The organism is Sinorhizobium chiapasense, from assembly GCF_045277575.1.
GTDB lineage: Bacteria > Pseudomonadota > Alphaproteobacteria > Rhizobiales > Rhizobiaceae > Ensifer > Ensifer chiapasense_A.
Map to the genome: position 1 here is coordinate 1200782 of NZ_CP144206.1, position 57671 is coordinate 1258452.

The 57671-nt window shown below is 57.2% G+C and carries 48 protein-coding genes, 2 pseudogenes and 1 riboswitch (2 of these 51 running past the window's edge); of the genes and pseudogenes, 28 read left to right on the top strand and 22 right to left on the bottom strand.

The window, feature by feature from the left end:
- The 6 genes from QM996_RS24225 to QM996_RS24250 all read left to right on the top strand — a co-directional run.
- On the top strand, positions 1–848 hold the end of the coding sequence (locus QM996_RS24225) for a glycosyltransferase family 2 protein (protein WP_334198564.1). Its footprint begins 1405 nt before the window's first position; the window shows 848 of its 2253 coding nt (coding positions 1406–2253); its start codon lies off the left edge, out of view; it ends in the stop codon at positions 846–848.
- Entirely contained in the window at positions 845–1690 is an 846-nt protein-coding gene (locus QM996_RS24230; protein WP_334198565.1) for a class I SAM-dependent methyltransferase, read from the top strand. Before QM996_RS24225 ends, QM996_RS24230 begins: the two co-directional genes overlap by 4 nt.
- Entirely contained in the window at positions 1687–2949 is a 1263-nt protein-coding gene (locus tag QM996_RS24235; protein WP_334198566.1) for a glycosyltransferase family 4 protein, read from the top strand. The genes QM996_RS24230 and QM996_RS24235 overlap by 4 nt, the downstream gene beginning before the upstream one ends.
- A 113-nt stretch (positions 2950–3062) precedes the next feature.
- Positions 3063–3794 (top strand): hypothetical protein, encoded by a 732-nt coding sequence (locus tag QM996_RS24240; RefSeq protein ID WP_334198567.1) that lies wholly within the window; start codon positions 3063–3065, stop codon positions 3792–3794.
- Between the two features lie 10 nt (positions 3795–3804).
- Entirely contained in the window at positions 3805–6024 is a 2220-nt protein-coding gene (locus QM996_RS24245; protein WP_334198568.1) for a hypothetical protein, read from the top strand.
- Entirely contained in the window at positions 6021–7322 is a 1302-nt protein-coding gene (locus tag QM996_RS24250; protein WP_334198569.1) for a glycosyltransferase family 4 protein, read from the top strand. Before QM996_RS24245 ends, QM996_RS24250 begins: the two co-directional genes overlap by 4 nt.
- Positions 7323–7477: 155 nt before the next feature.
- Here QM996_RS24250 and thiD read toward each other — a convergent pair whose 3' ends face one another.
- Positions 7478–8287: a bifunctional hydroxymethylpyrimidine kinase/phosphomethylpyrimidine kinase gene (thiD, locus tag QM996_RS24255; protein WP_334198570.1), complete on the bottom strand. Its 810-nt coding sequence runs from the start codon at positions 8285–8287 to the stop codon at positions 7478–7480.
- 253 nt (positions 8288–8540) lie between these two features.
- Positions 8541–8643: riboswitch (TPP riboswitch) on the bottom strand.
- A 411-nt stretch (positions 8644–9054) separates the two neighbouring features.
- A complete protein-coding gene (locus tag QM996_RS24260; protein WP_058328756.1) occupies positions 9055–10254 on the bottom strand; it encodes an IS256 family transposase in 1200 nt (399 codons plus the stop codon).
- Positions 10255–11003: 749 nt separating this feature from the next.
- Here QM996_RS24260 and QM996_RS24265 point away from each other — a divergent pair.
- Positions 11004–12431 (top strand): mannose-1-phosphate guanylyltransferase/mannose-6-phosphate isomerase, encoded by a 1428-nt coding sequence (locus QM996_RS24265; protein WP_334198571.1) that lies wholly within the window; start codon positions 11004–11006, stop codon positions 12429–12431.
- 697 nt (positions 12432–13128) lie between these two features.
- On the opposite strand, the gene QM996_RS24270 is transcribed toward QM996_RS24265, so the two are convergent.
- Positions 13129–13359 (bottom strand): hypothetical protein, encoded by a 231-nt coding sequence (locus QM996_RS24270; RefSeq protein ID WP_334198572.1) that lies wholly within the window; start codon positions 13357–13359, stop codon positions 13129–13131.
- Between the two features lie 156 nt (positions 13360–13515).
- On the opposite strand from QM996_RS24270, the gene tnpA reads away from it, so the two are divergent.
- The 3 genes from tnpA (at position 13516) to QM996_RS24285 (ending at position 15138) form a co-directional block, all read left to right on the top strand.
- Positions 13516–13887, top strand: a complete 372-nt coding sequence (gene tnpA / locus QM996_RS24275) for an IS66-like element accessory protein TnpA (protein WP_291165244.1) — start codon at positions 13516–13518, stop codon at positions 13885–13887.
- Positions 13884–14246 carry an IS66 family insertion sequence element accessory protein TnpB gene (gene tnpB, locus QM996_RS24280; protein WP_334198573.1) on the top strand — a complete coding sequence of 121 codons (363 nt, stop codon included), beginning with the start codon at positions 13884–13886 and terminating at the stop codon, positions 14244–14246. Before tnpA ends, tnpB begins: the two co-directional genes overlap by 4 nt.
- Before the next feature lie 154 nt (positions 14247–14400).
- Complete coding sequence (locus QM996_RS24285) at positions 14401–15138, top strand: ABC transporter permease (protein ID WP_500270496.1); 738 nt, start codon at positions 14401–14403, stop codon at positions 15136–15138.
- A 543-nt stretch (positions 15139–15681) separates the two neighbouring features.
- On the opposite strand, the gene QM996_RS24290 is transcribed toward QM996_RS24285, so the two are convergent.
- Positions 15682–16602 (bottom strand): class I SAM-dependent methyltransferase, encoded by a 921-nt coding sequence (locus QM996_RS24290; protein ID WP_500270497.1) that lies wholly within the window; start codon positions 16600–16602, stop codon positions 15682–15684.
- A gap of 1519 nt (positions 16603–18121) precedes the next feature.
- Here QM996_RS24290 and QM996_RS24295 point away from each other — a divergent pair.
- From QM996_RS24295 to QM996_RS24305, 3 genes are all read left to right on the top strand, one after another.
- Positions 18122–19165 (top strand): NAD-dependent epimerase, encoded by a 1044-nt coding sequence (locus QM996_RS24295; protein WP_334198660.1) that lies wholly within the window; start codon positions 18122–18124, stop codon positions 19163–19165.
- Positions 19166–19234: 69 nt separating this feature from the next.
- A complete protein-coding gene (rkpK, locus tag QM996_RS24300; RefSeq protein ID WP_334198576.1) occupies positions 19235–20566 on the top strand; it encodes a UDP-glucose 6-dehydrogenase in 1332 nt (443 codons plus the stop codon).
- Positions 20567–20752: 186 nt separating this feature from the next.
- Positions 20753–21340, top strand: a complete 588-nt coding sequence (locus QM996_RS24305) for a CatB-related O-acetyltransferase (protein WP_334198577.1) — start codon at positions 20753–20755, stop codon at positions 21338–21340.
- 69 nt (positions 21341–21409) lie between these two features.
- Here the strand turns inward: QM996_RS24305 and QM996_RS24310 are convergent, their stop codons facing one another.
- From QM996_RS24310 to QM996_RS24325, 4 genes are all read right to left on the bottom strand, one after another.
- On the bottom strand, positions 21410–22402 hold the full coding sequence (locus QM996_RS24310) for a GSCFA domain-containing protein (protein ID WP_334198578.1): 993 nt from the start codon (positions 22400–22402) through the stop codon (positions 21410–21412).
- 51 nt (positions 22403–22453) lie between these two features.
- Positions 22454–24070, bottom strand: coding sequence for a glycosyltransferase (locus tag QM996_RS24315; protein WP_334198579.1), 1617 nt, complete (start codon positions 24068–24070; stop codon positions 22454–22456).
- A gap of 45 nt (positions 24071–24115) precedes the next feature.
- Entirely contained in the window at positions 24116–25594 is a 1479-nt protein-coding gene (locus tag QM996_RS24320) for a glycosyltransferase family 4 protein (RefSeq protein ID WP_334198580.1), read from the bottom strand.
- Between the two features lie 62 nt (positions 25595–25656).
- On the bottom strand, positions 25657–27495 hold the full coding sequence (locus QM996_RS24325) for a class I SAM-dependent methyltransferase (protein WP_334198581.1): 1839 nt from the start codon (positions 27493–27495) through the stop codon (positions 25657–25659).
- Positions 27496–27915: 420 nt separating this feature from the next.
- On the opposite strand from QM996_RS24325, the gene QM996_RS24330 reads away from it, so the two are divergent.
- From QM996_RS24330 to tnpC, 8 genes and pseudogenes are all read left to right on the top strand, one after another.
- On the top strand, positions 27916–28809 hold the full coding sequence (locus QM996_RS24330; protein ID WP_334198582.1) for a glycosyltransferase family 17 protein: 894 nt from the start codon (positions 27916–27918) through the stop codon (positions 28807–28809).
- 98 nt (positions 28810–28907) lie between these two features.
- A complete protein-coding gene (locus tag QM996_RS24335) occupies positions 28908–29816 on the top strand; it encodes a class I SAM-dependent methyltransferase (protein ID WP_334198583.1) in 909 nt (302 codons plus the stop codon).
- An 82-nt stretch (positions 29817–29898) separates the two neighbouring features.
- Positions 29899–30855 (top strand): hypothetical protein, encoded by a 957-nt coding sequence (locus QM996_RS24340; RefSeq protein ID WP_334198584.1) that lies wholly within the window; start codon positions 29899–29901, stop codon positions 30853–30855.
- Entirely contained in the window at positions 30852–32159 is a 1308-nt protein-coding gene (locus QM996_RS24345) for a KpsE/RkpR family capsule polysaccharide export protein (protein ID WP_334198585.1), read from the top strand. The genes QM996_RS24340 and QM996_RS24345 overlap by 4 nt, the downstream gene beginning before the upstream one ends.
- Positions 32160–32169: 10 nt before the next feature.
- On the top strand, positions 32170–32823 hold the full coding sequence (locus QM996_RS24350; protein WP_334198586.1) for an ABC transporter ATP-binding protein: 654 nt from the start codon (positions 32170–32172) through the stop codon (positions 32821–32823).
- Positions 32824–32859: 36 nt separating this feature from the next.
- Positions 32860–34122, top strand: a complete 1263-nt coding sequence (locus QM996_RS24355; protein WP_334198587.1) for a KpsE/RkpR family capsule polysaccharide export protein — start codon at positions 32860–32862, stop codon at positions 34120–34122.
- Between the two features lie 163 nt (positions 34123–34285).
- Positions 34286–36457 carry a glycosyltransferase gene (locus tag QM996_RS24360; RefSeq protein WP_334198588.1) on the top strand — a complete coding sequence of 724 codons (2172 nt, stop codon included), beginning with the start codon at positions 34286–34288 and terminating at the stop codon, positions 36455–36457.
- 104 nt (positions 36458–36561) lie between these two features.
- Positions 36562–37644, top strand: a pseudogene (gene tnpC, locus QM996_RS24365) (IS66 family transposase); the annotation flags it as partial.
- Between the two features lie 89 nt (positions 37645–37733).
- Here tnpC and QM996_RS24370 read toward each other — a convergent pair.
- The 11 genes and pseudogenes from QM996_RS24370 to QM996_RS24420 all read right to left on the bottom strand — a co-directional run.
- Positions 37734–37931: pseudogene (locus QM996_RS24370) on the bottom strand (IS66 family transposase); the annotation flags it as partial.
- A gap of 70 nt (positions 37932–38001) precedes the next feature.
- A complete protein-coding gene (gene rfbA / locus QM996_RS24375) occupies positions 38002–38868 on the bottom strand; it encodes a glucose-1-phosphate thymidylyltransferase RfbA (RefSeq protein ID WP_334198589.1) in 867 nt (288 codons plus the stop codon).
- An 88-nt stretch (positions 38869–38956) separates the two neighbouring features.
- Positions 38957–39841, bottom strand: coding sequence for a dTDP-4-dehydrorhamnose reductase (gene rfbD / locus QM996_RS24380; protein WP_334198590.1), 885 nt, complete (start codon positions 39839–39841; stop codon positions 38957–38959).
- Positions 39838–40893, bottom strand: coding sequence for a dTDP-glucose 4,6-dehydratase (gene rfbB / locus QM996_RS24385; protein WP_334198591.1), 1056 nt, complete (start codon positions 40891–40893; stop codon positions 39838–39840). Before rfbB ends, rfbD begins: the two co-directional genes overlap by 4 nt.
- A gap of 18 nt (positions 40894–40911) precedes the next feature.
- Positions 40912–41484: a dTDP-4-dehydrorhamnose 3,5-epimerase gene (rfbC, locus tag QM996_RS24390; RefSeq protein WP_334198592.1), complete on the bottom strand. Its 573-nt coding sequence runs from the start codon at positions 41482–41484 to the stop codon at positions 40912–40914.
- Positions 41485–41548: 64 nt separating this feature from the next.
- A complete protein-coding gene (locus QM996_RS24395) occupies positions 41549–42565 on the bottom strand; it encodes a glycosyltransferase family protein (protein ID WP_334198593.1) in 1017 nt (338 codons plus the stop codon).
- A gap of 530 nt (positions 42566–43095) precedes the next feature.
- The gene (locus tag QM996_RS24400) at positions 43096–43896 is read right to left on the bottom strand and encodes a sterol desaturase family protein (RefSeq protein WP_334198594.1); all 801 of its coding nucleotides are present in this window, start codon (positions 43894–43896) and stop codon (positions 43096–43098) included.
- A gap of 80 nt (positions 43897–43976) precedes the next feature.
- Positions 43977–44774, bottom strand: coding sequence for a 3-methyl-2-oxobutanoate hydroxymethyltransferase (locus tag QM996_RS24405; protein ID WP_334198595.1), 798 nt, complete (start codon positions 44772–44774; stop codon positions 43977–43979).
- 52 nt (positions 44775–44826) lie between these two features.
- Complete coding sequence (locus QM996_RS24410) at positions 44827–46053, bottom strand: NAD(P)/FAD-dependent oxidoreductase (protein ID WP_334198596.1); 1227 nt, start codon at positions 46051–46053, stop codon at positions 44827–44829.
- A 50-nt stretch (positions 46054–46103) separates the two neighbouring features.
- Complete coding sequence (locus QM996_RS24415) at positions 46104–46421, bottom strand: MocE family 2Fe-2S type ferredoxin (RefSeq protein WP_275026646.1); 318 nt, start codon at positions 46419–46421, stop codon at positions 46104–46106.
- Between the two features lie 29 nt (positions 46422–46450).
- Positions 46451–47542 carry a fatty acid desaturase family protein gene (locus tag QM996_RS24420; protein WP_334198597.1) on the bottom strand — a complete coding sequence of 364 codons (1092 nt, stop codon included), beginning with the start codon at positions 47540–47542 and terminating at the stop codon, positions 46451–46453.
- 164 nt (positions 47543–47706) lie between these two features.
- Between QM996_RS24420 and QM996_RS24425 the strand changes: the two genes are divergently transcribed.
- The 6 genes from QM996_RS24425 to QM996_RS24450 all read left to right on the top strand — a co-directional run bounded on the left by QM996_RS24425 (position 47707) and on the right by QM996_RS24450 (position 53987).
- Entirely contained in the window at positions 47707–48738 is a 1032-nt protein-coding gene (locus tag QM996_RS24425) for a LacI family DNA-binding transcriptional regulator (protein ID WP_334198598.1), read from the top strand.
- Between the two features lie 176 nt (positions 48739–48914).
- Positions 48915–49727 (top strand): TIM barrel protein, encoded by an 813-nt coding sequence (locus QM996_RS24430; RefSeq protein WP_334198599.1) that lies wholly within the window; start codon positions 48915–48917, stop codon positions 49725–49727.
- Between the two features lie 230 nt (positions 49728–49957).
- The gene (locus QM996_RS24435; protein WP_334198600.1) at positions 49958–50887 is read left to right on the top strand and encodes a sugar ABC transporter substrate-binding protein; all 930 of its coding nucleotides are present in this window, start codon (positions 49958–49960) and stop codon (positions 50885–50887) included.
- Positions 50888–51050: 163 nt separating this feature from the next.
- Positions 51051–52592: a sugar ABC transporter ATP-binding protein gene (locus tag QM996_RS24440; RefSeq protein WP_334198601.1), complete on the top strand. Its 1542-nt coding sequence runs from the start codon at positions 51051–51053 to the stop codon at positions 52590–52592.
- Between the two features lie 34 nt (positions 52593–52626).
- The gene (locus QM996_RS24445; protein WP_334198602.1) at positions 52627–53652 is read left to right on the top strand and encodes an ABC transporter permease; all 1026 of its coding nucleotides are present in this window, start codon (positions 52627–52629) and stop codon (positions 53650–53652) included.
- 212 nt (positions 53653–53864) lie between these two features.
- Entirely contained in the window at positions 53865–53987 is a 123-nt protein-coding gene (locus QM996_RS24450) for a hypothetical protein (protein WP_268802306.1), read from the top strand.
- Between the two features lie 111 nt (positions 53988–54098).
- Here QM996_RS24450 and QM996_RS24455 read toward each other — a convergent pair whose 3' ends face one another.
- Both QM996_RS24455 and QM996_RS24460 read right to left on the bottom strand, forming a co-directional pair.
- Positions 54099–55478, bottom strand: coding sequence for a sensor histidine kinase (locus QM996_RS24455; protein WP_334198603.1), 1380 nt, complete (start codon positions 55476–55478; stop codon positions 54099–54101).
- The gene (locus QM996_RS24460; RefSeq protein WP_334198604.1) at positions 55475–56152 is read right to left on the bottom strand and encodes a response regulator transcription factor; all 678 of its coding nucleotides are present in this window, start codon (positions 56150–56152) and stop codon (positions 55475–55477) included. Before QM996_RS24460 ends, QM996_RS24455 begins: the two co-directional genes overlap by 4 nt.
- A 77-nt stretch (positions 56153–56229) precedes the next feature.
- Here QM996_RS24460 and QM996_RS24465 point away from each other — a divergent pair, with 77 nt between their 5' ends.
- Positions 56230–57297: an ABC transporter substrate-binding protein gene (locus QM996_RS24465; protein WP_334198605.1), complete on the top strand. Its 1068-nt coding sequence runs from the start codon at positions 56230–56232 to the stop codon at positions 57295–57297.
- 42 nt (positions 57298–57339) lie between these two features.
- Here the strand turns inward: QM996_RS24465 and QM996_RS24470 are convergent, their stop codons facing one another.
- Positions 57340–57671, bottom strand: the 3' portion of a protein-coding gene (locus QM996_RS24470; RefSeq protein WP_334198606.1) for a DUF1801 domain-containing protein. Its footprint extends 115 nt past the window's final position; 332 of the gene's 447 nt are visible here — the last part of the coding sequence; its start codon lies off the right edge, out of view; the stop codon is at positions 57340–57342.

Below are 57671 nucleotides of genomic sequence, written 5' to 3' on the forward strand. Positions count from 1 at the left end.
CAATCGTCGTGCCACTCTACCGCGTTCTCGATTTCCTGCGTTTCCAGCTCTCTGGCCTCGCCACCGACCCCTTTGTCGCAGCCAATGCCGAGATCATCTATGTGCTGGATTCTCCCGAGATCCACGACGAAACGGAACATCTGCTCGGCGGCTTTCACCTGTTGCACGGGCTATCGATGAAGCTCGTGGTGATGAACCGCAACGGTGGCTATGCCCGTGCATGCAATGCCGGCGCACGTTATGCCCGCGGTTCCGTCGTCGTCATGCTCAACTCCGATGTCGTGCCTTGCGGACCGGGCTGGCTCGAGACGCTCACGCTCCCCGTTCTCAAACAGAAGTCGCTCGGCGCCATCGGCCCGAAGCTGCTTTTCGAGGACGGATCGCTGCAACATGCGGGTCTCTATTTCGGCCGCAACAAGCAGGGTATCTGGCTGAACCATCATTTCTACAAGGGCATGCCCGGCGCCTATGCGCCCGCGCAACAAGCGCGCAGCGTGCCCGGTGTCACCGGAGCCTGCCAAGTGATGCGCAGGGAGGTCTGGGAACGCGTCGGCGGCTACTCAGAGGACTTCGTGATCGGCGACTACGAAGACAGCGATCTCTGCCTCAAGATCCGGCAGGCCGGTTTTGACATCGTCTATGAGCCGGCCGCCTGTCTCTACCATCTCGAGCGGCGATCGATCAGCCGCAGCCAGGATTACACGCGCGGTGTGGCGAGCCAGTACAATGCCTGGCTGCACACCGAACGCTGGAATGACGACATCAGCGCGCTGATGCCAGCCTACCTCGGCGCCGAAGAGGCGGCAGCGTCGAGCGGAATCAAGTCTGCCGCCAGGAGCGCCGCATGAACCAACCCGCACTTCGCCACGCAGACAGCCTGCAAACAGCCTGGCAGCCGAACGAGGACCGCATCGACGGGATGCTTCAAACGGTTCTTGCCAATCGCTTCCTGCCGCAGCCCGACAGCAACAGCGTCTTCGTCGGAGACGGCAACTATCGGGCGGTTGGCGCGGAATTTCTCGGCCATTTCATTCGCATGGGCGGCTTGCAGCCGGAAAGCGCCGTACTCGACATCGGCAGCGGCATCGGCCGGATGGCGGTCCCGCTGACGCAGTATCTTGACCCCGATCGCGCCCGCTACGTCGGCGTGGATCCGGTGGAAGGCGGTGTCGCCTGGTGCCGCAAGTCCGTCACGCCGGTCTACTCGAACTTCACGTTCGAGCATGTGGACATTGCCCACGAACTCTATAATCCCATGGGCAAGATCAACGGCAAGGCGCTGAAGCTGCCCTATCCGGATCGCACGTTCGATTTCGCGATCATGACGTCGATCGTCACGCATCTGCCGCCGGACGAAGTGCTTGTCTATTTCAGCGAAATCAGCCGTATGCTGAAGCCCGGCGGCCGGCTCTTCGTGACGGCATTCGTGGTCGACCGGGTCGCCGCGAAGAATGAGAACGGCAGGCGGGATCCGCGCCTCGGCTTCAACCGTAGCGGCGACGGCCCCTGCTGGTTCGTTCCGGGCCTGCCGCCGCTCGCCGCCGTTGGTTTCGACGACGGATTTCTCGATCGGGCGCTCGAACGGGCGGGCTTTTCAACCATCCTGAAATCACTTGGCCATTGGCGCGGGCAGGATGCCGGTCACTACCAGGATGTCTTCGTTGCCGAACGCCGGGGTGCAATCGGATGAAGAAGCGCATTCTGGTCGCCGCGCACAATCATCCGGCACTCCATCCGGGCGGCACGGAGATTTTCGCGCACGACCTCTTCCGCGCCTATCAACGCGCCGGCCACGAGGTGCTGTTCCTCGGCGCCACCAACCAGACCCATCGGCAGGTGCGCCCAGGCACGAGCTTCCAGGCAATCGGCTCCGAGGGCGACGAGGTGCTGTTATGGTCCGGTCATTTCGACCGCTTCTTCATGAGCCAGATCGACCTCTATGGGGTTGTCCCCGATCTCACCGAACTTCTGCGTGATTTCCAGCCGGACGTGGTCCACGTCCACCACCTGCTGCTGCTCGGCGCCGAGTTTCCGCACATCGTGCGCCGGACCTTGCCCGAGTGCCGCATCGTCATGACGCTGCACGATTACTATCCGCTATGCCACCATGACGGCCTGATGGTGCGCACCACCGGCAAGGAGCTTTGCCACAAGTCGACGCCCGACCGCTGTCACGCCTGTTTCAAGGATATCCCGCTCGACCGCTTCGTGCTTCGCGAGCAGCATCTGAAAGCCTTGTTGCGCACCGTGGATCGCTTCGTATCGCCGAGCCATTTCCTGCGGCAGAGATTTATCGACTGGGGCCTCGACGGAGAGCAGATCGATGTCATCGCAAACGGCTTGCCGCGGCGAGACGTTCCGACACGGAAGGATCGACAGGAGAACGACCGCCCGATCTTCGGCTACTTCGGCAACCTCAATCCCTGGAAGGGGACCACCGTCCTGCTCGAGGCTGCGCGGCAACTGATCGACGAGGGGCTCCGCTTCGAGCTCAGGGTGCACGGCGGCGCACCGTTCCAGAGTGACGGCTTCAAGGACGAGATCGCCCGCCTTTTCAAGAAGACGGCGCCCACTGTGCAGCAGCGCGGCGCCTACAGGCGCGAGGATATTGCCGACCTCATCGCCGCTGTCGATTGCACGATCGTGCCTTCGATCTGGTGGGAGAATGCGCCGCTCGTGATCGGCGAAGCGCAATCCCAGCGCAAGCCGGTGATCGCGAGCAACATCGGCGGCATGGCCGAAATGGTTCAGGACGGTGTGAGCGGCCTGACCGTTACGCCCAACGACCCGCGCGCGCTCGCCGCAGCCGTGCGCCGCATGGCGGAGAACCCTGACCTCAGGCGCCGCCTCTCGGCGAACGCCCGCAAACCCGATGATATCGATGCCACGGCACGCCGCTATCTTGCGCTCATTGACGCGATTGAGCCGGCACGAACCGCCGCGGCATAGAGCGGTTCAAGTTGAGACGGAACAATAGAAAACAGCTCCATCTCTTTGTTTATACGCATTTCCGGACGCAAAACCGCTACGCACTTTTGCTGGCAATGCTTTAGGGGAAGACCATGTCTGTAGCAGCCGACAAACCGGATGTCGCACCGGAACAAAACAATGCCAAGCCCCTGAAGGGCCGTGTGGACGCGATCGACCAGGGCCGCGTTTTCGGCTGGGCCTTCGATCCCGAGACGCCCGAAAAAAGGCTTGCCATTCGCGTGCTCCTGGACGGCAAGGTGATTGCAGAGGCGCTCGCCGACCGCAACCGGCCCGATCTCAAGCGGAACGGGATCGGCGATGGCAACCACGCCTTCGAGATCGCTCTGCCCGAATTGGCAAGTGCACGCGCCGGTGAACTGATCGTCATGGCTTCGACGGACAAGGGCGGCGAACTGCCGCTTCGCGTTCCAAAGCCCGACGAACAGGCGGCCGAGGCATTGATTGCCGCTCCGCTCGCCAAGGTCCTCGACAAGCTCGATGTGCTGATGGCGGCACAACGTCAACTCCAGGTCTCTCAGCGCTCGGCCATCCGGCAGAAGCTCGACGATGGCGATGAAGGCGAAGCTGCGGGGCTCACCGCAGTCGGCGAAGATATCGCAAGCCTCCGCTCGGAAATCACCCAGCGATTGACCGATCTCGACGTGCATCTGATGCGTCTTGATGGGGTCGTCGCCGGCATGGAAAAGAGCCTCAATGCCTTGAAGCAACGTTCGAACGGCGACTTGAAGCCGGCATTCCTGCTGCTCTTCGTGCTTGCGGGCTTTACCGCAGGTGCGATCCTGACGCTTCTCCTACGGACTTAAGGGGCGCCTCATGCCCAATTCAGAGCTTTCCCTTTCACCGACCCCTGCACCGCTTGCCCGTATCATGCGCAGCGGACGGGTCGTGGTGTGCCCGATAGATGATACGCTGTTGCTGGTGATCGGCGCCGGTGGCCCATTGGCAGATCAGTTGCCGGTGGAGATCGACGAAGACACGAAGATCCAGGCGATCGCCTCCATCATCGGCTGGCGGCTTGCCGCATCGCAAGGATCCGCCACCCATGGATTCGCGGCGCTTATCCCAGTCGATCGCGAAAGCAGCATGCCGACAGCGCTGCGTTTCGGAAAGGATGGCGGCGGCAAACGCTACATCGTTGCGCCGCGCGCCGTGTCGACCGGAGATGTCGCAGCGATGCTGAAGGAGCTCGCCGGCCCGCAGGTCGTCCATGTCCTTGGCCGCCTGGTGGACGTGTTGATGAAGCCACCGCTCGATCCGACGAAGCTCGCGGCAATCACAACCCTGCTCAAGGCGGGAACCGCAAGAGACGGCTATATCGAACTGCTCGGCGAAAGCCACGACGATGCGATCGCGCTCAAGGGCTGGGCGCATGACATGGCCGCCGGCGTGTGCCGCGCCATCATCAGGGGCGAGAATACCTCAGTCGCCGATTGCAACATTGCGGTTTTCCCACGCAACGACGCACCGGAAGACGCCGTCGGCTTTCTGGGCCTGCTGTCGGCGGACGATCTGCCGCGAGCCCGCGATATCCAAGGGATATTCTATCGCGGCCGCAGCGCCTGGCGCTACCTGGCCGTTCACGAGCGCAAGTTCGTTGCCGGGCCGCTTGAAACGCCGGGACATATTCGCGCGATGCTGCTTCAAAGCCAAAGCGCGCCGCAGGTGCTGTTGCGCCTGCGCGACGCGGCCAACGGCTTCGACGGCACGGAAACGATCTCAAGCCTTCCCCTTCCCGTTCGGCTCGGCGTCGACGCGCTCTACCAGGGCGACGAAGGCATCTTCCTGATCTCAGGCTGGATGCTTGACCCTGACGATCATGTGCAAAGCGTTCGGCTGCGCCGCGGGCGCGCCGAGGCGCGTCTTGATGGAAGATGGACGCGCGCCGAACGGCCGGACGTCGAAGATGCCTTCGCGGACCGACCCGAATTCAAGGGCGCAATATCCGGACATCGTCGCTCGCACGGCTTCATCGCTTTCGCGGGTGGCCTCGTCGGCGATGCGGCGGCCCCGCTTTACCTCGAAGTGACGCTTCGCGATGCCCGCCGCGCCTATATGCCGCTTCACCCGACACGGCTATCGGCAAGACATGCGGCGCTGCGGCTGCTGAACGCCATCGACCCGACCAGTTGGGCCTTGCCTGATATCGTCGATCGGCAGATCGTCCCGTTCCTCGGCGCTGCGGGCGCGAACGCACCAACGATCGAAACCGTCATCGATGTAGGCCGTTACGGTGAGGCCGTGGGAGCGGCAATCCTTGTCGCCGTGGGAGATGCCGAGGAGGATTTTGCCCCGCTGTTGGGACTTCTGGCGCTCGATCCGCATACGCGGCAGGCGCCGATCGTGCTCGTCCTGCCATCAGAACAATATCGCCGGCGCGCCGCCCGGATCCGCCAGCTTGCGGAATTTTATCGCCTGCCGCTGCGCCTGGTGTCCGTTGAAGGCTCAGGCGATGCCAGCGACTTGGCTCGGGCTGCGGCGCAGGCGATAGACAACGAGACCGTCATCCTGCTTTCAGCGTCGCTTACGCCCGCCAATCCGGCTTGGTATCAGACACTTGTTGCCAACTACGCGACAAAGAGCGGAAGCATCATATCGCCGACGCTTGCTTATGAAGATCACTCGATCCGCTGGGCAGGCAGCACCTCGCTCGACCGTGCGGATCATCTTCAGTCGAGCCGCTATGCCGGTTATCCGGTCGGCGCCGTGAACCGCCTGAAGCTGACGCGGGTTCAGACCGCCTCGCTTGAATGCTGCATCATGCCGCGCGCAGCACTTCTCGATGATACTGGTGTTTCGCCCACCTATCTCGGCGCGTCTCTCAAGGGGCTGGATCTTGCCTTGGGGCTGAGCCGCAGGGGCTACGAATCCTATTGGCTGCCCGCCTTGCAAATGCTCGGGTCGGATGAGGCAACCGGTGCCGTTTCGGCAGTCACGGCGAGGTACATCGAACGTGTCGATCAGACGCTTTTCCGCGGTCGCTGGATGCAGACAGTGGAAACAGAAGGAACGGCCCACAACGAGGTTTCAGCATGAGTGACAAACTCCGCGTGCTGGTCGTTTCGCACGGCCACCCGACCCATTCGCTCGGTGGCGCCGAGATCGCCTCCCATGGACTGCACAAGGCCTTGAACGGCCTGCCGGGTATCGAATCGATCTACCTCGCCCGCATCGGCAATCCCGTGCCGCGCCACGGCGCGTCGGCGCTGATGAGCCTTCGCCTGGCGATGGACGAGGTGCTCTACCATGCCGAGGACTTTGATCATTTCTTCCTGTCCAATGGAGATACCGACGCAATCCGCCGAGACCTCTTGCGCTTCGTGGGAGACATCAAGCCGGATGTCGTCCACTTCCACCATGTCATGGGCTTTGGGCTGGAAGCGCTCTATGCGGTGCGTGACGCTCTGCCGAAAGCGCGCATCGTCGTCACCTTCCACGAGTACCTGCCGATCTGTCACAACCACGGACAAATGGTAAAGCGACCCTCGGCTCAACTTTGCAATGGCGCCTCACCGATCAGTTGCCACACGTGCTTCCCCGAAATCCCGGTGTCGCGCTTCGTCCGCCGCGAGCAATTCATCCGGGGCATGCTGAACCTTGCCGACGCCTTCATCGCCCCGAGTGCCTTTCTTGCCAATCGCTATGTCGAGTGGGGCATCGCCGCCGAGAAGATCTTCGTGATCGAAAACGGCATCATCATGGGTGAAAAGACGCCCGCCCGCGAACTGCCAGCGCCGACGGCACGACGCAACCGATTTGCCTATTTCGGGCAGATGACCCCCTTCAAGGGCGTGCATGTGCTGATCGACGCGGTGTCACGCATACCGGAGGAGATCTGGGGTGACGATTCGACGCTGATGATTTTCGGCGGCAACCTCGAGCGCCAGCCGACCGACTATCAGGAGCGCGTCGCGAAACTGATCGAGGACGCCGGCCGCCGCGTCCGTTTCTATGGTGCCTATCAAAACCAGGACATGCCGCGGCTGATGCGTTCGGTCGACTGGGTGGTGATGCCCTCGGTCTGGTGGGAGAATTCTCCGGTCGTCATTCAGGAAGCACTGCACCATGGCCGACCGATCCTGTGTTCGGATATCGGCGGCATGGCCGAGAAGGTTCGCGACCGCCTGGACGGCTACCATTTCCGCGCCGGCAGCGCACAAGACCTCGCCGATCGGATGATAGACGTGCTGAGCACGCCGCGATCCTGGGACAACCTTCGGGCAACCCTTAGACGCCCGATGAGCCATGTCGATTGCGGCCGCGAACATGTCGCGCTCTATCGGAAACTGCTCAAGACGGAGCAGCCGGCTCACGCCAGCGCCGCGGTAGCCTGAACCGAAACGCGCGCGCCGCCCCCGTCGCGCGTCCGCATCCCGCAAGCGACGAACTTCCCGCCTCGAAGGGTCATTCCATCGCTTAACCGCAATGGAACGACCTGATTTTCTTAAGCCGAACTTGAACGGGGAAACCTGCACGCTCCCGAATGAGATTAATCGTCGCTCGGACCCCACCACTGATGGAAGTGATGCACCGGCCCCCGCCCCTGCCCGATCGTCAAGTTCGCTCCGGCAACAAGCGCCTCATGCAGATAAGTCTTGGCGGTCACAACCGCGTCCTCAAGCGTCTGCCGACGGGCAAGACCAGCGGCGATTGCGGCTGACAACGTGCAGCCGGTGCCATGATCGTTCCTCGTCTCGACCCGCGGGCCTGACAGGCGCAACGACGTATCCCCGCTAAAGAGGATATCCACCGCTTCGTCGCCCTTCGCATGCCCACCTTTCATCAGCACAGCGCGCGCACCGAGGTTCAGCAGCAGCTCCGCCTGGCGCGCCAGCTCCGTCTCGTTCTCGGCAATCGCGCGCGCCGTCAACAATGCCGCTTCGGGCAGGTTCGGCGTCACGATGAGGCCAAGCGGCAACAACTCCTCCTTGAGCGTCGCAATTGCGTCCTGGCGCAACAAGACGTCACCGGACGTGGCGACCATCACCGGATCGATGACTGCCATATGCCCATGTTGCTTCAAGCCGGACGCGATCGCCGCAATCGTCTCCTGGCAGGACACCATGCCGATTTTCACCGCGCCAACGGCGAGGTCCGAAAACACGGCATCGATCTGAGCTGTGACGACGGCCGGAGAGATACCCTCGACCGCCCTGACGCCGCGGGTGTTCTGCGCCGTAACGGCTGTAATCACGCTGGCACCGTAGACCCCCAGCGCCGAAAACGTCTTCAGATCTGCCTGGACGCCGGCGCCACCGCCGGAGTCCGAGCCTGCGATAGTGAGGGCAATGGCGGTCATGCCTGGCTCCACTGAAATGCCGCACCGCGTCCAAAAATGGCGACTGCGCTTTCAAGCAACTGGTTCAAGCACACACGGACTGTGGAGGGGCTTCCAGGCAACCTGGAGGAATCCCGCAAATTGAGCCCTTGGATCAATCGCCCCGCCCCCAGGAGTTCTTCGTCCCCACTTTTTGAATGGTGTATCGGCACCAACGATCCCCCAAAATCAAAATGACGGAGATCCAGATGATAGGCGGAGACGCGCGAGTGCCAGAGAGGCCCCTTGCCGTTCCTACGCCGGTATGATCCGGATCAGGTTCAAGGGTCTGGCTCGCCGCCATCTCAGCACCGTCAGGTGCGCCCCTCGGCATTAACGAATGCTATGGGAGCATAAGAGGGAATGTCAATCGCCCGAGTTCGCATTGCAAAGACGTCGGCTCGATGCAGAAGTTAGAAGGGGGGCCGAGGCTAGGACACGAAAAAGGCCCCTTTTGCCTCAGGAGCGCAAGGAGCCTTCTGTCTGAGCGTTCGACTTCACAGACGGTCGGAGTTTACTTTTCCCGTCGGGCAACACAAGCGACAATCGAGTGGCTGCCGTCAAGATCTGTGCGCACGCTAAGTATTTGGGGCCGTCTCTATGACGTCTTGCACCGACGGCAGGGGTTCGAAAATCGCTCTTTTAGGAGGCTTTGCTGCCATCGTTTGGGTCGGCCCCGGATCGTGTCCACGTAGGTGGTGTAGCTGGCGGCTGATTGCCGTGCTTTCCGCCCCAGGTCGGAGCGATTATCAGCGGGCCACAGCGGGCAAGCTGATTTGGGGATCATCGCTCATTTGAGCCATGGTCTCAAGGGTCAGGTATCTGCCTCGCTGGACGGTCCACTCATCGTTCGCCTCCATGAGCAATGCGCCGACGAGACGGACTATGGCTTCATCGTTGGGAAAGATGCCGACGACCTCGGTGCGGCGTTTGATTTCGCCGTTGAGACGCTCAATCGGATTCGTCGAGTGCAACTTCGCCCGGTGCTCTTTCGGAAAGGTCATGTAGGCGAGCACATCGTCTTCAGCGTCATCCATGATCATGGCGAGCTTCGGCACTTTTGGTCTGATCTGGTCGGCGACGCTGCGCCATTGAGCGCTGGCCGCCTCCGGCGTCTCCTGGGCAAAGGCTGTAGCGATGAAGGCGGAAACAACTCGCCTCCCGCTCTTTCCGGCATGTGCCAGCGCATTCCTCATGAAGTGAACGCGGCACCGCTGCCATGTGGCGTTGAGAACCTTGGAAACGGCAGCTTTGATGCCCTCATGCGCATCGGAGACAACCAGCTTCACCCCGCGTAGACCTCGCCGTGTCAGCCGACGCAAAAACTCCGTCCAGATTGGCTCAGCTTCCGATGTGCCGACTTCCATACCCAGGACTTCGCGCCGACCGTCGCTGTTGACCCCGACCGCAATGATGACGGCGACCGAGACGATCCGGCCGCCACGCCGGACCTTGAGGTAGGTCGCATCGACCCAAACATAGGGCCATTCGCCTTCAATGGGGCGGTCAAGGAACGCCTTCACCTTGACGTCGATCTCCTCGCACAGCCGCGACACCTGGCTTTTGGAGATGCCGCTCATCCCCATCGCTTTGACCAGATCATCGACCGACCGCGTCGATATTCCTTGGATATACGCCTCCTGGATAACAGCCGTCAGAGCCTTCTCTGCCATGCGGCGCGGTTCGAGGAAGGTCGGAAAGTAGCTGCCCTTGCGCAGCTTCGGAATGCGAAGCTCGACCGTGCCAGCTCGCGTCTCCCAATCGCGGTCACGGTAGCCGTTGCGCTGTGCAAGCCGCATCGGGTTCTTCTCCCCGAACCCTGCACCCGTAACTGAGCCGACCTCCAGCTCCATCAGCCGTTCAGCGGCAAAGCCGATCATCTCGCGCAACAAATCGGCATCAGCGCTCTTCTCAACGAGCGAGCGCACGTTCATCATGTCAGTGGTCATCAGTGATCTTTCCGTCAGGTTGTGTCTTGAACAACCCGACCCTAGCGGAAAACACTGATGGCCGCCCGCACAGCCCCTCACTCGCTACAGCGCCATTTGGGGGCGCGCTCGCGAGCGGCTGTGCTACCGCCGAACTACACCACTCGGTGGGACACGATCCGGCCCCGAGTACGCAAGGCTGCAATGAGGCGTTTGAAGCCGAGGACAGAATGGCTTCTCACGGGCGGAATTGAAAACAAGCACGTAATTTTCGCTTGACGTATCCTTACGCCGTTAGTTAACGCAGAGTTGCGTTTAGCTGCAACTTTGCGTCACGGATGTATTTAATGTTTAAGTTTCCGCTTGATCTATCCGATCTAATCGGCTCGGAACTGAGCCCGACGGAGCAGCGCCTCTTCTCTACGCAACTATTGATCTTGAGCAGAATTGATCCTGAACATGCGCAGTACTACCTGCGACTGCACTCGATTGTTGAAACAAGAGGCCAAATCTCACTGTTTGACGAAGAGCATCTGTTGCCGCCTGCAGTCTCCGAGCACGCCTCTAACAGATCCCGACAGGATTCGCCGGTTCGCCCTCACCTCGAAACCCCAACGTGGGCGAAAGGGCTGCACCTAAACAAGGTTCTGATCCGAACCGACGGATACACAGTTTACGTAGTTGAGGATACGGAGATAAAGCTGACGGATGCCGGGAAACAGCAACCTAACGTACTTCAACGAAAGGCTTTATAAGGAAGAGGCGCCGGTATGACGTCAAAGATTGTTCCGGTGATCATGGCCGGCGGACGCGGCACCCGTCTGTGGCCGCTCTCGCGCGCCGCCGCGCCGAAGCAATTCTTGCAGATTCTCTCCGATCGCTCGCTGTTTCAGCAGACGCTGGAGCGTGTTCGCGACGCCAGCCAGTTCGAGCCGGCCATCATCGTCACCAACAGCGACTTTCGCTTCATCGTCGCGGAGCAGGCCCGGGCGATCGACGTTCCCCTGGGCGACATCCTGCTTGAACCGATGGCCCGCAACACTGCGCCGGCGCTGGCTGCTGCGGCCTTCCAGGTTCTCGCCCGCTACGGCAAGGGCGCGATCATCCAGGTCCTTGCCTCCGACCACGAGATCGATGCCGGCAAGGTCTACGGGGATTGCATCCTCAGGGCGCAGCAGGCCGCAAGTCACGGCGAGTTGGTGACCTTCGGCATCACACCGACGGAACCCGCGACCGGCTACGGCTATATCGAGTGCGGCGAGGAGTTGACGGCGGGCACGAACCGTGTGGCGCGTTTCGTCGAGAAGCCGGACCGTGCGAAAGCCGAAGCGATGCTCGAGACTGGGCGCTACCTCTGGAACTCCGGCATGTTCATGCTGCCGGTAAATCCCTTTCTTGACGAAATGAAGCGGCACGCGCCGCCGGTCTGGGAAGCAGCGAAGCTCGCGCTGGAAGGGGCACAGAAGGACCTCGATTTCACGCGCCTGGATGCCGCGAGCTTCTCGACTGCACCTGAAATTTCCGTCGATCATGCGGTGTTTGAAAAGACCGCGCGGGCAGCCGTGGTACCGTCTTCCTTCCTCTGGTCCGATCTCGGTAGCTGGGACGCCGTCTGGAAGACGGGAGAAAAGGATGGTGACGGCAATGTCGTCACCGACAGGGCGACGGTGTCGAACACGCGCAATTCGCTGATCCTGTCGCGCGACATCCACCTTGCCGTTCAGGGGCTGGACGATGTCGCCGTCATTGCCGGCGAGGATGCCGTCTATGTCGGACGGCTGGCCGACAGCCAGAGCGTCGGCTCCATCGTCAAGACACTGGCGAAGTCGCCGCAGACGGCGGTCCTGACCGCGGTTCACCCGACCTCCTATCGCCCCTGGGGCGCGGTCGCCGCGATTTCGGACGGAGAACGGTTTGCCGTCAAACGCCTGCGCGTGAATCCCGGCAAGAAGATCTCGCTGCAGAAGCATCATCATCGGGCGGAACATTGGATCGTTGTGCGCGGCACGGCGGAAATCACGATGGCCGGAGAAACGCGCATGCTGCACGAGAACGAGTCGGCCTACATTCCGCCGGGGATTGTGCACCGGCTCTACAACCCGGGCAAGATCCCGCTGGAACTGATCGAAGTGCGTACCGGCTCCTATCTCGGCGAAGACGACATCATCCGCATCGAGGACGATTTCGGCCGAAGATAAGGCCAGCAATGCTGTTGCTGCCCAAATATCACACTACCCGCAGCCACAAGCAACCCCATTAGAGAGCACGTTTCCAACAACACCTATCTTTCCAGTTACCACAACGCGTTCAGCTAGCGTTGTCATCACGGCATTTGTGGAATGGGTCCCCTCACGTAGCCTCATCGCATCCACCGGGTGGGCGTATTCACTTTCATGTATTCACTTTCGCTGCCCAGTACGAAGCTTAACTACTTGACTCTGCGGCAGAAGAAATAAGCGGATGGATTAGGCTGGAGTTTTCAAACCCGATGTGCTTCTAAATTGCCCCATGGATATCCCTTGGCACTACATCCAGGAGAACTTTGATTGGGTCGGACACATTATAGAAGCGATCTGTATATCGGTCGTTGTCGCTGTGCTTGGCTTTAAGCTCTTTGGCAGGCGAGACGCATTGATAATTGGGTTCGCCTTCGCGTCGGGACATTTTCACGGGCGTGAAAAGCGTGACTACGAGATTAGCGTGCAAATGCCGCCACCCCATATCGAGGCCTACAAGTTTTGGCTGTGGAACTGGGATCAAACCACAGATTTTTGGCCCGTGGCAATCCTAGTATTGGTGTTGTTGCTATTCATCGCTCGTAAGAAAAGCCCCTCCGCCTAGTTCCAAGTGAAGAGCTGCGGTATCTGAACGTTCGATTTCAATTGCGGGATTCGGTTAGTTGCCCATATCCGCGGCGCGATGTGCAGCAGTGACACCCGTGTTTGCCACCTGCAGCGGCTTGCCAATGATGCCAAGGAACTTTGAGATATCCGCCGTCGGGTGGCGGGAGATATAGATGATGTCCCGGTTATTCACTGAGAACGTCTGTCCCGCCAAGAGACTGTCCGGACGGCTCATGTCGAAGCGATAGACGAGCGGCACGCGACCGTATTTATCTGGGCGCATCCCCTTCCGTAGCATCTCGTCATATCGTGATCTGCCCAAAAGTGCTGCCGCAATCTCAGGCTCCTCATAGTACGCATCCGAGGTGGAACCGCCTTGTAGGAATTGTCGGATTTGGCAACGACTGTCCTTATTGACGTCAATGAGGACAGTGCGGCTATGGATCGAGTTGAGATTGTCGATACGGGTCGGCGTCGTCGTTTTAGCAAAGAGATGAAGCTCCAGATTGTCGCGGAGAGTTATTCGGAACCTGGCTTGTGTGCGACGACGGCGCGGCGACATGGAATATCGCGTTCGCAGTTATATGAATGGCGCCGGCTCGCGCGCGCGTGGCAACTGGATGCTGCGTCGCCTGTCGGCGGCTTTGTCCCGGCGCTGCTTGCTCCAGAGGTAAAGCCGGCAGCAGGGTCGTTGCCGACCGCCGGCCGTATGGAGGTTGTCAGCGCCAATGGTCGCCGTGTGATCGTAGACCGCGATGTCGACGTTGAAGCGCTGCTTCGGGTCTTGCGTGGACTGGAGGCGCTGCGATGAATCCGTTTCCGATGGGAACAGGGGTCAAGGTTTGGCTTTCGACGGGCTATACGGACATGCGCTGTGGCTTTCCCTCCCTGGCGCTTCGGGTGCAGGAGGTTCTGCAGCATGATCCGTTGTCAGGGCATCTCTTCGTCTTCAGGGGGCGCAGATCGGATATTTTGAAGATCATCTGGCATGATGGTCTGGGCGCCTGCCTTTTTACCCGGCGACTGGAGAAGGGCCGGTTTATCTGGCCGAATATGGAGGGCGGTGCGGTCGCGATCTCACCGGCGCAATTGTCGTATTTGTTGTCCGGGATCGACTGGCGCAATCCGCAGGAAACCTGGCAGAAAGCGTGCCGCATCGCTTCACCATAAGGTCTGACTTAGCCCGCACAAGCTTGATCCTTGTTGTTGAGCGCGGTGGTGTGGTAAGCCGCAGGCGCCAAGTCTGCGAAGGTTATGCGGTTACATGTCGAGAAAACGCCCGGACGGATCACTCAAGTCCGCCCTTATTCAAAAGAAGAACGTGATGACGGCAGTGATTCTGCGCGACATGCGGACGCGGTTCTTCAACCATGGGCTAGGGTTTCTCGTCGTCCCCTTGTGGCCGCTCGTCCACATGCTAGTGCTACTTGGCATCTCCCATGCACTAGGCCGCCGTGTCCCTTATGGTGAGAGCACCAACGTTTTTTTTGGCTCTGGATTGGTCCCGACGCTGGCATTCATGTATGTCTCGCGGTTCATGACGCTGTCGGTCGCCCTCAACCGACCGATGCTTGCATTCCCCGCGGTAAAGCCGATCGATATTTTGAACGCTCGCGCGGTACTGGAGATCGTGGCCGCATGGTTCACGCTAATCTTCATCATCATTTTTTTGCTGGTTGTCGGTGACGACCCTACCCCCGTCGATATAAACGAAGCCGTTGCAGCCTACTTATCTGTTTTGTTCCTCGCCTTCAGCGTGGGAACACTGGCTGGCGCAATCACGTCAATCTTCCCGCTCTTTACGACAGTCTATGCCCTGTTCATGATAATCGTTTATGCGTCCTCAGGAACGATGTTCGTGCCGGCAAACCTGCCAGAGGCGATCAGAACGCCCTTGAGCTATAGCCCCGTTGTTCAATGCGTTGAATGGATGAGATCGGCATATTTCCCGACTTACGACACAAGCCTACTCAGCAAGGAATATATCTGGGGCTTTTCATTGAGCTGCCTTCTCGCGGGCCTTGCACTTGAGAGAGTATTCCGTCGCAAAATTCTGGAATAATGACGGTCAGGCCGAACGTCGATCGACTGCACCCACAGACTTTAGCCCGTGGCCATGTGGTCTTCAGGATGTTGCTATTCATTGCACACGAAGAAAAGCCGTAGGCGCTCGGGGATGAGGGATGAGGCTGGCGCCCGCAGGATTGGCCTTGGCGTTCATCGCGTCAGCCTGAATCGTGTAGTTCGATGAGATCCCAGCGTCCTTTAGCAGCGTTCTGATAGATCGCGTGGCGTTCAAAGTGCACCTCCAAACCGTGGCCTGCGTCGTCAACGGCGAGGCCGCGACGCCTGATGATCTCGCAGCGCTTCTCGTCCGGCCCTGCGAGACAGAGGCGCATGCGGCCCACGATCGTATCATATGATACCGAGTGGAGCCGGCACGAACCGCAGGTATGCTCGAAGAGACCTCGAAACAGACCTATCAGAGAAGGCCGATGGCTTGGTCATTGACGGTTCTCGACACTGAGGACAACGAAGAAAGCGCACGTCCTGTGCTGGAGAGCGCCCAGACGGCACAACAGCACGCCTGGGCGAGTTGTTTGCCTTATGCGGCCGGTACGGTCACGAGCTTTAGAAGCTCGAAATTCCGGTTCGCACGAAGCTCCGAGGCGTTGACGTCGGACAGGTTTTCGCCAAGCGGGATCAGCAAAAGCTGATCGGGGATTGCGCCGTCTACCCACGCGACCTCTTCAGAACCGCGGAACAGGACAGGGCCGCGGCGATCAAGGAACTTCTCTGACTTGAGCATAGCGTAGGTTGTCGGGGCTGACAGTTCGATCTTCTTGTAAACTGCGGTGTCCTGCGCGCCGAGAATGTCGTTCGACTGGACGTGGTACTTACGCTCAAAACCAGGCGAGACAATATCGAGCGATCCGATCGTTTGGGCGATGCCGTAGGCGTTCGAACCCTCTTGGTGGTTTCCTGCCTCGACAATCGGCTGATCGTTGATCGCGCGGATAATCGTGGATTCCCTGCCGTAGTAGTTGCGGAAGTGATAGGTGCCGGCGAACGTCAGCAGCATGTGACCACCCGGCCGGAGGATGCGGCGCAGTTCCTTGATCCAGTAGAACTGTAGATCAAGGCTCAAATGCGTGATCACCGAACCCGCATAGATGAAATCGAAGGAGTTGGATTCGTAAGGAAGTACCGGCTCGATATCGCAAAGGATGAACCGGTCAGTCGAAATGTTTTCTTTGCACCATGCGAGCGCAACCGGATCGATATCGCAGCCGTGGGCGTCATAACCGTGAGCGAGAGCGTGTCGGATCATCCGACCGCAGCCGCAGCCCCATTCCAACACACGCCCGTGCATCGGGGCTCCGGCATATTCGAATGCCGCTCTGATCTTTTCGAACGACTGAGCGCCGCGAGCTAGAAAACGCTCATCGTCTGCCCAGGCAACGGACAGGCGCATGAGGTTGGCAGGTGGAAGTGGAAAAAGCTCAGAAGTATTTCCTGCGTACATAGGTGGCCTCATCAATTGGCTGCGACAACGCTTTTGAGTTGAAGTCGCTTAGCACACAGCTATCGCTATCAACAAGGCTGTGTTGCGCCGGTCGTCGAAGCGTCAAGCCAATGATTGCGCGCCCAAACGAGATTGCCACCCTCCACCCTTATCCCGAGCTTGTGCCGGAGTTCGGCGGTGCTTACGTAGCTACACCCATATGCAATGCATGCCGCGAGCCCCCTTGCACCAGCAGTGTCGGGCCTAGCATGCCCTTGCGCATACTGTAATGACCGCTTGCGATCCACACCCGCACGCCAGAACTGATCGGGATCGTTTGAGCGCTCGCATCGCGCTGCTGCGCCAATCCTCACCTTCACGCCACTCGGGAAGTCCATGCGCATGGCCGGCTCGGCCGCATCACCATTGTTCTGAACGTCAACGAGTTGGCCGGGACGAACGCCGGTCCGGCTTCCTGCGCCGAAGCTTGCGCTCGCCAAGTATATATACCAGCCCAGTCGCAACATCGAAGCGGCGTGCGACTTCGCAAACCACCGCACCCGCCGCGAAAGCCTCGGCCAGTATCTAGGCGCGATCTTCCAACGACCATCGCCGACGCCGCTCCGGCCCCGTCAGCAAAACTGCATGTCCCATGCTCAATGCACTCTTAAGTCCGCTCTTAAGAGTGCAGACTCACGCGAGGCGCGGAACTTCGCAAAGCGGTTCACGCCGAAGTGTTACCTTAAACCGTGCAGGCGATGAGCTGTTACGCGAGACCGTTGCCGCATACGTGGCTAACGACCGCAGCCACAGAAGATGTTGTCTGGATGACGACCAAGGCTGACTTTGGAACGCCGTCGCGGACAGCGCCGACACCGTTGCCTCAAGTTTAATAATGCACCGGGTGTTCAGAGCTTTACGTCCTCGAAGCCCGTTAGGCTCGAACTGCTGCGAGCGACACCGCACGCCTGACAGTTTCCGCCTCCCCAAAGAACCATCGAGCAAACGCCTCCTCATCGCAAATCATGCGCGCAAGGTCGCGAAGTTCTCTTTCAGCCTGTTTCCTATCGACCGACCGAACAATTCGTTCTTTCTTCCTCGGTGCCACCGAAGAAATGCCGACCAAGGATGCGCGTTACCTGCGCGACGCCTTCTGGCGCAACACGTGGCAGGTCTCTTCGAAGTGGCCGTACTTGACCTGAACGCCCCTTGAACACCTCTTGTGACGGGAAGTAGGCGCTATATTCGTATCCTCTTCCCAGCACCAGAGCCACCACCCGAAGCAGCGCCTTGCAATAGGTCACGAGTACGTGCTTGTCCTAATAAGTGGCAGCCAGCGGACCGTTGGATTACGCGGAACGCTGGGATTAAAGACGCGGGTCTTGGTGACAAAGGACCGCAATCAGTTCGTCCAGGTCGCAGTTGTCGGAGCCCGCGATATGGATTTGTCATGTCGTCACCCTACGTCGCCGGATTCGACTTTCCATCGCGCGGCTTTCTTCGTAAGAACGCCCTGACAACACAATCTGGGGACATGGTCGTGCGCTACCTCATCACCGGCACCGCGGGCTTCATCGGTTTTCATCTCGCCAAGCGATTGATCGACGAAGGCCATTTCGTGGTCGGCTTCGACGGCATGACGCCCTATTACGACGTCACGCTGAAGCAGCGCCGGCATGCGATCCTGGCCCGATCGAACGGCTTCAAGGCCGTCGTCGGCCTGCTCGAAGACCGCGCGGCGCTGAACCATGCGGCGGAGATTGCCGAGCCCGAGGTCGTCATCCACCTCGCGGCCCAGGCCGGGGTGCGCTACAGCCTCGAAAATCCCAAGGCCTATGTCGATTCCAACCTCGTCGGTTCGTGGAACATCCTGGAGCTGGCGCGCGAGCTCGGCCCCAAGCACCTGATGCTCGCCTCGACGTCCTCGATCTACGGCGCCAACGAAAAGATCCCGTTTGCGGAGACCGACCGCGCCGACGAGCCGATGACGCTCTATGCCGCCACGAAGAAATCGATGGAGCTGATGGCGCACAGCTATGCCCATCTCTACAAGGTTCCAACCACGGCCTTCCGTTTCTTCACGGTCTATGGCCCGTGGGGCCGGCCCGACATGGCGCTGTTCAAGTTCGTCGACGCCATCCACAAGGGACAGCCGATCGACATCTATGGCGAAGGCCGCATGAGCCGCGACTTCACCTATATCGACGACCTCGTCGAAGGCATTCTCCGGCTCTCGCACGTGGCGCCGGCGGAAGAAAACCGCGTGCCGTCCGAGAAGGCCGAGGACACGCTGTCGCGCCAGGGGCCGTTCCGGGTCGTCAATGTCGGCGGCGGCCAGCCGGTCGAGTTGATGACCTTCGTCGAGACAATCGAGAAGGCCGTCGGCAAACCGGCGCTGCGCAACATGCTGCCGATGCAGCAGGGCGACGTGCCGCGCACCTATGCCTCTCCCGATCTGCTCGAGGCACTGACCGATTTCAAACCCTCGATCCCGGTGGCAGAAGGCGTGGCGCGCTTTGCCGCCTGGTATGAGGAATACTACAATGTCGGCGGCAAAGCCGGATCCTCGGCCCCGCAGGCATAAGCACGGGCGAACCGGCATGGTGTGCGCGTTCACCGACAAGAGCTCGCCAGACAACAAAGGAAAGAGCCTATGAAAATCACGATGATCGGCGCCGGCTATGTGGGCCTCGTTTCCGGTGTGTGTTTTGCGGATTTCGGTCACGACGTCGTTTGTCTCGACAAGGATGAGAGCAAGATCGACGCGCTGATGCAGGGGCGGATCCCGATCTTCGAACCCGGCCTCGACCAGCTGGTCGCCAGCAACGTCGCCTCGGGCCGCCTGTCGTTCACCACCGATCTCGTTGCCGCCGTCGCCGACAGCGACGTGATCTTCATTGCGGTCGGCACCCCTTCCCGCCGCGGCGACGGTCACGCGGACCTGTCCTATGTGTATGCGGCCGCCCGCGAGATCGCCGCCAATCTCCAGGGCTTCACCGTCATCGTCACCAAATCCACCGTTCCGGTCGGCACCGGCGACGAGGTCGAGCGCATCATTCGCGAGACCAATCCCGGCGCCGATTTCGCCGTCGTCTCCAATCCGGAATTCCTGCGCGAAGGCGCGGCGATCGAGGACTTCAAGCGGCCTGACCGCATCGTCATCGGTGTTGCCGACGACGACGAGCGGGCGCGCGACGTCATGACCGAGGTTTACCGGCCGCTCTATCTCAACCAGTCGCCGCTCGTCTTCACCTCGCGCCGCACCTCCGAACTGATCAAGTATGCCGGCAATGCCTTCCTGGCGATGAAGATCACCTTCATCAACGAGATGGCCGATCTCTGCGAAAAGGTCGGCGCCAATGTCCAGGACGTCGCCCGCGGCATCGGCCTCGACGGCCGCATCGGCTCGAAGTTCCTGCATGCCGGCCCCGGCTACGGCGGCTCGTGCTTCCCGAAGGACACGCTGGCCCTGGTCAAGACCGCCCAGGACCATGACGCGCCCGTGCGCCTCGTCGAGACCACGGTTGCGATCAACGACAACCGCAAGCGGGCGATGGGCCGCAAGGTGATCGCGGCGGCCGGCGGCGACGTGCGCGGCCACAAGATCGCCATCCTCGGCCTCACCTTCAAGCCGAACACCGACGACATGCGCGACAGCCCGGCGATCGCCATCGTGCAGACGCTGCAGGATGCCGGCGCCCACATTGTCGGCTATGATCCGGAAGGCATGGAGAACGCCAGGAAGATCATCGACGGCATCGATTATGCCGGCGATCCCTACGAGGCGGCCAATGAGGCGGATGCGCTGGTGATCGTGACGGAATGGAACGAGTTCCGGGCGCTGGATTTCCGCCGCCTGAAAGCGGCGATGAAGAAGCCCGTGCTCGTCGACCTCCGGAACATCTACCGCCAGGACGAGGTCGCCAAGCACGGCTTTGCCTATTCCAGCATCGGCCGGCCTACGCTGGGCTTTGCGTCACTGTAGAAGAAACCTCGACGTATCAGGCCTTTGCGTGTTGCAGATTACGCCCCGCGTAACCTTTGCATTCAACCTCGCAACAGTAAGTTCCTTGTAATGTCTGAATTACCCGCCGTGTTGCAAATTGGGGTAGCCGTGAAGTTCAGGTCGTTGGAAGCTCTTAAGGTTGTCGGTGAGAAATAGGAGGACTTCGTGAACAGAAACGTGACCACCGAATTTGGGTTCCACATAGGAAATAGCTGCGTCACTGTGGGACGGTTCTCATACGGCATAGAGAACATTAATGTGTTGCAATGGAATGAAGGCGCTGCATTGACGATTGGCAGCTTTTGTTCAATTGCGAAGAACGTGAGTGTTTTCTTGGGAGGAAACCACCGAAGCGACTGGATCAGTACATTTCCTTTCGGACACATATTTCACCAACAGCTAGGCAGATTTGACATCGACGGGCATCCTGCAACGAATGGCAGTGTCACCATCGGTCACGACGTTTGGATCGGCAATGGAGTCACAATTATGTCTGGCATACACGTTGGCCATGGTGCTGTGATCGCTGCCAATTCTCACGTAACTAAGAATGTTGATGATTACACAATTGTCGGCGGTAACCCGGCTCAGATACTGAGATATCGGTTCCCTTCCCCCGTAGTCGACAGACTGCTTACCCTAAAATGGTGGGACCTTCCGATCGATATCATTAAAAGTATAATCCCAATTCTTTCGAGTAAGCCAAACATCGACGTACTCGAAGAGTTGATCCACACTTATCGGCCTCAGTAGAAGTACCTTTCTCACTGCGACGCGAGAAATCGAGCACGCACGACAAAGAAGTCAGCGCCCCTCGGGGCGTTACGATGCAATGTAACTGTCAAGTGCAAACTTCATAATTTTCTCTACCATTCCGAATTGAACGTGTCTGCCGTCAGCTTTCCAAGCAAAGCTTTTCTCCGAATAAGTAACCATCTCAAAACTGGGAAAATAATCAACATTTTCATACTTAGACGCTGCTTCGACGCATAGTGCACGCAAATTTGACTTTGCAGCACTATTGGCGATGACAACGTCTTGACCCAAAAAGGTATTTTGCAGCGGCACTGGCGACACGGTCATAATCACCTTCTTTCCATCCGACTGCAACTTATCGAGCGCAGGAGTTAAATAGCCAAGCGCCTCGGTAAAACCAATGAATCTGACAGCAAGCTCTTCCGAATAGCGGCGTAGCATTTGTGGCGACGAAACCACATTGAGATATCTCCCACAACTACTGTCATACCACGCTTCACAGAGTCCCAACGTCAGAACAACGACATCCGCGCGCAAATATCCTTGCGATAGCTCTCTCCACAGCCAAGACCTGCGATCCCTTAGTAATTCTAAGCTACAAGACTCCGCTGCAGGCGTATAGTGTAGATCGTCGTACAAACCAGAAGCGGATTCATAGATAAGTTCGTCACCAAGTTGGCAGCAGTTCAGATTGCTTATATTCTGGATCTCCGCACAAATACTTGGAATATTGTATCTATTGAAGTAATCGTGAATAGTCGTCACGCCCTTACGAGGGGCAAATAGCGAGTGCCCCTCGATGTGTCTCAAGCGACTAGGAACTGCCCACCCCAACCTTAGCAGCGCTGTTTCTAACTCACGCGCGAAACAGGATCCGAGGGTAAAGAATGCCGAACCAGACGTAATCTGAAATTTCGGCTCAAATTTCGGAACGAAATACTCATGTCCAATTCTATTGATCGCCAAATCAGGTTCGCGGTCACGGTTTACATCGCCGTACGACCAACGCGAGGCACCATTCCTTGCGGCTTCCTTCAGTACTTCAAGTGCGTTACCCATGGAGGTTCCTATGGCGGTTAACATTTAGAGCTTTACAGAAAAGCTACTTCATCATTGTTTATTTGAAGAAACCGAAGCGTCAAATGCAAGTGTGCGGAATAGGCGATCATGATTCATTGCCCATCCTTCCCAATCCAATCCCTTCATCTTCGCCGTTAGGAAGCCTCGATGTCCCTCGTGCTCCTCTGCCAGTTCCATGAGTACACCCTTCAAGGCTGCAACATCGCCCACTGGATACGATACATGCGGAAACTCCGGTACCACACCGATCTCCGGGGCAATCGACATCGTTCCGCACGCCAGTGCTTCCATAAAAGGCACGGGCCCACCTTCTAAGCGGCTCGGCACCAACAAAAAGTCAATAGCGCGATAGAAATCGCCAACGTCGGGGAATGACCACACAGGCGCATGCCACCCCTCCTTTGAGGCCACAATGTTTACTCTAGCGGTCAATTCCTTGTCTGACAGCAAGGCCGCAACAATATCTTCGCCCTTTCGCCCCCCCGGATAGACGCGGCCGACAATTCCTACCGTTAGCTTTGGCTTAAACTGCCTGTCGGCACCTACCATAATAACGCTAATCTTTGAACGAGGGACGCCTGCTTCAATCAATACTTTTGCGGTTTGCTCAGAAACGGCTACACAGTGATCGACCTCATGGGCAACAGCGACGAACTTATCCGCTAGATGGTCAGGATCAAAATGAGTAAAATTGGCAACCACTAGTCCTGTGGCTGGCCGTTTATTATAATAACCGTAGTTTATATAGTAGTGAATGTCCGCTTCTGGATAGTCTTCGTTTATTTTTACGGTGCCCATGTACTTCGCAATTTCTTCTGCTTTGCGGTGCATGATCCAACCCGGCTTTTCGGTAATGATTCTTACCCTTGGCCTCCTAACATCAACAATCTTCGCTCCATTGATTATCTTTGTCGAATAGCTGACGATTCTTGCCATATCCTCTTCTGGCGTTTTCGTTTCACCAAATTTCTTTCGGGTCACATTCTCATAGTGCACGGCAGTAGCGGCAGCCACGTACAGAATCTCACGCGGGAACAACGTGCGATAAGTCAACGAAAGCGCTATATCCTCTCCGCATACACGAAACGCCTCGTCAAAACGGAACTGCAAGAACTCGTTCCGTCTCATCATGACGAACGCACCGGTTATTGCAGGGACGAACATGTCTTGAGAAACGTCGGGACTATCCCAAGAAATCTGATGCTTAAACCTGTGATAGGGGGTTCCATCTGTGCGAAAAAAAACGCCGGCATGTTGAAGTCGCCCGTCAGCGTAACGAAGGTTTATGCCGACCATGCCAACCGTCGGCTGTTCGACTGCTGCTAGAGCTTTGTTGATTGCGCCACGATCCGGTACCAGATCGTCGTTAATAAAGAGGAGGATGTCACCCTGGGCGCGGTCCGCGATATAATTGTTGTTCTTCGCAAAGTTGTAGGGCCTCTGCACATGTAGCGAAAAATGCACGCCCGAGGGCACCGTAATCAGGTCGGCGCTGTCTCCTTCACCGTTCCAAGAGCATATAACTTCATAGCTCCCAGCAACTTCACTTTCATCAATCGCTTTTAGCAATCTCGTAATATTTTCGGGCGTACGGGACACGACCAGAATGGAGAGTTTGCATGGATTCTTCTTCATTTTCTGTGTCATCGAAATCTCGGTTGAGTTTGCGTCTGCGCAGTTCGTAGGGAATGCCTAGAGTAGATCCGCATAGATACTTTCATAGGCTTCTATCATGCGTTCATAAGAATTCAGTTCTTGGAGGCGTTTGCGTGCGGCGCGAGACATCGAACGTCTCATGTCGAAGTTTCCGCAGAGCTGAAGCAGCCTCTCCGCCAATACTTGAACATCCCCCTGAGAATAGAAAAGCCCGCTACTTCCCTCGACTAGTTGTTCCACGACGCCAAAACAGGGCGTTGAGACGATCGGGAGGCCAAATTCAAGCGCCTCCATGATTACTCTTGGATAGCTTTCCATCCTGGAACAGAATGCAAAGACATCTGCGCAAAGGTAGAGCTCTGATAAAATTCTTCTTTGCTCTTCTGTCTGTGTCTCATCCACAGCAATTAATCGAATCCCGTGTTGACGGAGGTCCTCAAAGCCACGCCTTACATCTTTTGAGTATGTCGTATCGTTGAAGCCCACCACCGCAACAATCGTTCGAGCCAGTTGCGCCGGTTCGAATAACTCAATTGCGCGGAGCAAATCGATCTGACCTTTTCGCTCGCAAACCGTGCCCACCGACAAAATTACGGTGTCCGCTTTCTCGACCTGATACTTAGCTCGGAGTAACGCGCGATTTGTTCCATAGACCGGTGTCATCAGCCGGTCCATGTTAATCCCATTGTGAACGGTTGCAGCATTTAGATGTTCGCCCAGGAAATTTTGCCAGAGCTTGCGGGTCGCATGAGCCACAAATACGCAAATATCAGCCTTACCGAAGGCAGAATAGGCCATCGCCCGTGCTGGTTCCGGCAGATAGTCGTAATAAGTTTCGGGGTCCTCGCTTTCACGAATGTTCCAAACTACAGAACAACCGGCCTTTTTTGCAGCAATTACCGCATGAAAATTCTGCAGTGTATTGACGTGCACAATTCCAGCGCCGAGATCACGATAATGGTGACTTAGGCGAGCGATCCACTCGTCACGCTTTCTATCGTCCTTCATTTTGTTCTGAGATATCGAGTGGATAAGCTTGCTTATTCCATTTTCCTCGTACAGCGACAACAAAGGCCCCGACGTATTACTGGAGACGGCAACTTGAAAGCGCCCTCTACGACTGACACCAACCGCTATCTCGAACAGGCTGTTGGGCGCACCCTGCATCTTAAGATTGTGGCTCTCGTAGACCACAAGCGGGCAATCGTTCTTTTGCTCGAATGCGCCTGCGACCGATCTGCCCTTATCGCTGGCGACCGAAGTCGCTTCGTTGCAGTGGCGTTCGATCGCGAATGCTGTTCTGCCCTCACTCTTCCCCCATTTTAGATAGTGCAGCAGGGGGTTCACCCCTGCCTGAGTTACATCGTCGTACTCGACGAGATATGAATTAGTGTCGAAATCAATTGACGGGCTGCGCCCAATTTTCGCGCCAATCCAGAGAAAATGCTTGATCGGGTCCATTTTCAAGGCAGCGACGTCAGGATATCTTTCCAGATACCAAGCTTCGTCAAACAAGCCTGACCCCTTGACTAGCTCGACGTCACGATCGTCTACCTGCGAGTACCTCTGAGAATTCATTACACCATTCCGTTATGAAATTGTTGCCCGTCTTTATCTAAATTATAGAATCCCGATGCTTGAAATATATCACGGAAGGTGCCATTCGGCTGTCGCCCCTCTCGCGCGCCATAGCGAACGTAATGAATTGCCGGATCGACACCAGCTTTGCGCACGTCCTCGTATGTACGAAGGTACCAATCCGCGTCGAAAAGACCCCAACTCTTCAATTCCTGAGCCAGCCGCCTCTCTCTCCATCGTTGGATCATCGGCACACGTGAAAACGTCTGAAGCTCCAAAAGCCTAACAAATTCAAACGAGGCGAGTCGCACGAATTCCTGAGCGCGATCGATCACACTATCTCGATCACGTAACATCTCCGTTAGCGTAGCAGACTCAGCGAACCTCTCATCGACGCCTTCTGCCAGTCTCCGACTTAATTCCTGCTGCTGCAGCTGGAGTTCGGCGATCTGAGTTTCCGCGCCCTCTAATTCCCGGACCGCTTTCTCCTGAAGTAATCGTAGTTCATTCGCCAACCCCTCAGCCTGCATCAGTTTGCGAGTTTCTTCTTGCGCAACGCCTTCAAGGAGACTTAATTTCGCTTCCGCCTCCGCATATTTCCTTTCCGCTTCGTGTTGCGCAATAGACGATTCCTGGCAACTCGCCCGGAGCGCCTCGCGCTCGTTCGCAAGTTGGCCTACCGACAGGGTCAGGCTCTCCAACTCTTTCCGAACTTCCAATACTAAGGCGTCTTTCGCAGCGAGCCCTTGCTGCATCTCCGCAATCGTATTCTTTTGGTCGCGTACGGTACCACTAAGCTTCAGCATCTCGCTGCCGTTTTGTTCTGCCCAATAGGCATCCGCGCAAGCTCGCCCCATCCGCGCAAACAATTCGTGGAATTCACGCCGTCCTGATAAGTTATCTTCCAAACCAAATAGATTCGAGATCTCGGCCGTTCTTTCAGGCCCGACTCCTAGTATCCCCAGCCCATGTCCATGCAAAAAATTAAAGTTCGGATATCGCTTCGCGAGGTCTTCGTATAGCCGGTACACACCAAAACCACGCTCGCGCACATTGGTGTCGTGCATAACCACAATTGCCCGCTCCGATAACTTCGGTAGCCACGTTTCGAAATCGTGAAAAACTGATTCGTATGAATGATGTCCATCAATGTGGAGCAGGTCTATTTGCCCGTCAGAAAAGTGTTGTAGCGCCGTATCGAACGTGCTTCTGACCAAGCGCGAAAAGCCCGAATAGTGCGCATTGTTGTAGGCATCGACCGCTCTGAACACAGATTCGTCGTATCGTCCTGCATGCTCATCGCCAAGCCAAGTATCTATCGCATAGCAACGCGTATCCAGTTCCAACGTTTGCACCGCCTGACAGAACGCAAAATAGGACAGTCCGTAGTGACATCCCAGTTCTACAATGCAGCGCGGCTTGTGAGCCTCAACAAGCCAAAATGCAAAGGGGACATGCTCGAGCCAGCCAGATTTTGCGGTATAGCTAGGTCGCATGAACGCGATCGGTCTGGCCGCAAATTGCCAAAGACCCTGCGGAACATAACTATTGTTCTGTTTTACCGAGCTTTCCATTTTTGTATATTTTCCCTCTGCCTCTGGCGGCCTCGGTCTAGTAGAAATGGAACGCTGATTCAAGCCTTGCACCTGGCCGCATCGCTGCCGAAGCGCCGCCGAAGTTCTAGACGCCGGGCCTCCGCGGCAGTGAATAGCAGTCCAGCAATCACCAATTCCGTCGCCCCGAAAAATTGGCGCCTCGGCTTCAAACAGGGTTGCTTTTCCGGATGCGTTCTGGGCTGTTGCGGCAAAGATGCGCGCTGAGATATCAAATGTCGCCATCCAGATTGATCGTTGGCCCCGCGGTCAGCTTTGGACTGGCATCCTCGATGCGCTGGCGGTTAAGGGAGTCCTCGCGTTGTCGGCATCGGTCGACTCCGCATATGTGAGGGCGCACCGCTCCGCAACTCGACACCGGGGACGTTGGCGGAGGGAAGCAGCGTCCAGCCGCCTCACGGCCTTCCTACTTGTAGCTACCAGATATGATAAGCTTGAGCGAAATTTCTATAGGTAGTAGCTCTGGCGACTACCGCCGAATTTCGGGTATGAGGTTATCGGGGTTCTCACTTCTGACCGCCGAACACAAGAAGGATTCCGCGTGTTCGGCTACCTACGAGATGCCCAGTGGGCTGATTTCATAAAGGAAGCCGCTCTCAAGCTGATTGAGTCTTGGCGCTAGCGCGGGAGGGCTGAGAAAAAACTATGACGGGCAGAATATTCGATTGCTTTACATTCTTTAATGAGTTGGAGGTCTTGGAAGCTAGGCTCCATGAGTTATACGAATTTGTCGACTATTTTGTCATTGTAGAATCGACGGTTACGTTCAAAAATCACAAAAAGCCATTATTCTTCCAGGATAATAAAGACAAATTCACACCTTTTCTCGACAAAATATTGCACGTAGTAGTCTACGATTCCCCCGATGAAGGCTCGCCGTGGGTTAAAGAGTACCATCAGAGAAACGCTATACGGAGAGGACTTCCGGAACTTGATGACTCTGACATCATCATTATTTCGGATGTGGATGAAATTGTTAGGTCCGAAACTGTCGCTATCTTAAGATCTATTAGCGGGTACGCAGTTTTGGATATGTCACTACATTTCTATTTTTTCAATATGGTTTATGCAACCTCTGGGTGGCGCCACGCATTCGCAGTGACCGGCCGGTATTTCGAAACTATTCGCGACCTAAGCGATCCGCGCAAGAGTCCACAAGCGTTTTTCGACGACTTCGCGGGCCCAAAACGCGAAATACTTCGGGCTGGCTGGCACTTCAGCTACCTCGGCGGCGCGGAGAGAATTCGTACAAAAGTGAATGCTTACTCTCACACCGGCGAACTAGTTGATGCGATCAATCGGGAGAATGCAGCCGAAGAGATGCTCCGAGACGGGCGATGGCCCAACTCTCCCAATGTTTTGCGCCTAAGCAAGATCGACGAGAATATGCCCAAATACATTCGCACGAACGAGCGGCAGCTCATGAGTGCCGGGCTAGTGAAGTGCCCTTGGGACAGAATTGCCGAGTTGGAGGCACTAGTGGACAATCAGAGTGAACAACTTAGGCGGGGGCGTTTTAGACGACTCACCGTTGAATGAAGATCCCTTAGCACTCTTTTCTTCATTCCGGAGGAACTCAAGCGGCCCTCGCGATGTCAACCCGCTGTTCCGACCGGAGTTGGGTTGCCTTTGCGTGCATGCGGAATTATATCATCGGCTCGCTCGTTGAAATTGATCATGGGAAGACGCAGATGCTGGGGCTAAAAAGGCTGGTTCGCCGCAATCATAAGGTCGCCAGCGCCTCGCCTGTGGACGGAATATTCGACCAATATTGCCGTGAAGCTCCAAGCCATCAAAATGCTGTCGATGCGCTGCCGGGCTGGAACTCTGCTTTCCCTGGGGAGGCGAACATACGGGCGGGCACACATCCGCTTTTTGCTGATGGCCGGATCGCTTGGGCGATTGACCAGGCCGGATCCCTAGAGAACAAGCGCATCCTCGAGATCGGTCCACTTGAGGGGATGCATACATATATGCTGAACCGCCATAAGCCGGCAATAATCGATGCGATCGAAGCGAACCGACTCTGTTTTCAACGCTGCCTTGTCACAAAAGAAATCCTTGGAATTGACCGCGCGCGCTTTTACCTGGGAGATGCAGTGCGGTGGCTTCAGGAAAACAGCTTACACTACGACCTCGCCGTGGCATCTGGCGTGCTATACCATATGGCGGATCCAGGGCAATTCCTTTGCGATATCACGCAGCGTTGCGACAACCTATTTATTTGGACACATTATTTTGACGAAGTCGCTATGCCGCGGCACGATAGTCGGCGACTGGCATTTAGTGGAAACGTTATGTCTCGGCATTACGCGGGTGTTCCGGTGAACTACTACGAGCGGGGATATTTCAGCGCCAACGAGAAGCAGAATTTTTGCGGAGGCATGAAGGACCGCCATTATTGGATGACGCGCTCCGATATTGAGGCGCTTCTTTCCGCTCTGGGGTTTGCTGATATTGTTATATCGCATAATGACCCCAATCATGGAGGCGGCCCCTGCCTTTCGATTTTCGCAAAGCGAACCTCGTGGTCGCAGGCCCGCTGAGTTGCTATTTAACGTCCAGCGCGATTTGGGGGACCTTGTCGAGGGTTATCTCATTCCTGATGGGTTCTCGGATACCCCAATAGTGGTCGTAGCAGATCATTCCGGTGATATCGCTGAGATTGAATGCGACCAACTGCATCCCGCCGTTGTGGCTTCGGGACGGCACCAAACGGGTCTCGTGGGCTTTAAGTTGACGGAAGACAACATACCCGGCCTCCTGCATCGCGCGAGTCTGAAGATTAAGGATCATAAGTCCGGTCTGCTTATCTATCGCCGCAAGCTGTACCCAAAGCAAATCGACATGAAGATCATGCGGATTGAGACCCAGCTAGTGCCACACGCAGCCTTAGATAGAGAGATGGTGGCACACTTTCAGTATGCCCTCCCGGCGGCCGAGCGTTTTGGCCACGAAACAACCTTGCAGGCATTTCACCTTGATAGCCTGAAATCCATATATGTTAGCGGGCGGCTCCAGGTCCGCAGCTATCAAGAATTTCTGGATAAAGGTTTCAGAGCTATCACGCTCCTAAATGATCCTTACTACGAGATGGCTCTTAGGATTGCGACTCTCAAGCTATGCGCAACCGTGAAGCCGACGTTTCTAGGCGAACGCGATAGGATGTCCCTGTCACCTGCCATTGAGTTCTTCTCGTCTTTGGATCTAAGCGACGAGTCGGCCGTTGAGAAGGCACTCAAAAAGGCTCCGCTCAAAATACGCACGGTCCTGCAATCTCCGGCAACACGACAGTTCGCCTGCTCTGACGCAGAAAAGCTTTCAAGCCGCCGAGACATCGCCGCCGCCATGGACCTTATCTCGCGCTTTGAAGTAATCGGGCATATTAATGACACACTCGCATTCGCTTCCTCATTAGGCGAACTGTTAGAATTGGATATGGATCGCATCCCGATTCTACAAAGAAGCGAAGTGCTGATCCGGCTCGCCGATCAATTGCGGCTACTTCCTGTTGCGGAATCGTATCTGGAAGACGATTTGATCCTTGAGCACTACGTGCGTCGAGCCTTGGAAACAGACAAATGAAATCTGACCTCGCGGGATCTCGATACAGATCACCTAGTGAACAGCCGGGAACAGTCGTCGACACAGAGGGGGGCGATGGGCGGGAATCACTGCTTCACCGCTTAATTCGTACTTCGCCGGTTGCTCGCTTTCGCAGATCCGATGGCAGCATTATTGACGCAGTGCCGACGGAAGTATCGAGTGCCGGCACGAAACTAACCGTGGCTACCGGTGGCAAGACACCGATAGCGTTGATAAGTTTTGTTGCCTTTGTATTAGTGCCGTTTATCGCGAGTACAATCTATTTCGCGCTTATTGCTTCAGATCAGTACATCTCGGAGGCACGATTCGCCGTGCGTGCGTTCGGGGAAGCGGGGTCGGATGAAGCTGCCGACAGTAAATTACTCTCGATGTCTACGTTGCCCCAAGATGGTTATGTCGTAACAAGCTTTATTCATTCGACAGAGATCCTCAATAGAATTGCGAGCAGGACTGATTATAGAGAGATTTTTTCGCGCCAGGGAACGGATTTTTACTCACGCTTTAACAAGGATGGATCAAGCGAGGAATTTCTTCAATACTGGAAGAATCAGGTCATTACTTTCGTAGATGGACCATCCGGTATCATTACGCTCAAAGTTAGGACCTTCTCGCCAGAGGATTCCCAGAAACTCGCATCTGTTATTATCAATGAGAGCGAGAAACTTGTTAACGAGCTGTCTGCGCGAGCACAACATGACTTAACCGCTCGCTTCGAGGCGGAAGTAAATAGGACTGCAGAAAGCTATCGTCGTAGCTTGGCTGCCCTGAATGACTTTCAGAATACGGCTGGTATGTTGGCACCAGAGGCGCGGGCAACGGAAACCGGCACACTTTTAACTGGTTTGTTAGCGCGAAAGCTCGAGCTGGATTCGAGAATCTTCGTTCTCAAGGAATCAAACGCCCAATCTTCACCGGCACACCAACAATTGGTTTTGGCAAGCAAGAACTTAGAGACGCAGATCGAAGAGTTGCGGAACGACCTTGCTGGTAACTCGAAAACCGATGAGAACATGGCAAGCGCGATCCAGACGTTTTCGCGCCTTGAGACGGACCGCCGTGTAGCGGAGAGCATGTACGAAGTCGCACGAAAAAATCTAGAAACGGCCGAGGCAGAGGCTATGCGCAAAGCGGTCTATCTCGTCGTCTTCGTACCACCCACCATACCTGAGGATTCCTTATACCCACACCGCTTTTCGACCCCTCTTTTGTTGGCGCTGGCTCTCACCGCCTCATGGCTCACGCTTGCTCTGATTTGGGCCTCTATTGAAGACCATCGACTTTGAGGCGCCCGAGATGATCAAATTCAAGAGTGTCTCAAAACACTTCAACACGGAAGGTCATAAAAAGATCATTTTGGACCGGGTGAACATAGATCTGCTTTCTGGCTACTCCTATGGATTATTGGGGGTCAACGGCGCAGGAAAATCGACAACTATGAAGATGATCGCTGGTTCGGCCCTACCAAATTCCGGGCGCATCGCTAAGGACGTGCGCGTCTCGTGGCCCCTGGGATTTGCGGGCGGATTTCACCCAAACATGACAGGCCGCGACAATCTAGCGTTTGTCGCACGCGTGTACGGCGAAAATGTACGAAGAGTTCTGGACTTCGTTGAAGATTTCGCAGAACTGGGGGACTATATCAACGCGCCTGTCCGAACATATTCCTCTGGCATGATGGCTCGGCTTGCTTTTGGACTCTCGATGGCGATTGAATTCGACTGTTATTTGGTCGACGAGATAACTGCAGTCGGCGACGCTCGTTTCCAGGCCCGATGCCGGACTGCCTTCGAAAACCGTCGAAGAAACTCGGATCTAGTCATGATTTCACATAGCATGTCGACGATCAGTTCCTACTGCGACAAGGGTATAGTATTGGTCGACGGACAGATGCTTCTCTTCGATAAGGTCTCGGACGCAATCGAGACCTACTATCGATTGAACCGATAACGAATTAATGAAAGACGACAATCGAATACGCTGCCGATGACGAATTTGGACCAAGAATTACGCAAGTCTTCAGCGCTGCAGAAGAACAAGGCTGCCGCGCAACTGTTGGCGACTACTGCCCGGAAACTGCGGTTCTCGACTTCGAGCCGGAGCGGCCTCTACAAGGCAGTTGGACTTCGTCCGCGCCTTGTCGATAGAGTATTTAGATGGGCTCTCATAATTAACACCGTGGTTTTCCTCATAGTTCCTGTTGCATCCACCCTGATCTATTATGGGTTGATCGCGTCAGATCAATTCCAGTCGGAGGCGCGCTTCGTGGTGCGCACTTCGACACCGGCGATCGGTAAGGATCAACTCGGCAAAGTCACGGGTCTGCCATCAGCGAAGATCGTGCAGGACACTCAGATCGTCACCAATTTTATCCATAGCCGAACAGTACTAGAGGCATTGGAAAGAAAGTTGGACATACGACGTCTATATATGCGTGACGAAGCAGATATCGTCGCCCGATTGAAGCCGGACGCAACATATGAGGAGTTTCTAGATTACTGGGAAGGAATGGTCAAAACTTCGGTGAGCCCTGCCAGTGGGATCGTAACGGTCACTGTGAGAGCGTTTACCGCGGAAGACGCGCGCGACATATTAACTACGGTAGTCGCCTCGTCTGAGCATGCGATCAATGAACTTAATGATAGAATTTGGAAGGATGTTACGGCAACAGCGAAAAACAATCTCGACAGAGCCGCTGAACACTTGCGCGACGTCAGGGAACGCGTCGCCGCCCAGCAAAATAGAACAGGCGTGCTCACTGTAGAGGGATCGTTGTCGATCCTAACCAATCTATTGACTGCCCTTCAAAAGGAAAAAATTGAGCTCGAGCAATCTTACAGAGTCAAATTGGAGAGCGTGTCAAAGTATTCTCCTCAAATGATCGTTCTATCTCGTGAAATAGAAAGTAAACAGGCGCAGATTGAAAAGTTGAATCTCGAAATCGCCGGGAGGGCGTCAGAACCAAATAGGAATCTTGCTGATGTCTCCGCCGAATTCTCTAGTCTTCAGTTCGAAACTCAGCTTGCGGAGCAACAGTTTGCGGCGAGCGTTCGAACTTACGAGCAAGTGCAGTTCATTAGCAAACAGAAACTGATGTATCTGGACAGTTTCTTGACACCGAGCTTACCAGACGAGGCACTTTATCCGCGACGCTTGCTCTGGATCTCTATTACTGCCATCGCCTCGGCATTCCTTTGGGCACTTTCTATTGGCGTGATTGTCCTGGCGCGAAACAAAATTGGCGGGTGATTGCAGCCAGCAGATTCGCTTTCACTATCCAGCAACCTGCTGAGAAGTGCGGGCGTGTAGCCACAGAGCGATTACTTCGCGCTCTGTTCTCGCCCTCATAACTTGGCTCCCTCGCGCTCGATTGGGTACTTCGACGAGTCACATTGGAAGGAAAATAGGTGGCATGCTCAATGTCATTGCACAAAACGATCTTGTCGCTGATCCTAACAACCGGAGCGTATGGCTGGCCGAGGGGGATGATCCGCACTTTATAATTAAGTTCCCTCCCATGCGCCCGCGCTACATCGGGATTAGGCTCACCGCACTGGGTTCGGAAATTCAACCAAAGTTGTATCCCAATTCAGGACTAGGCTTTCGGGAGGAAGACGCTCTCACGGTGGGAACCGGCAAGGATTTTTTGATTATCGCCGACGTTGGTTCCTTCGGCACGATCTGTAGCCTTCGGCTCGACCCCTGTACTGAACCTAGCCAATTGTCGTTGGAGGTGGAGCCTATTCGATCAGCGCTTGCTTTGGAGCACTACATTTTGGAGCAAAAGGGGACCACAGAGACGGTTATCCTCCAGCGTTTTATGGGACTTGCACGATTCTGGAAAAAGTTTCCAAGATTCAATTTTGGTCGACAGCGTAGTGCATTGGCGACCTATGTAGAGAATGCAAGTAGACTGTCCGACAACCTTCCACCCCCTCCATCCGACGGCGCCGCCCCCTGGCTAAGCATAGTTGTCCCAGTTTATAACGCACCTATTCGCTATTTGACTGACCTCACGGCATCATTCGAACGGCAGAAAGTGGACGGCGTTGAACTTATTTTATCCGACGATGGCTCAGACTCGAGCGAGACATTGAACTGGCTAAAGTCTCAGCGTCAGGGTAACAAGATAATCGTTGTACAAGGCAAGGTTAACCAGGGAATCGCACTGGCCACCAATGCCGGGATTCGCGCTGCTTCCGGCGAATGGATTGCTCTGCTTGACCACGACGACGTTCTTGCGCCCAATGCATTGCGTGTGATCCTCGACGCTATCAACGTTTACCCCGCTGCGCAGTTTCTCTATACCGATGAACTGGTTGTGGACGACATGCTGTCGCCAATCGGCCTTATGTTGAAGCCAGCCTATGATCCTGTCCTTCTGACTGGTGTAAATTATATCAATCACTTCTCCGTTTATCGTCGGCAACGCCTAGATGAAATTGGACTGCTGCGTAGCGGTTTTGACGGCTCCCAGGACTATGACCTACTTCTCCGCTATCTTGAGGGCCTCGATGAAGCTTGTGTTATACACGTGCCATTCCCGGCATATTGGTGGCGACGGACAGGAAAAACTTATTCTCGGAAATTCCTCGAACGGGCAACAGTTAATGCCCGGTTGGCGATTCAGGAGAGCTTTTCTCGTGCTGGCCAAACAACCGAGGTCGTCCCCGCACTCACCGACACTCTCCACCGTGTCCGCTTCCTTTCAGCCCCGCGACCGAAGATATCAATTATTATTCCAAACAAAGATTCCCCCTCGTTGATGTCTACGCTACTGAGGGGAATCTACGATGAAACTGACTACGATAACTTCGAAGTTATTATCGTCGATAACGGCACGAAAGATACCGATACGTTAGCGCTCTATTCGCGGTACGCGACCCGGTTCTCAAACTTTTCCTTCCACATAAAAGAAGGAGACTTTAATTTCTCCCGGGCGATCAACGATGGAGTCGCCCGAGCCACTGGCGAGCATTTCCTCTTACTCAACAATGATGTTGCGATTGTTGAAGCAACCTGGCTTACCGAAATGGTCGAGTGCCTCTTATACAAGAACGTCGGAATCGTTGGCGCGAAGCTGCTGTATCCAAATCAGCGTATTCAGCATGTGGGTGTCATCAGCGGATTCGGCGGACTGGCAGGACATTGGTACTTGAACAAGCCTGCTAACTTTGGCGGACCAATGAATCGCCTGCACGTCCGCAGTTCAATGACGTGTGTAACCGGTGCAGTAATGCTGATATCCGGTGAATGTGCGCGCCATGTAGGAAGTTGGGACGAGGAGAACTTCGCCGTCGCATATAATGATGTGGATTATTGCCTTCGGGCATACAAAGCCGGTTTCCGCATAGTATGGACACCGTTTGCATGCCTTGTACACCACGAGTCTGTTTCCCGTGGATACGATCGTGGTGGAGAGAACCGGAAGCGCTTCGAGCGAGAAAAGGAGAATCTTAGGCGAGTACATCGGACGCATGAGTTTATCGATCCAGCTAGTAACCCAGGCTACAGTACGGATCGTTCCGACCCAAAGATCATTCCACTCGATTCCCTGGCTGCTCCGCGGCGGTGGTATAGTTGATGTAAGGTAAGCGTCCGGGGAGCGGATTTTGCTGAACGAGCCAGTTAGGCGATGTTCTGGCAAAATGCTAGCGCTTGAAGCGCAAATCGGCTACGTTTTCTGGCATGAAAACAACGCCGCTGGACAGTCAGGACGAGCTTGCTGCTTTGCGCGTGCTCGTCGCTGAACAGGCGGCGAAACTTGAGCGACAAGAAGCCGAAGTCACCAAGCGCGACTCCATGATCAGCCTTCTGCGCGCGCAGTTGGAACTGCTCCGCCATCGGCAGCATGGCCCCGCTTCGGAGAAGATTGATCGGAAGATCGAGCAATTTGAGCTGATGCTGGAGGAGATCGAGGCCTCCCGCGCCGAGGCTGAGATGCGCTCCGGGAAGCTCCCTTTGCCGGAACTGGACGACGCGCCGGCTAAGCCGAAGCGCAAACCTTTGCCGGATGGCCTTCCAACAGAAGAGCGGGTGTACACAGCGCCCTGCAGTTGTCCGACCTGTGGTGGCACGTCTTTCCTCAAGGCGGCGGACAAGGTCGTCCAGGTGATGGAGCACGTACCGGCGTCCGTGAAGATTGTCCGCCACGTCGAAAAGCGCATGATCTGCAGGGACTGCGATACAACAGTGTCCGGCGAAATGCCGACCTTGCCGATTGAGAAAGGCAAGCCCGGACCGGGATTGCTCGCGCACATCATGGTCGCCAAGTTCGACGATCACATTCCGCTCTATCGTCTATCCGAGATGTACGACCGGCTGGGAATAGACATCTCCCGGTCCGTGATGGCGGACTGGATGGGCCGTGTGTCCGTTCTGCTTTCGCCCCTCATTTTGCTGATCAGAGCTCATATCGCCGCAGTCGACCGAATACATACGGACGATACCCCAGTCGATGTTCTCGACCCTGGGCGCGGGAAGACGAAAACAGGCAGGGTTTGGGTCTATGTCTTCGATGGCAGTGGCTATCAAGATCCAACTCCCAGAGCCATAGCCTATTACTATAGCCCCGATCGTAAGGGCGCACATCCGGCAGACCACCTCGCTGACTTCAGCGGCGTGATGCATGCCGATGGCTATGGTGGCTATAAGAAGCTTTACGGCAACCAGATCATCGAGGCTGCGTTCATGGCGCATGTGCGCCGCAAGTTCCATGATGTGATCAAACTGAAGCCATCTCCGATCGCCGACGAGGCGCTGACACGCATCATGTAAGAATAGCTATGTCTGAACATAGAACGTTCCATATGATCGAAGCCGTTGCGGATCGGTTGGAGGGGGCGCCGCTGCAGTTTCGACATCTCCAGGGCGATCGTTGAGGTGACGGCCGGCTTCTTGCCCTGCGCTCGTCGGCGCGCTTTCGCCTCGATGTCGGCCATCGAGTAGAAGGGCCGCCTCACATGCACCCGTCCAGTTGCTTCCGTTATCGGGCCGGTACGTCGATCGTAGCCTCTATAGTCGTGCACCTGCGGGTGCTCGCCCGCGCGGTCACGGGTCACGGGTCACGGGTCACGGGTCACGGGTCACGGGTCACGGGAGGTATTGATCCGAACACGACTACGCCGTCTAGATAGCTGCTAGTTTGAGAAGATACTTTCCATAGGAGGTTTTAGCGTACGACTTCCCGTGTTCGGCAAGCTGTTCCCGGCTGATGTATCCATTATTGTATGCGATTTCCTCAATGCAAGCTATGTTGGTTCCCTGGCGATGTTGGATCACACGTACGAACTCCGCTGCCTCTAAGAGGCTATCATGCGTACCGGTATCGAGCCATGCGTATCCTCGAGACATGATTTCGACAAAGAGCGCTCCCTGGTCCATATAGAGTCGATTGAGGTCAGTAATCTCATACTCTCCGCGTTTAGAGGGTTGCAGCCCTTTCGCCAGTTCGACCACCTTATTGTCGTAAAAATAGAGACCCGTTACGGCAAAACGCGACTTTGGTTTTTCGGGCTTTTCCTCTAGGCTCAGCGCGTGTCCATCTGTTGCAAGCTCGACAACACCGTAGCGTTCTGGATCGTCGACTTCATAAGCAAATACCGTTGCACCACTCTTACGATGCCGCGCTTTTTCAAGGAGTTCCCCTAATCCGGCGCCAAAGAAAATATTGTCCCCGAGGACAAGGGCAACATTATCGGCACCAATGAATTCTTCACCAATAGTAAATGCTTGCGCGAGCCCTTCGGGTTTGGCTTGAATGGCATACGACATTCGAAGTCCTAAAGATGCGCCATCGCCAAAAAGACGCTTGTAGCTTTCCAAGTGTTCAGGTGAGGATATGATCAATATATCTCGAATATCGGCCTGCATCAAAACCGACAATGGATAGTAAATCATCGGTTTGTCATACACCGGAATTAGCTGCTTATTAATAGCCAGGGTCGCGGGATGCAGGCGCGTACCGGAGCCGCCAGCGAGAATTATTCCCTTCATAAAAACCTCTACTCTCTTTTCCCAAAACCGCGCATATCCGCTAGTTTATCCTGCTAAACGCAACATAGTTTAGCGATTTTTCCAGTTGTCAGTCCGAAATAGAAGCAAGGACTTGTTGTAAAGCGTCAGGCCATTCACGCGCTTCTATACCAAAATCCCGCGATAGCTTTTCGGTTGATAGACGCGAGTTCGCGGGGCGTCGGGCAGGCGTGGGATATTGCTGCGTTGAAATTGCCGTCACGGTCGGGACTACGTGCCCCGCCTCACTCCGCTGCCGGAATATTTCACATGCAAACTCATACCAAGTCGCATAACCAGAATTTACAAAGTTGTATGTACCAACGGGAGCGTTCTCATCCTCGATCAAGCGATGCGCGATAGAGGCTAGAGCCCACGCGATGTCTGACGCGGCCGTTGGGGAACCAGCTTGGTCACTAACAACGCTTATCAATGCCCGTTCGCGCCCGAGGCGGAGCATCGTCCTGACAAAATTTGCACCGTGAGCACTGTAAACCCAAGCGGTACGTAGAATAATATGTCGTGGGTTTCCGGTACGAACCGCTTGTTCTCCAGCTTCCTTCGATGCCCCATACACTCCCAACGGCGCTATGGGATCACTCTCGACGTAGGGCCCAACTTTTGTCCCGTCGAAAACGTAGTCAGTCGACACATGTATGATCGGGATATCCAGAACCTTGGTCGCAGCGGCTATCGCCGCAGGCGCCAAAGCATTTACTTTCCAGGCCGCCAAGACGTCGCTTTCTGCCCGGTCGACCGCCGTATAAGCACCAGAACTGATGACGGCCGAAAAGCCACCTAAGGCAATATATTGTGCGACGGTATCGCAATCATTGAGATCGAGCTCATGGCGTTTTGGCGCAACCAGCTCAACATCACTCGGCCAGCGGCAACGCAGCAATTCGGTTCCGACCTGGCCGGTACCACCCGTGATCAGTAGCCGTCGCTTGCTCATGCCCCCAAGCCCCGCCGCTCGGCAGCTCGAGTACGATCGAGGATTTCCGCCCACCAGTCTCGATTGCTAAGATACCAAACTACAGTCTTTTCAATCCCGCTTTCGAAGCTCTCCGAAGGAATCCAGCCGAGCTCATTACCAATTTTTCCCGCGTCGATGGCATACCTCTGGTCGTGACCTGGTCGGTCAGCGACATAGGTAATCTGTCCCAGATAGGACCGCCCATCTTCCCGAGGCTGCAGGCGATCCAGTATATTGCAGACGGTTTTCACGACATCGATGTTCCGACGTTCCGAATTGCCGCCGATATTGTAGGTCTGCCCAGGAATCCCTTTCTCAAAGACGCATTGCAGCGCGCGAACATGGTCTTCCACGTACAGCCAATCGCGAATGTTCGTACCATTTCCATAAACTGGAAGCGGTTCACCAGCGAGAGCCTTTACGATCATTAGAGGAATAAGCTTTTCCGGGAAGTGATAAGGCCCGTAGTTATTCGAACAATTGGTAATCAGCACTGGAAGGCCGAATGTGTGCCCCCAAGCGGACACGAGGTGGTCCGAACCGGCCTTGGAAGCAGAATATGGCGACCGAGGATCATAGGGAGTCGTTTCCGTGAAGTAGCCTGTCTCACCGAGCGAACCAAATACTTCATCTGTCGAAATATGATGAAAGCGGAATGCCTGTCCGCGCTCGGCTGGGAGCTTCCGCCAATAGTCCAGTGCAGCGGCCAGCATAGTGTAAGTGCCGACAATATTCGTTTCAATGAACGCACCTGGGCCGTCAATCGATCGATCGACGTGTGACTCTGCTGCCAAATGAGTGATTACCTCAGGCTGGAAATCCTCAATGGCAGCAGTCACCGCTCGTCCGTCGCAAATATCGCCCTGCTCGAATCGATACCGCGGAGAAGACGTGATCGGGGAAAGTGACGTCAGTGTGCCGGCGTAGGTCAGTTTGTCGAAGTTCAAGACTTCGTGCTCAGTATTCTCAATGAGGTGCCGAACCAGGGCCGATCCGATGAAGCCGGCGCCACCGGTAACGAGAATGCGCATGGTCAGTCCTTCCGATACTTACATTTCAACAAGTTCGAGCGGCACCCCATCGTACTCAAAGGGGCTGTCAAAATCGCGCAACAGTGGCTGACGTCCATCCTTGGGGCTTAAGACTGGCTCAACCCCACGGGGTAATGGCCATTGGATACCGATCTCAGGGTCACCCCAGAAAATCCCGCCATCGTTCTCGGGGGAATAGAGGTTGGATACTTTATAAGTCACCTCGGTCGACGGTTCGAGGGTCACGAAACCATGTGCAAAACCAACTGGGACGTAGAGCTGATTGCCGTTCTCCGCAGAAAGCTCGGCACCGACCCACCGTCCAAATGTCGGGGAGGCTCGACGTATGTCGACTGCCACATCGAAAATTCGACCGCGGATGCACCGAACGAGCTTGGCTTGCTCGAAAGGTGCAGTTTGAAAATGCAACCCTCTCAAAGTCCCGACTGGAACTGAAAGCGAATGATTGTCCTGAACGAACCGAACCTCGATTCCATAACCTGAGAAAACCTTCTCGTTGTAGACTTCAGAGAACCATCCCCGATCGTCGCCAAATCGCTTGGGACGAAGCAACACAACCTTGGAAGTCATTAACAATACCCTGTATGCAATAAAGTTGTGGGCCATGGCCCCGGCGACACGTGCGACAAGGTATTTACGATTGCCGCTCCTTAAAGACTTCAAGACCCGTATCCGCTGCCGCCGTCATTTGCAAGACTGCTCGGCGTGTCGCGACCACAACCCTTCGGCGCATTTCTTTATCATCAATAAGTTGCACGATGGTTTGATACCAATTTTTAGTGGCATAAGGCATTCGGAGCTCATCTCCATCGCCGGAGGAACCATATGCGAGGCCATCAGAGTACACACCCGCCGCCCGATATCGTGCCACGTCGATGCGTTTCGTCGGCGCGCGGCTGTCGTTGACATGAGATGGCGTCAACGGAACGAGCATGATGTCAATGCGCCGAGCGTTCGCGTCAGCCAGATACTCTATCCACGGCATCGGCTCACGGATTTGCACACGATCGAGGCCTCGCCAGATCGCTGCTGCACGTCGATCTGCAAACACCTCAAACCGAGCTCGCGGGCGCTCACGCAGAACCTCCGCTATGATCGGTCGGAGGAACCGGTGTTCTTCCAGGTGCACCCCGGTCGCGTGATAGGCGATCAAGACCTCTCGATTCGCCGGATCACGCGTTTCAACATCGTCGTCTGCGTTCGACCAAAGCGATTTCGGTGGCGCCGGCGGCAATACCACGGCCTTCGCCTCCCCCAAGCGAGACGCGAGGTATGGTGTGGAGGCCCAAACAATATCCAGATGCCTGTTCAGGCGGCCAAGCGGCCAAAGGGCACGGTACCAAAGGAATAGCCGATAGAGTAAATCCGCGTCCTTCCCCGTTATGACAGCAGGGATGTCGTCGTCGACGAACAAACCCACCCCGGAGAGGCGCGCCTCATTGTGCTCAATCCAGCGCAGGACGGACGGAGATGCGTAGCGACAGATGATGACGAAAGCGCCGTCGGCATCCAGATCCGGTGTTTCTTGGCCACGAATATCTGCCACCTGATACGGAGGCATTTTGGGTGCCTGCAGGCGCGCTGCAAGGTAGTAGTCAAACGTGGGATTTGGTATCCGCCCGAACACGATTATCCGCTTTACGCGGCCCATCGGGCGACCGCATGCCCCTTCTCGCAGTCGTGGCTGAGGCAACCGCCGCTCAATCCAGCGACCCATCCGTTCACGCGCGCTGCTCAAACGCTCCACCTCGGCGCGAGATTTCTCGGATGGTCCTTGCGAACGAATTCTTCGGCGATGAGTGAGAGGTTCGGATTGCGATAGAGATCGGATTGCAAGGCCTCGTTACAGCACTCACGCACGACTCTTTCCTTATACGCGATGTGCTGAAGCTTTCGGAGTGGATCGTTGATGCCAGACGAGGCCCTTTCGCGGGGCAGCGTCTCCGCCTCGCGTGTCCATGCAATACGTAGCCCGTCTTTGCGTGGCTTCATACAGCAATCCATATCATTAGACGAGATCCTTGGTATTTGCTCATCCATATCACCGGCGTGGCACCACACGTGCTCACCCGTCAGCAGACAGCTTTCAGCTACGGCCGACATACCACAATGCTGCCTGAGGAGCATCTATCGCCGTCACACGCGAGGTGTTGAGCGCTTGCCTGTGCCCACAACGGCCACTCAAGTCTCGGCCACTCCCGTCACGCCGGACGCCTTCCGCAAATTGAGCGCCGGCGCCTTCCCCTCAAACGTCTCCACGCGTCGATCATAGTTCGGCGCGATCGTTCCCATTACACGATCCCAGAACGAAAAATAGTTCGCATAGTTGTATTTGAACTCGGCATGATGCTGGTCGTGGTAGGTCGTGCAAAGCATCGGCCACGGGTGACGTGCCGTGCGGGAGGCGAAGTACTCGAAGCCGGCATGCCCGAAGGTTCCGTTGATCTGGTCGAAAAGCCGATGCGCCAGAAGAATGATCGGCGGGAACGGCACGAGGAAGGTGATGACGGCATAATAGCCCTGCGACAACGCCGTATCCACGAGGCCGATCGAATCGTTGCTCCAGACGGTCGGCGCAACACTGCGGTGATGCAGCAGGTGATATTTATAGAAGGCCTTGGTGTGCAGCAGCCGGTGGGCGAAATAGAACCAGGCGTCGAAAAGCACCATGCAGAGCAGGAACAGCGGGATGGCCGTCCACCAACTGAAATCCCAGGGCGAGAAGAGAGTCCAGCCCTGGTGCTGGACGAAGAGGCCGATCGCGACGGACGTACAGGTGACAAGGATCGACGCCATGCTCTGGCGGATTTCGACGGCCTTGCGCTTCTCTCCGCGTCGGCCCTTCTGGATGCGACGTTCGGGGTTGCGATCGTTGAGCCAGGTGATGCCATAGCCCAGAATGAAATAGACCAGCACCGTTGCCGCGTAGATGACGGCCAGCAAGGCAACAAAGGTAAGGCTGTCCTCGAGAAGGGCGCTCAAATCAAAATCCGCTGCGGAAAGGGAGGTTCAGATGCCGATGGACTATACCAACCGCCCTCCCCGACGCAAGCCATCAGGCGCTAATAGCGTTCCAGTTCGGCCAGGAACGTTTTGAGCTCCGCTTGATCAATGCCAACGAGATGCCGTTGTTCCGGATAGGCGCCGGATCGAACGTCTTCGGCAAATTCGGTGAATGCGCCAATCCGTTCCCGCTGAAGCCGATCATATTCCGCGGCGAAGTTGCGATAGGTCTTGGCGTGACGCGGCACGTGGCTACGGTTGCTGCCGAGCACGTCATCGGCGAACAGGTATTGAGCGTCACAGCCAGAACCCGCTCCCATGGACAGCATCAGCATCGACGTTCGCGCACTGATCGCCGATGCGACGTCGCCGGGCACGACCTCGATTTCGGCAGCGAACGCTCCAGCTTCCTCGAGCGCTTTGACTTGCCGCCAGATCTCGAGCGCACTCGCCGCGGTCTTGCCGACAGCCCGGAACCCGCCGGTCCATGTGGCCTTGGAGGGAATAAGGCCTACATGGCCGCAGACCGGAATGCCCTCCTCCCGCATGCGCCGAACGATCGAAAGACCGGCGGCGCAATAGACGGCATCACCGCCGGCCTTCAGCGCTTTGAATGCCGCCCGGATGTATTCTTCCGCCGAAACGTAGTCGCCATATTCGAGACCGGGAAAGGCAAAACAGGTTGGCGCTGCTTCCCGAAACTGCGGCCCCAGAAGTGCCGGCGGTACGGAGACGAGGTCGATACCGGCAGCTTCCGCCGCTTCGGCTTCGTCGAGTGTTTCCACCCGCAGCATGGTGAGTTGGCGTTTGCCCTTCATCGAAAGGAGGTCGGCAACGGTCGGGCGGCGGCTTTTCATGGCAGTCTCCGGTATCAATGAGCAAATAGGAGTGTGGCGAAAGGCTCTCGCGCTAAGCAGCAAGCAGGGCCTTGAGTTTGGTTTCAGGCGAGACGAGCGCCTGAGGGTCGGGCCGTTTTCCGGCGGCAATCAGCATTTCCGCCAGCCGAATATCGCGCGCGACAGCGTTGCCTGGACCGATACCGGAGGCGGCAAGCAGCCGCCCGGTGTCGTCGAGATGGAAAAGGATGAAGGCGCCCTCTGCGAGGTTGCGGCGCACGGTTGTGGCTGCTCCGTCGGCAAGTCCGGCAATCTGCAATGTCAGGTCATATTGGTCGGACCAGAACCACGGTACGCTGGTGATCGCTTCGTTCGCTCCCAGCAGATTGCCGGCAACGAGCGTTCCTTGGTCTTGCGCATTGCGCCAGGCCTCAAGGCGCACCCGGCGGTCGCCATAGTGACAGAGCGGATAGGAGCAGCAATCGCCGGCCGCGAAGATATCGGGGTCTGAAGTCCTGAGCGTCGCGTCGACCGCAATGCCATTGTCGACAATGATGCCAGCGGCTTCTGCCAATTCCGTGTTCGGCGAGGCGCCAATGCCGACGACCAGGAAATCAGCGTCGATCGATTGTCCGTTCGCAAGCAGGATACGCGCGCCGCGCTCATCCGCATCGATGCGATCGATTTTCGTATCGCAACGTAGGTCGACGCCTTCCGCGCGGTGTCGCTCTGCGACAACGGTCGCGATCTCGGCGGGTACGCCGCGCGAAAGGATGCGTGTCAGTCCTTCGATGAGGACGACCTCCACCCCGAGCCGGCGCGCCGTTGCGGCGAGCTCCAGCCCGATAAATCCGCCACCGATGATGGCAAGCTTTCGCCCGGGCAGAAGTTCGCGCCGGATTTCCTCGGCGTCGGCCTGGGTCCTGAGCGTGCGAACGCGGCGAGATGCAACCTCGGTTCCGGGTATCGTTCGTGCTCGCGCGCCGGTCGTCAGTAGGAGCCGATCATAAGGGATGCTGCCGCCGTCGACGAGTTCGACGCGCTTGGCGACGCGGTCAATGGCCTTGACCGGGGCGTCAGTCAGTACATCGATCCCTGCGGTCGCATAGCGTTCGGCATCGGCGACATATTTCGGCTGAACCTTTTCCCTAAGACCGTCCTTCGAAAGCGGCGGCCGTTCATAGGGAAGATGCGGCTCGGCGCCGATTAGCGTGATTGACCCATCGTAGCCCTTCTCCCTCAGGGCAAAGGCGGCCCTCGCGCCGCATTCGCCGGCGCCGACAATGACGATTCCACCCATCTCAACCTCCCTGCCCGCTCTTGCTGAACTTTTTCGCGTTGAAGCCGCGATCAAGCGATCGCGATGAACACACTTCCGGCCTCGACCTTCACCGGATAGGTCTTCAGGTTGACGCAGACTGGGGCGCCCTTGGCCTGGCCGGTCTTGTAGTTGAAGCGTCCGTTGTGCTTCGGACATTCAATGATGTCGTCCATCACGAGGCCGTCAGAAAGATGGATGTGCTCGTGCGTGCAAAGCCCGTCGGTCGCGAAATATTCGTCGTCCGGGCTCCGGTAGACCGCAAAGGTGCGACCTTCGTGGTCGAATCGGATGACGTCTTCTTCGTCGATTTCGTCCGCCGCGCAGACTTCAACCCAGTTTCCGCTCATGATTTCCTCCCATTTCCTGATTTCATTGGTTATTCGGCTGCATTCGCGATCGCGTCGCTGTGAAACTCCTCCCGGTAGGGCTTCGCCGTCGCCGGCAGTTCGCGCTTCAGGAAATAATCCTCGTTGCGCAACTGCCGCAGGAAGGCCGGGATCATCTCGCGATAGCCGTGCAGGATCGACGGGTTTGGCGCTGGCAGATCGTGCTTGATCATCGCGTGAAGCTTCGGCAGCGCGTGATAGGGCACCATCGGGAACATGTGGTGCTCCACATGGTAGTTCATGTTCCAATAGACGAAGCGGCTCACCGGGTTCATGTAGACCGTGCGGCTGTTCAGCCGATGGTCCGTTACGTTATCGGCGAGACCGCCATGCTGCAGCAGCCCGGTCAGCACATGGTGCCAGGCGCCGTAAAGCCGCGGCAGACCGATCAGCATCAGCGGCAGGATCGAGCCGAGGTAGAGCGAGAGCGCGATCGTTGCCGCGTAGATGGCAACCCAGATGCGGGCAACAAGGATCGCCTTCGGCTGCTCCATTTCCGGAATGAATGTCGCTTCCTCGACACTGATGATGCCAAGCGTGTTGCCGACCATGTCGATGACCGCATGCCAGACATCGAGAATACCGAAGAAGTTCAAGACGAGGCGCAGGAGATCCGGCGGCCGCATGACGGCGATCTCAGGATCGCGGCCGACGATGACGGTGTCCGTGTGGTGGCGCGTGTGGCTCCAGCGCCAGGTGACGGGATTGCGCATGATCATGAAGCTGGCGATCTGGTAGACGGCGTTGTTCATCCACATCGTCTTGAACGCCGTGCCATGCCCGCATTCGTGCCAGCGACTGTCGGAGGCCGAACCGTAGAGAACGCCATAGGCGAGGAAGAACGGAATGGCCCACCAGGTGCCCCAGAGGATGATGCCGAGCCCGCCGAAGAGAACGAGGCAACCGAGCCAGATCGCGGTGTCGCGAATGGCCGGTCCATCCTCACGCTTCATCAGTTCCTTCATCTGCTTGCGCGGGATCTCCGTGTGGTACCACTCCGCGGCCGAAAGGCCGTTGGCGACGGCCGCCTGGGCATCACGCCCGAGGAGACTGTAATCTCGCTTCGTTGGAACCATCGCCATTTGTTCTCCTCCCTGCGATCCGGCCAGCTTGGCCAGGAGCGTCCGATGTCGTGCAATGACGATAGGTTGACTTTTGCTAGGTCTCAATGCAGCAATGATATATTCTCTCAAATGATGTCATTCACGGCATATCATTCGTGATGCAAACCTATCAGGAGGAAGCGATGAGCAATCGTCCGACCATTGCGGACCTCGCACGAGCCGCTGGCGTCAGCGTCGCGACTGTCGATCGCGTCCTGAATGGACGCCATCCCGTGCGGGAGGAAACGGCGCGCCGTGTCTACGAGGCTGCCAAGTCCATCGGCTACCACGCAGTCGGCCTCATCCGGCAACGTGTCTTCGAGGATTTGCCGCAGTACAAGCTTGCCTTCGTGCTGCAGAAGCCGGAGCAGTCCTTCTACAAGGCGGTTGCAAAAGAGATCGAAAGCGCCGCACTGTCGCTGTCGAATGCGCGTGTTTTCGCGCAGATCGACTTCGTGGCAAATTCGACACCGACCGCGATAACCGACAAGCTCCGGGCTGCCGCAGCGCGAAACCAGGCAGTTGCGCTCGTCGCCCCCGACTATCCGGCTGTCACGGCCGCTATCGAGGAGCTGAAGGAACGCGGAATTCCGGTCTTCTCGCTGCTTTCGGACTTCGCCGCCGGCGTGCGTGAAGGTTATGTCGGACTCAACAACCACAAGGTCGGTCGAACCGCCGCATGGATGATCGCCAAGGCGGCCAAACGCCCCGGCAAGGTGGCAGCCTTCGTCGGCAGCCATCGCTTCCTCGGACACGAGCTTCGAGAGATCGGGTTTCGCTCCTATTTCCGCGAGCATGCGCCAGATTTCGAAGTCCTTGATACCATGGTCAATCTCGATACGGCCGAGATCACGCACGAAGCAACGCTGAACCTTTTGCAGCGCCACCCGGATCTGATCGGCTTCTACGTCTGCGGAGGAGGCATGGAAGGCGCCATCTCGGCTATCCGCGAGGAGAAACTGGAAGGCAAGCTCATCGCTGTCGTCAACGAACTGACGCCGGAGTCCCGAGCAGCCCTTGGAGACGACGTCGTCACGTTGGCGATTTCGACCCCAACCGCAGCCCTGGCACGCGAAACGATCAATCTGATGATCCAGGCGATCGACAAGGGTCCGACGGGTGCTCCGGGTCAAACCTTCCTTCCCTTTGACCTCTTCACGCCCGAGAATATCTAGCGAAATCTGCTAGATTTACATCATTGACGAAAGACAATCTTGCAGCAATGCAAGCTGTTTGAGCGCTATGCTCTTTGACTGTTCTCCAGCAGTTGGTGAAATGTCCATAACGATGTAAATGGAATGAACGTTCCATTTACATCGCCCGACCCATCCCCACTGGAGGAGACATTCCCGTGACAGCTCTGCCCTTCGCCCTCAATCATATGACGACGCCCAGCCTTCCGCTCGGCGCCTTCTTCGAACTTGCAAAGTCCCTCGGGATCACCTCCGTTGAAATCCGCAACGACCTTGCCGGTAATGCCATCCTCGACGGCACACCGGCCAAGGATGTAGCGACACTCGCCGCCAGCAACGGCATAACGATCATCTCCATCAACGCGCTGCAGCGCTTCAACGAATGGAATTCGGCGCGTCAGAAAGAGGCCGAAGAGCTGATCGCCTATGCGCGCGACTGCCGCGCCAAGGCCCTCGTTCTCGTTCCCGTCAACGACGGCTCCGGCCAGGCGGACGGCGAGCGTCAGGCAAATCTTCGCGAAGCACTTGCCGCACTGAAACCGATGCTCGAATCGGCCAAGATTATCGGCCTTGTCGAGCCGCTGGGCTTCGAAATCTGCTCGTTGCGCTCGAAGACCGAGGCTGTTGAGGCGATCAAGGCCACCGGCGGCGAACAGACCTTCCGGCTGGTGCACGACACGTTCCACCACCATCTTGCCGGCGAGCCCGCGACCTATCCCGAGATGACCGGGCTCGTGCATATTTCCGGCGTAACCGACGGCCGGATCGCCGTTTCCGATCTGCGCGACTCGCATCGCGTTCTGGTCGACCAGAACGACCTTCTCGACAATGTCGGACAGATCCGGCGCCTGCGTGCCGAAGGCTACGCAGGACCGCTTTCCTTCGAGCCGTTTGCCGCCGAAGTTCACGACGTTGCCGATCCGGCGGCTGCCATCAATCAGAGCATGGACCACATTCGAGCCCGGATCTGACCTGTCGCCGCTGGCGACGGGAAAACGATGAGGGCGCCGCAACAGGTCTTGACGGCGTCCTCATAAAATGGAATACATATTCCGTACTTGCAATTTACTGGTTCGTTTATTCCGTTTTATCTGAAGCGTAACGGGAGTGGCGCTTTCAATGTGAATGAACGCAATCCGGCAAGGATTGCGCTCCCGGCAGGAGAAGGTGTCGCCGGGCACCATTGTGGAGGAGAAAGACAATGAAGAAATTCGTGCTGGGCACAGCGCTCGCAGTGATGATGTCTACGGCTGCGCATGCCGAGACCATCGGCGTATCGATGGCCCTTTTCGACGACAACTTCCTGACGGTCTTGCGCAACGGTATGTCCGACTACGCAAAGACCCTCGACGGCGTCGAGCTGCAGATCGAAGACGCGCAGAACGACGTCTCGAAGCAGCAGAGCCAGATCCAGAACTTCATCGCCGCCGGTGTAAGCGCCATTATCGTCAACCCGGTCGATACCGACGCGACGGCAGCCATGTCGAAGATTGCCGCAGACGCGGGCATTCCGCTTGTCTATGTGAACCGCGAACCTGTCAACGTCGACACTTTGCCGGAGAAGCAGGCTTTCGTTGCTTCGAACGAGCAGGAATCCGGTACGCTGCAGACCCAGGAAATCTGCAAGATGCTCAACGGCAAGGGCAAGGCCGTCGTCATGATGGGCGAGCTCTCCAACCAGGCCGCTCGCATGCGCACGAAGGATATCCACGACGTTATCGCAACCGACCAGTGCAAGGGTATCGAGATCGTCGAGGAGCAGACCGCCAACTGGTCGCGCACCCAGGGCTCCGACCTCCTGACGAACTGGCTATCGGCCGGCGTTGAATTCGATGCCGTCATTTCGAACAACGACGAAATGGCGATCGGCGCGATCCAGGCGCTGAAGGCCGCTGGCCGCTCGATGGACTCGGTCGTCATCGGTGGTATCGACGCGACACAGGACGCACTTGCGGCCATGGCTGCTGGTGACCTCGACGTGACCGTGTTCCAGAACGCTGCCGGCCAGGGCAAGGGTTCGGTGGACGCTGCACTCAAGCTCGCCAAGGGCGAACCGGTCGAAAAGAAGGTCTATATTCCCTTCGAGCTGGTGACCAAGGAAAACCTCGACACGTATCAGGCGAAGAACTGATCGCCTTCATCGAGAGCGCGGAAACTTCCGCGCTCTCGTTCAAATGCAAGTCCCGCTGCGGATGTCTGCGTCCCGTTGGATGCGACCTGCGCCAATTGGGCTGGTGACCCGCCAGCGACGAGGACTTTCGGCAACAGCCGGAAATGACCGGGGAGGCAAGGAAATGACGCTCAGTCCGACAACGATGGCAGCCGTGCGCGCCAGCGGCGCCGTGCCCAAGGCCGAATATCTTCTTTCGGCGGAAGGAATCCGCAAGGAATTCCCGGGTGTCGTTGCCCTCGACGACGTCGAGTTCAAGCTCAAGCGCGGCACGGTCCACGCGCTAATGGGCGAAAACGGCGCCGGCAAATCCACGCTGATGAAAATCCTCGCTGGCATCTATACGCCCGATAAGGGCGAAGTCAGGCTGAAAGGCGTCGACATCCGTCTGAAGTCGCCGCTCGACGCGCTTGAAAACGGCATTGCCATGATCCATCAGGAACTGAACCTGATGCCGTTCATGACGGTGGCGGAAAATATCTGGATCCGCCGCGAGCCGAAGAACCGCTTCGGCTTCGTCGACCACGGCGAGATGAACCGCATCACGGCCCGACTTTTCGATCGCCTCAAGATCAAGATCGATCCGGAGATCGAAGTTCGCCATCTCTCCGTCGCCAACCGGCAGATGGTCGAAATCGCCAAGGCGGTTTCCTACGAATCCGACGTGCTGATCATGGACGAACCGACCTCGGCGCTGACCGAGCGTGAGGTCGCACACCTCTTCGAGATCATCCGCGACCTGCGCGAACAAGGCATCGGCATCGTCTACATCACCCACAAGATGAACGAGCTCTTCGAGATCGCCGACGAGTTCTCGGTGTTCCGCGACGGCAAGTTCATCGGCACCCATGCCTCGAGCGACGTCACGCGCGACGACATCATCCGCATGATGGTTGGCCGCGAGATCACCCAGATGTTCCCGAAAGAGGAAGTGCCGATCGGCGACGTCGTGCTTTCGGTGAAGAATCTGACGCTCGACGGTGTCTTCCGCGATGTCTCCTTCGATGTCCGCGCCGGGGAAATCCTCGGGATCGCCGGCCTCGTCGGCTCTGGCCGCTCGAATGTCGCCGAAACGCTCTTTGGCGTGACGCCGGCGAGTTCCGGCACGATTGCGATCGACGGCAAGGCGCTGTCGATCGACAGCCCGAACACGGCGATCAAGAACCGCATGGCGTTCCTGACCGAGGACCGCAAGGACACAGGCTGTCTTCTGATCCTCGACATCCTCGAGAACATGCAGATCGCCGTACTCCAGGATCGCTTCGTCAGGGGCGGCTTCGTCACAGAGAAGCAGATCACCGCCGCTTGCGAAGAGATGAGCCGCAAGCTGCGCGTCAAGACGCCGAACTTGCAGGAGCGCATCGAGAACCTCTCCGGCGGTAACCAGCAGAAGGTGCTGATCGGCCGCTGGCTGCTCACCAATCCGCGCATCCTGATCCTCGACGAGCCGACACGCGGCATCGATGTCGGCGCCAAGGCGGAGATCCACCGCCTCGTCACCGAGCTGGCGCGAAACGGTGTCGCCGTCATCATGATTTCTTCGGAAATGCCAGAGGTACTTGGCATGAGCGACCGCATCATGGTCATGCACGAGGGCCGCGTCACCGGCTTCCTCGATAGGGCGGAAGCAACCCAGATCAAGGTCATGGAGCTCGCCGCGAGCTGAGCGGGAAACGACCCGACGAAAGGGAGGAATGAAAATGGATACCAATATCGCCGCACAGGGCGCGAGCACGACGCTCGTTGGCGCAAAGCGCCGCCTGCCGCCCGAATTCAACATCTTCCTGGTGCTAATCGGCATCGCACTCGTCTATGAAGTCCTTGGCTGGATCTTTGTTGGCCAGAGCTTCCTCATGAACTCGCAGCGCCTGACGATCATGATCCTGCAGGTCTCGGTGATCGGCATCATCGCCGTCGGCGTGACCCAGGTCATCATTACCGGCGGCATCGATCTTTCCTCAGGCTCCGTCGTCGGCATGACGGCGATGATTTCGGCAAGCGTCGCCCAGGCATCAACCTGGCCACGGGCTCTCTATCCGTCGCTCACCGACATGCCTGCGATCGTTCCGATCGGCCTTGGGGTCGGCATCGGGTTGCTCGCCGGCGTCATCAACGGCCAGCTCATCGCCCGCACGAAGATCCCGCCCTTTATCGCCACGCTTGGCATGATGGTGTCGGCACGCGGCATCTCCAAGTGGTACACCAAGGGACAACCGGTCTCGGGCCTCACCGAGCAGTTCAACTTCATCGGCACCGGCATCTGGCCCGTCATCGTCTTTCTGGTCGTCGCGATCATCTTCCACATCGCACTGCGCTACACCCGTTACGGCAAATTCACCTACGCAATCGGCGCCAACGTTCAGGCGGCGCGCGTCTCGGGCATCAATGTCGAAGCGCACCTGATCAAGGTCTATGCCATTGCCGGCATGCTGGCGGGGCTCGCCGGAGTCGTTACCGCTGCCCGCGCTCAGACGGCCCAGGCCGGCATGGGTGTCATGTACGAACTGGACGCCATCGCCGCGACCGTCATCGGTGGAACGTCGCTGACCGGCGGTGTGGGCCGGATCACCGGCACGGTCATCGGCACGATTATCCTCGGCGTTATGACCTCTGGTTTCACCTTCCTGCGCGTCGACGCCTACTATCAGGAAATCGTCAAAGGCCTGATCATCGTCGCCGCCGTGGTCATCGACGTCTATCGACAGAAAAACCGCAAGAAGGCCTGAACCTCCAAAGAAAAACTCTCCTCCCAGTGAAGCCAACTGGCCGGGATGATGAAAATCATCCCGGCATTTTGTTTTTCACTTCAGGTATTTCGCCCCTCTTCTACCACTTTCCACATATGCTTGGCGCGCAGGTCTGCCCCGGCGCGGGCGCTCTGGCACGATCCTTCGCGATGCACTACATGCATGCTGTCCAAAACTATCGGAGACTTATCATGTTGTCGCAGCGCAAGCTTGCGAGCCAGTTTCAGCCGCGTTTCGTTCTTCAGCTCTGGAACGCGATGCTGCGGGTACAGACCCGCGAGACAGCTTCCCTCTTCGGCCAGCGCGGCCGCTAAGCAAGTTAATCCAAGGTGCCCCAGCCATTTGCGCGTGTCGCCTTGACCGCGTGCAGATGGTCTTGGCTCATGCCGCCCGCGATTGCGGCGCCGGAGGGAGCCGGCCTGTAACTAGCCCGCCGGAAAGCGGATGGTCACCTTGAGGCCTCGACCGTCCGCCCCTTCGTTGAGACGGGTCGTCGCCCCATAAAGATCTGCGATCTCCTCGACGATCGGCAGACCAAGTCCCGAACCCGGCGCTTCGCTGCCTCCGCGCTCGAAGCGTCGCAACACTTTCTCGCGTAACTCGGCCCGAATGCCCGGGCCATTGTCCTCGACCTCCAGCGACACGGATTCGTCGTCTGCAGCAACGCGTGTCGTCACTTCGGCACCTGAGCCGGCATAGAGCAAGGCGTTGCCGATCAGGTTCTTGAGCATCTCGGCCACCAGCAGCGGCTCGGCGCGAATGAAGGCTTCGCCCTCGCCGTCGAAGCCGAGATCGATATCGGCCTCTCCCGCCGCTGGCACGTGCTCGGCGGTGATCTCGCGCGCGAGTTCGACAAGATCGACACGCTCCAGCATCCGCGCCTCGTTCTTGCCCGCCGCGTCGATTTTCGCCATCAGCAGCAATTGCCCCAGGATGCGTTCGGCATTGGCGACGGCTTCGTCGGCCTTTTTCACAGCACTCTTCGTCTCCTCGAAGGACCCGGCACGCTGAGCCAAGGCGAGCTGAGTCCGTATGATCGCAAGCGGCGTTCGCAATTGATGGCTGGCGTTACCGGTGAAATTGCGCAGCGCATCGAGCGCCGATTGTAGCCGCCCCATGAACGAATTGACCGTGTCGACAAGCCCCTGGACTTCGTTTGGTACGCGTTCACCAATCGGGTGCAGATCATCAGGATTACGCTCGGCGATCGCGCCTCCGAGCCGATAAAGCGGGCGCAGCGAAAATGTGACTGCGATCCAGACGATCACCGCGGCGCCGGCGATCATCATGCCGAGACGAAGAGCCGATCGGACCAGGATGGTCTGCGCCAATTGCCGGCGCGCGATCGTCGTTTCGGCAACGGTCACGACGAAGGGCACCGAATTGACGCCGGTCGAGGCGGAACGGCGAAGGGCGGCGATGCGGATCGGTTCACCACGAAACGTCGCATCCGCGAAGGTCGTGGATGTCCCAGGCTCTTCGGCAAGCGACGGTAGTGTCTGGTAGCCGGTGATGAACTGGCCGGGCGGGCCGTCGACCCTGTAGAAAACGCGATCCTGCGCGGCAGAGGTCAGCATCTCCAGGGCAACATAGGGGATGTCGACCTCGAGCGAGCCGTCCTCTGCCACGACCACACGCTCCGCGATCGCCAAAGCGGAGCCAGCGAGCACGCGGTCGGAGACGACGTTGGCGGTCGTGACCGCCTCACGATAGGTATCCACGAGCGCAATCACGCCAATGACGACCGTCGAAATCAGCAGCCAGCCGAGTAGGCGCCGGCGGAGGCTGTAGACCGTCGCTCTCATTCCGGCCCGGCCATCTTCTCAAGGTAGTAGCCGATGCCGCGGGCTGTGCGAACGGTCAGGCCATGCGGGGCCAAGCGCTTGCGCAGCCGACTGACATATTGCTCGATCGCATTGGGGCTAAGATCGTCGTCGAAGCCGGTCAGCGACTGCATGATCGCGTCCTTGGCGACCACCTTGCCGGCCCGCATGAACAGGAGTTCGAGAAGTCCTAATTCGCGCGCAGGGATCTCGATCGGCGCGCCGCCTGAGGAGAAGCTGCGGGTATTGAGATCAAGCGAAACATTGCCATAGCTCACAGTGGATGCCCTGAGGCCCGCCTGCCGGCGCAGCAACACGCGCACGCGCGCCTCGAGTTCCCCGACGTCGAACGGCTTGATCATGTAGTCGTCGGCGCCGAGATCAAGACCCTTGATCCGTTCCTCAGGCGCCCCCCGCGCAGTAAGGATCAGCACCGCCGCACGGTTCTGCCGGGCGCGCATTGCCCGTAGTACATCGAGCCCGTCCATTTCCGGCAGGTTGAGGTCGAGAATGACCAAATCGAAGGTTTCAGCCGCCGCAACCGCATGCGCCGACGCGCCGTCACTGACGACGTCGACAGCATAGCCGCTGCCACGCAAAATGGCAGACAGGCCCTCGGCCAGGTCCTGGTTGTCCTCAACAAGTAAGATGCGCAAATATCGTCACTCCCTGCACCACCTTATCCGGCGACGCCTTGCTTGTGAACGGTGACGCACTGAGGCATTGTGGATTCATGCGGTTCTTGATTTCTCTTCTTTTTTTTGCCCTCTGCCCCCGGCTGCTGCTTGCGGCACCTATCATATTTCCAGCTCTTTCCGGCAATTCCGATGCGCGCACGCTGGTGGTCTATTCCTCGCTCGATGAGCCTCTCGCCAAGCCGATGATCATCGGCTTCCAGAGGGCCAATCCGGATGTGGCCGTACGCTACGAGGACATGCTGACCGGCGAGATCTACGACCGCATCGTCAAGGAGACGGATGCCGGAATGAAGACGGCGGACTTCGCCTTTTCTTCCGCCATGGACCTGCAAGTCAAGCTTAGCAACGACGGCTACGCCCAGCGCAGTGACCTGCCGATGAGCGACCGCTGGCCCGCCTGGGCGAACTGGCGCAACACGGCCTATGCGCTGACCTTCGAGCCCGCCGTCTTCGTCTATCACAAGCCAAGTTTCACGACCGAAAAACCGCCGTCGACACGGGCCGAATTCGTCAATTATCTGAAGCGCCAGGGCGCCAACGTGTTCGGACGCATCGGAACCTACGACATCGAGCGCTCCGGCGTCGGCTTCCTGTTCATGTCGCGTGACCAGGAGCAGTTCGGCGATATCTGGGACGTGATCCAGGCCATGGGTGCCGCCGGCGTCAAGCTCTACTCCACCAGCGAGGCCATTCTCGAGCGTGTCGCCGACGGGCGTTTCGTGCTCGGCTACAATATCCTTGGCTCCTACGCGGCGGACTGGGCAGCGCGGCATCCGGATGTCGGGATCGTTCTGCCCAAGGACTACACGGTGGTGATGTCGCGAATTGGCCTGGTTCCACAGGCTTCTGCCTCTCCAGACCTTGGACGGCGCTATCTCGAATTCTTCATGTCCAAGGAAGGACAGACGATCATGGCGCGGGAACTGCAGATTGCCGCCGTCAGCCCCGAGGTCGCCGGCGAGAACACCGCGAATACCATGCAAGAGATGCTCGGCGCTCAATTGCGCCCCGTTCCCGTCAGCCCCGGACTGATGGTCTATCTCGATCAGGTGAAACGCTCGCGGCTGATCGCCAAATGGAACGAGGTCCTGCGGCTCCACTGAAAATAAGGCGCGCGCCAAGTCGGCCGCGCCTTAATCGGGTTTTCAGGCCTTCTTCCGGGACCGGCCGCTACGCTCGGCCTGCACCGACAGGTTCAGGTCCACGGCCTGTTGAATGAGAGCTTTCAAAGCGTCTTCGTCGATCTGTTGGCCCTCATGGATATCGATCGCCCGCCGGACATTGCCGTCAAGGCTCGAATTGAAGAGCCCCGCGGGATCTTCGAGCGACGCGCCCTTGGCGAAGGTCATCTTGACCACGGACTTGTAGGTCTCACCGGTACAGATGATCCCCGCATGTTCCCAAACCGGAACACCTCTCCATTTCCATTCCTCGACGACCTCAGGATCGGCCTCCTTGATCAGTCTCCTAACCCGGG

Excerpts from the sequence above, each read along its gene's own strand:
- QM996_RS24230 (WP_334198565.1), top strand. The coding sequence starts at position 845 with ATGAACCAACCCGCACTTCGCCACGCAGACAGCCTGCAAACAGCCTGG.
- QM996_RS24235 (WP_334198566.1), top strand. The coding sequence starts at position 1,687 with ATGAAGAAGCGCATTCTGGTCGCCGCGCACAATCATCCGGCACTCCAT.
- QM996_RS24240 (WP_334198567.1), top strand. The coding sequence starts at position 3,063 with ATGTCTGTAGCAGCCGACAAACCGGATGTCGCACCGGAACAAAACAAT.
- QM996_RS24245 (WP_334198568.1), top strand. The coding sequence starts at position 3,805 with ATGCCCAATTCAGAGCTTTCCCTTTCACCGACCCCTGCACCGCTTGCC.
- QM996_RS24250 (WP_334198569.1), top strand. The coding sequence starts at position 6,021 with ATGAGTGACAAACTCCGCGTGCTGGTCGTTTCGCACGGCCACCCGACC.
- thiD (WP_334198570.1), bottom strand. The coding sequence starts at position 8,287 with ATGACCGCCATTGCCCTCACTATCGCAGGCTCGGACTCCGGCGGTGGC.
- QM996_RS24260 (WP_058328756.1), bottom strand. The coding sequence starts at position 10,254 with ATGACCACTGACATGATGAACGTGCGCTCGCTCGTTGAGAAGAGCGCT.
- QM996_RS24265 (WP_334198571.1), top strand. The coding sequence starts at position 11,004 with ATGACGTCAAAGATTGTTCCGGTGATCATGGCCGGCGGACGCGGCACC.
- QM996_RS24270 (WP_334198572.1), bottom strand. The coding sequence starts at position 13,359 with ATGCGCCCAGATAAATACGGTCGCGTGCCGCTCGTCTATCGCTTCGAC.
- tnpA (WP_291165244.1), top strand. The coding sequence starts at position 13,516 with ATGGATCGAGTTGAGATTGTCGATACGGGTCGGCGTCGTCGTTTTAGC.
- tnpB (WP_334198573.1), top strand. The coding sequence starts at position 13,884 with ATGAATCCGTTTCCGATGGGAACAGGGGTCAAGGTTTGGCTTTCGACG.
- QM996_RS24285 (WP_500270496.1), top strand. The coding sequence starts at position 14,401 with ATGACGGCAGTGATTCTGCGCGACATGCGGACGCGGTTCTTCAACCAT.
- QM996_RS24290 (WP_500270497.1), bottom strand. The coding sequence starts at position 16,602 with ATGTACGCAGGAAATACTTCTGAGCTTTTTCCACTTCCACCTGCCAAC.
- rkpK (WP_334198576.1), top strand. The coding sequence starts at position 19,235 with ATGAAAATCACGATGATCGGCGCCGGCTATGTGGGCCTCGTTTCCGGT.
- QM996_RS24310 (WP_334198578.1), bottom strand. The coding sequence starts at position 22,402 with ATGGGTAACGCACTTGAAGTACTGAAGGAAGCCGCAAGGAATGGTGCC.
- QM996_RS24315 (WP_334198579.1), bottom strand. The coding sequence starts at position 24,070 with ATGACACAGAAAATGAAGAAGAATCCATGCAAACTCTCCATTCTGGTC.
- QM996_RS24325 (WP_334198581.1), bottom strand. The coding sequence starts at position 27,495 with ATGGCGACATTTGATATCTCAGCGCGCATCTTTGCCGCAACAGCCCAG.
- QM996_RS24330 (WP_334198582.1), top strand. The coding sequence starts at position 27,916 with ATGACGGGCAGAATATTCGATTGCTTTACATTCTTTAATGAGTTGGAG.
- QM996_RS24335 (WP_334198583.1), top strand. The coding sequence starts at position 28,908 with ATGCGGAATTATATCATCGGCTCGCTCGTTGAAATTGATCATGGGAAG.
- QM996_RS24345 (WP_334198585.1), top strand. The coding sequence starts at position 30,852 with ATGAAATCTGACCTCGCGGGATCTCGATACAGATCACCTAGTGAACAG.
- QM996_RS24350 (WP_334198586.1), top strand. The coding sequence starts at position 32,170 with ATGATCAAATTCAAGAGTGTCTCAAAACACTTCAACACGGAAGGTCAT.
- QM996_RS24355 (WP_334198587.1), top strand. The coding sequence starts at position 32,860 with ATGACGAATTTGGACCAAGAATTACGCAAGTCTTCAGCGCTGCAGAAG.
- QM996_RS24360 (WP_334198588.1), top strand. The coding sequence starts at position 34,286 with ATGCTCAATGTCATTGCACAAAACGATCTTGTCGCTGATCCTAACAAC.
- rfbA (WP_334198589.1), bottom strand. The coding sequence starts at position 38,868 with ATGAAGGGAATAATTCTCGCTGGCGGCTCCGGTACGCGCCTGCATCCC.
- rfbD (WP_334198590.1), bottom strand. The coding sequence starts at position 39,841 with ATGAGCAAGCGACGGCTACTGATCACGGGTGGTACCGGCCAGGTCGGA.
- rfbB (WP_334198591.1), bottom strand. The coding sequence starts at position 40,893 with ATGCGCATTCTCGTTACCGGTGGCGCCGGCTTCATCGGATCGGCCCTG.
- rfbC (WP_334198592.1), bottom strand. The coding sequence starts at position 41,484 with ATGACTTCCAAGGTTGTGTTGCTTCGTCCCAAGCGATTTGGCGACGAT.
- QM996_RS24395 (WP_334198593.1), bottom strand. The coding sequence starts at position 42,565 with ATGGGCCGCGTAAAGCGGATAATCGTGTTCGGGCGGATACCAAATCCC.
- QM996_RS24405 (WP_334198595.1), bottom strand. The coding sequence starts at position 44,774 with ATGAAAAGCCGCCGCCCGACCGTTGCCGACCTCCTTTCGATGAAGGGC.
- QM996_RS24410 (WP_334198596.1), bottom strand. The coding sequence starts at position 46,053 with ATGGGTGGAATCGTCATTGTCGGCGCCGGCGAATGCGGCGCGAGGGCC.
- QM996_RS24415 (WP_275026646.1), bottom strand. The coding sequence starts at position 46,421 with ATGAGCGGAAACTGGGTTGAAGTCTGCGCGGCGGACGAAATCGACGAA.
- QM996_RS24420 (WP_334198597.1), bottom strand. The coding sequence starts at position 47,542 with ATGGCGATGGTTCCAACGAAGCGAGATTACAGTCTCCTCGGGCGTGAT.
- QM996_RS24425 (WP_334198598.1), top strand. The coding sequence starts at position 47,707 with ATGAGCAATCGTCCGACCATTGCGGACCTCGCACGAGCCGCTGGCGTC.
- QM996_RS24435 (WP_334198600.1), top strand. The coding sequence starts at position 49,958 with ATGAAGAAATTCGTGCTGGGCACAGCGCTCGCAGTGATGATGTCTACG.
- QM996_RS24440 (WP_334198601.1), top strand. The coding sequence starts at position 51,051 with ATGACGCTCAGTCCGACAACGATGGCAGCCGTGCGCGCCAGCGGCGCC.
- QM996_RS24445 (WP_334198602.1), top strand. The coding sequence starts at position 52,627 with ATGGATACCAATATCGCCGCACAGGGCGCGAGCACGACGCTCGTTGGC.
- QM996_RS24450 (WP_268802306.1), top strand. The coding sequence starts at position 53,865 with ATGTTGTCGCAGCGCAAGCTTGCGAGCCAGTTTCAGCCGCGTTTCGTT.
- QM996_RS24455 (WP_334198603.1), bottom strand. The coding sequence starts at position 55,478 with ATGAGAGCGACGGTCTACAGCCTCCGCCGGCGCCTACTCGGCTGGCTG.
- QM996_RS24465 (WP_334198605.1), top strand. The coding sequence starts at position 56,230 with ATGCGGTTCTTGATTTCTCTTCTTTTTTTTGCCCTCTGCCCCCGGCTG.